The 57,671-nt window shown below is 66.9% G+C and carries 50 protein-coding genes and 1 pseudogene (1 of these 51 running past the window's edge); 27 read left to right on the top strand and 24 right to left on the bottom strand.

Annotated features, from left to right (window positions below):
- From gdhA to pgi, 10 genes are all read left to right on the top strand, one after another.
- Positions 1-834, top strand: partial view of an NADP-specific glutamate dehydrogenase gene (gene gdhA / locus J2X09_RS17240; RefSeq protein ID WP_204732118.1) — the 3' portion only. It extends 510 nt beyond the left edge of the window; only the last 834 of its 1,344 coding nucleotides appear in the window; the start codon falls outside the window, past its left edge; its stop codon occupies positions 832-834.
- A gap of 125 nt (positions 835-959) precedes the next feature.
- Complete coding sequence (locus J2X09_RS17235) at positions 960-1,838, top strand: alpha/beta hydrolase (RefSeq protein ID WP_204732119.1); 879 nt, start codon at positions 960-962, stop codon at positions 1,836-1,838.
- A gap of 43 nt (positions 1,839-1,881) precedes the next feature.
- Entirely contained in the window at positions 1,882-3,144 is a 1,263-nt protein-coding gene (locus tag J2X09_RS17230; protein WP_204732120.1) for a Bcr/CflA family efflux MFS transporter, read from the top strand.
- A 5-nt stretch (positions 3,145-3,149) separates the two neighbouring features.
- Complete coding sequence (gene miaA, locus J2X09_RS17225) at positions 3,150-4,118, top strand: tRNA (adenosine(37)-N6)-dimethylallyltransferase MiaA (protein ID WP_204732121.1); 969 nt, start codon at positions 3,150-3,152, stop codon at positions 4,116-4,118.
- Entirely contained in the window at positions 4,115-4,774 is a 660-nt protein-coding gene (locus tag J2X09_RS17220) for an ABC transporter ATP-binding protein (RefSeq protein ID WP_310308868.1), read from the top strand. The genes miaA and J2X09_RS17220 overlap by 4 nt, the downstream gene beginning before the upstream one ends.
- Positions 4,775-4,926: 152 nt before the next feature.
- Positions 4,927-6,402, top strand: a complete 1,476-nt coding sequence (zwf, locus tag J2X09_RS17215; RefSeq protein ID WP_204732123.1) for a glucose-6-phosphate dehydrogenase — start codon at positions 4,927-4,929, stop codon at positions 6,400-6,402.
- Positions 6,403-6,406: 4 nt separating this feature from the next.
- Positions 6,407-7,141, top strand: coding sequence for a 6-phosphogluconolactonase (gene pgl / locus J2X09_RS17210; protein ID WP_204732124.1), 735 nt, complete (start codon positions 6,407-6,409; stop codon positions 7,139-7,141).
- A gap of 16 nt (positions 7,142-7,157) precedes the next feature.
- Positions 7,158-9,038: a phosphogluconate dehydratase gene (gene edd, locus J2X09_RS17205; protein WP_204732125.1), complete on the top strand. Its 1,881-nt coding sequence runs from the start codon at positions 7,158-7,160 to the stop codon at positions 9,036-9,038.
- A 10-nt stretch (positions 9,039-9,048) separates the two neighbouring features.
- On the top strand, positions 9,049-9,687 hold the full coding sequence (gene eda, locus J2X09_RS17200; protein WP_204732126.1) for a bifunctional 4-hydroxy-2-oxoglutarate aldolase/2-dehydro-3-deoxy-phosphogluconate aldolase: 639 nt from the start codon (positions 9,049-9,051) through the stop codon (positions 9,685-9,687).
- A gap of 16 nt (positions 9,688-9,703) precedes the next feature.
- Positions 9,704-11,281 carry a glucose-6-phosphate isomerase gene (gene pgi, locus J2X09_RS17195; RefSeq protein ID WP_204732127.1) on the top strand — a complete coding sequence of 526 codons (1,578 nt, stop codon included), beginning with the start codon at positions 9,704-9,706 and terminating at the stop codon, positions 11,279-11,281.
- Positions 11,282-11,287: 6 nt separating this feature from the next.
- Here pgi and J2X09_RS17190 read toward each other — a convergent pair whose 3' ends face one another.
- Together J2X09_RS17190 and J2X09_RS17185 are read right to left on the bottom strand one after the other, a co-directional pair.
- A complete protein-coding gene (locus tag J2X09_RS17190) occupies positions 11,288-11,785 on the bottom strand; it encodes a hypothetical protein (protein WP_204732128.1) in 498 nt (165 codons plus the stop codon).
- A complete protein-coding gene (locus J2X09_RS17185) occupies positions 11,778-12,311 on the bottom strand; it encodes a hypothetical protein (RefSeq protein ID WP_204732129.1) in 534 nt (177 codons plus the stop codon). Before J2X09_RS17185 ends, J2X09_RS17190 begins: the two co-directional genes overlap by 8 nt.
- Before the next feature lie 322 nt (positions 12,312-12,633).
- On the opposite strand from J2X09_RS17185, the gene J2X09_RS17180 reads away from it, so the two are divergent.
- Positions 12,634-12,891 carry a hypothetical protein gene (locus tag J2X09_RS17180; protein ID WP_310308864.1) on the top strand — a complete coding sequence of 86 codons (258 nt, stop codon included), beginning with the start codon at positions 12,634-12,636 and terminating at the stop codon, positions 12,889-12,891.
- 12 nt (positions 12,892-12,903) lie between these two features.
- Here the strand turns inward: J2X09_RS17180 and J2X09_RS17175 are convergent, their stop codons facing one another.
- Positions 12,904-13,647 carry an SDR family oxidoreductase gene (locus J2X09_RS17175; protein ID WP_204732131.1) on the bottom strand — a complete coding sequence of 248 codons (744 nt, stop codon included), beginning with the start codon at positions 13,645-13,647 and terminating at the stop codon, positions 12,904-12,906.
- Between the two features lie 108 nt (positions 13,648-13,755).
- On the opposite strand from J2X09_RS17175, the gene J2X09_RS17170 reads away from it, so the two are divergent.
- Positions 13,756-14,646 (top strand): LysR family transcriptional regulator, encoded by an 891-nt coding sequence (locus J2X09_RS17170; RefSeq protein WP_204732132.1) that lies wholly within the window; start codon positions 13,756-13,758, stop codon positions 14,644-14,646.
- Between the two features lie 214 nt (positions 14,647-14,860).
- Here the strand turns inward: J2X09_RS17170 and J2X09_RS17165 are convergent, their stop codons facing one another.
- From J2X09_RS17165 to J2X09_RS17150, 4 genes are read right to left on the bottom strand one after another with little or no spacing between them, the layout of a single operon-like run.
- Positions 14,861-15,883: a TRAP transporter substrate-binding protein gene (locus J2X09_RS17165; protein WP_204732133.1), complete on the bottom strand. Its 1,023-nt coding sequence runs from the start codon at positions 15,881-15,883 to the stop codon at positions 14,861-14,863.
- A gap of 32 nt (positions 15,884-15,915) precedes the next feature.
- A complete protein-coding gene (locus J2X09_RS17160; protein WP_204732134.1) occupies positions 15,916-17,208 on the bottom strand; it encodes a TRAP transporter large permease in 1,293 nt (430 codons plus the stop codon).
- Positions 17,209-17,214: 6 nt separating this feature from the next.
- Positions 17,215-17,700 (bottom strand): TRAP transporter small permease subunit, encoded by a 486-nt coding sequence (locus tag J2X09_RS17155; protein WP_204732135.1) that lies wholly within the window; start codon positions 17,698-17,700, stop codon positions 17,215-17,217.
- Complete coding sequence (locus J2X09_RS17150; RefSeq protein WP_310308861.1) at positions 17,697-18,236, bottom strand: gluconokinase; 540 nt, start codon at positions 18,234-18,236, stop codon at positions 17,697-17,699. Before J2X09_RS17150 ends, J2X09_RS17155 begins: the two co-directional genes overlap by 4 nt.
- Positions 18,237-18,416: 180 nt before the next feature.
- On the opposite strand from J2X09_RS17150, the gene gntR reads away from it, so the two are divergent.
- Complete coding sequence (gene gntR / locus J2X09_RS17145; RefSeq protein ID WP_310308859.1) at positions 18,417-19,442, top strand: HTH-type transcriptional regulator GntR; 1,026 nt, start codon at positions 18,417-18,419, stop codon at positions 19,440-19,442.
- Between the two features lie 44 nt (positions 19,443-19,486).
- Positions 19,487-19,774: a DUF1330 domain-containing protein gene (locus J2X09_RS17140; RefSeq protein WP_204732137.1), complete on the top strand. Its 288-nt coding sequence runs from the start codon at positions 19,487-19,489 to the stop codon at positions 19,772-19,774.
- Positions 19,775-19,780: 6 nt separating this feature from the next.
- Here the strand turns inward: J2X09_RS17140 and creD are convergent, their stop codons facing one another.
- The 3 genes from creD to creB all read right to left on the bottom strand — a co-directional run bounded on the left by creD (position 19,781) and on the right by creB (position 23,407).
- Positions 19,781-21,130, bottom strand: a complete 1,350-nt coding sequence (creD, locus tag J2X09_RS17135; RefSeq protein WP_204732138.1) for a cell envelope integrity protein CreD — start codon at positions 21,128-21,130, stop codon at positions 19,781-19,783.
- 92 nt (positions 21,131-21,222) lie between these two features.
- On the bottom strand, positions 21,223-22,662 hold the full coding sequence (gene creC / locus J2X09_RS17130) for a two-component system sensor histidine kinase CreC (protein ID WP_204732139.1): 1,440 nt from the start codon (positions 22,660-22,662) through the stop codon (positions 21,223-21,225).
- Positions 22,663-22,669: 7 nt separating this feature from the next.
- A complete protein-coding gene (gene creB, locus J2X09_RS17125; RefSeq protein ID WP_310308857.1) occupies positions 22,670-23,407 on the bottom strand; it encodes a two-component system response regulator CreB in 738 nt (245 codons plus the stop codon).
- A 114-nt stretch (positions 23,408-23,521) separates the two neighbouring features.
- Between creB and J2X09_RS17120 the strand changes: the two genes are divergently transcribed.
- Positions 23,522-25,870, top strand: a complete 2,349-nt coding sequence (locus J2X09_RS17120) for a penicillin-binding protein 1A (RefSeq protein WP_204732140.1) — start codon at positions 23,522-23,524, stop codon at positions 25,868-25,870.
- A gap of 117 nt (positions 25,871-25,987) precedes the next feature.
- On the opposite strand, the gene J2X09_RS17115 is transcribed toward J2X09_RS17120, so the two are convergent.
- The 4 genes from J2X09_RS17115 to J2X09_RS17100 form a co-directional block, all read right to left on the bottom strand.
- Complete coding sequence (locus tag J2X09_RS17115) at positions 25,988-26,968, bottom strand: NAD(P)H-dependent flavin oxidoreductase (RefSeq protein ID WP_204732141.1); 981 nt, start codon at positions 26,966-26,968, stop codon at positions 25,988-25,990.
- A gap of 89 nt (positions 26,969-27,057) precedes the next feature.
- Entirely contained in the window at positions 27,058-28,848 is a 1,791-nt protein-coding gene (locus tag J2X09_RS17110) for an acyl-CoA dehydrogenase (RefSeq protein WP_204732142.1), read from the bottom strand.
- A gap of 76 nt (positions 28,849-28,924) precedes the next feature.
- Positions 28,925-29,857 carry an electron transfer flavoprotein subunit alpha/FixB family protein gene (locus tag J2X09_RS17105; protein ID WP_204732143.1) on the bottom strand — a complete coding sequence of 311 codons (933 nt, stop codon included), beginning with the start codon at positions 29,855-29,857 and terminating at the stop codon, positions 28,925-28,927.
- 11 nt (positions 29,858-29,868) lie between these two features.
- Positions 29,869-30,618 carry an electron transfer flavoprotein subunit beta/FixA family protein gene (locus J2X09_RS17100; RefSeq protein ID WP_204732144.1) on the bottom strand — a complete coding sequence of 250 codons (750 nt, stop codon included), beginning with the start codon at positions 30,616-30,618 and terminating at the stop codon, positions 29,869-29,871.
- A 331-nt stretch (positions 30,619-30,949) separates the two neighbouring features.
- Here J2X09_RS17100 and J2X09_RS17095 point away from each other — a divergent pair, with 331 nt between their 5' ends.
- From J2X09_RS17095 to J2X09_RS17065, 7 genes are all read left to right on the top strand, one after another.
- Positions 30,950-31,660 carry a response regulator transcription factor gene (locus J2X09_RS17095; protein WP_204732145.1) on the top strand — a complete coding sequence of 237 codons (711 nt, stop codon included), beginning with the start codon at positions 30,950-30,952 and terminating at the stop codon, positions 31,658-31,660.
- 2 nt (positions 31,661-31,662) lie between these two features.
- Positions 31,663-33,354, top strand: coding sequence for a FecR family protein (locus J2X09_RS17090; protein ID WP_204732146.1), 1,692 nt, complete (start codon positions 31,663-31,665; stop codon positions 33,352-33,354).
- Positions 33,355-33,361: 7 nt separating this feature from the next.
- Positions 33,362-35,746, top strand: a complete 2,385-nt coding sequence (locus J2X09_RS17085) for a CHASE2 domain-containing protein (RefSeq protein ID WP_204732147.1) — start codon at positions 33,362-33,364, stop codon at positions 35,744-35,746.
- Between the two features lie 274 nt (positions 35,747-36,020).
- Positions 36,021-36,608 carry a hypothetical protein gene (locus J2X09_RS17080; protein WP_204732148.1) on the top strand — a complete coding sequence of 196 codons (588 nt, stop codon included), beginning with the start codon at positions 36,021-36,023 and terminating at the stop codon, positions 36,606-36,608.
- A gap of 119 nt (positions 36,609-36,727) precedes the next feature.
- Positions 36,728-37,741, top strand: coding sequence for a TRAP transporter substrate-binding protein (locus J2X09_RS17075; RefSeq protein WP_204732149.1), 1,014 nt, complete (start codon positions 36,728-36,730; stop codon positions 37,739-37,741).
- A gap of 76 nt (positions 37,742-37,817) precedes the next feature.
- Positions 37,818-38,336 (top strand): TRAP transporter small permease, encoded by a 519-nt coding sequence (locus tag J2X09_RS17070; RefSeq protein WP_204732150.1) that lies wholly within the window; start codon positions 37,818-37,820, stop codon positions 38,334-38,336.
- Complete coding sequence (locus J2X09_RS17065; RefSeq protein ID WP_204732151.1) at positions 38,333-39,625, top strand: TRAP transporter large permease; 1,293 nt, start codon at positions 38,333-38,335, stop codon at positions 39,623-39,625. Before J2X09_RS17070 ends, J2X09_RS17065 begins: the two co-directional genes overlap by 4 nt.
- Positions 39,626-39,736: 111 nt before the next feature.
- Here J2X09_RS17065 and J2X09_RS17060 read toward each other — a convergent pair whose 3' ends face one another.
- The 3 genes from J2X09_RS17060 to J2X09_RS17050 are packed head-to-tail and all read right to left on the bottom strand — an operon-like array spanning position 39,737 to position 42,872.
- Positions 39,737-41,050, bottom strand: a complete 1,314-nt coding sequence (locus J2X09_RS17060) for a mechanosensitive ion channel family protein (protein ID WP_204732152.1) — start codon at positions 41,048-41,050, stop codon at positions 39,737-39,739.
- A 23-nt stretch (positions 41,051-41,073) separates the two neighbouring features.
- The gene (locus J2X09_RS17055) at positions 41,074-41,883 is read right to left on the bottom strand and encodes an enoyl-CoA hydratase (protein WP_204732153.1); all 810 of its coding nucleotides are present in this window, start codon (positions 41,881-41,883) and stop codon (positions 41,074-41,076) included.
- A 35-nt stretch (positions 41,884-41,918) separates the two neighbouring features.
- A complete protein-coding gene (locus J2X09_RS17050) occupies positions 41,919-42,872 on the bottom strand; it encodes a histone deacetylase family protein (RefSeq protein ID WP_204732154.1) in 954 nt (317 codons plus the stop codon).
- Positions 42,873-42,898: 26 nt separating this feature from the next.
- On the opposite strand from J2X09_RS17050, the gene J2X09_RS17045 reads away from it, so the two are divergent.
- Genes J2X09_RS17045 through mltB form a run of 4 tightly spaced genes read left to right on the top strand, consistent with a single transcriptional unit; the run spans position 42,899 to position 47,998 of the window.
- On the top strand, positions 42,899-43,819 hold the full coding sequence (locus J2X09_RS17045) for an AAA family ATPase (protein WP_204732155.1): 921 nt from the start codon (positions 42,899-42,901) through the stop codon (positions 43,817-43,819).
- Positions 43,816-44,793, top strand: a complete 978-nt coding sequence (locus J2X09_RS17040; RefSeq protein WP_204732156.1) for a DUF58 domain-containing protein — start codon at positions 43,816-43,818, stop codon at positions 44,791-44,793. Before J2X09_RS17045 ends, J2X09_RS17040 begins: the two co-directional genes overlap by 4 nt.
- A complete protein-coding gene (locus J2X09_RS17035; RefSeq protein WP_204732157.1) occupies positions 44,790-46,922 on the top strand; it encodes a transglutaminase TgpA family protein in 2,133 nt (710 codons plus the stop codon). Before J2X09_RS17040 ends, J2X09_RS17035 begins: the two co-directional genes overlap by 4 nt.
- Positions 46,898-47,998 (top strand): lytic murein transglycosylase B, encoded by a 1,101-nt coding sequence (gene mltB, locus J2X09_RS17030; protein WP_204732158.1) that lies wholly within the window; start codon positions 46,898-46,900, stop codon positions 47,996-47,998. The genes J2X09_RS17035 and mltB overlap by 25 nt, the downstream gene beginning before the upstream one ends.
- A gap of 246 nt (positions 47,999-48,244) precedes the next feature.
- Here mltB and J2X09_RS17025 read toward each other — a convergent pair whose 3' ends face one another.
- The 7 genes and pseudogenes from J2X09_RS17025 to J2X09_RS16995 all read right to left on the bottom strand — a co-directional run bounded on the left by J2X09_RS17025 (position 48,245) and on the right by J2X09_RS16995 (position 56,620).
- Positions 48,245-50,650 (bottom strand): catalase, encoded by a 2,406-nt coding sequence (locus tag J2X09_RS17025; RefSeq protein WP_204732159.1) that lies wholly within the window; start codon positions 50,648-50,650, stop codon positions 48,245-48,247.
- 32 nt (positions 50,651-50,682) lie between these two features.
- Positions 50,683-51,165, bottom strand: a complete 483-nt coding sequence (locus J2X09_RS17020; protein WP_204732160.1) for a hemerythrin domain-containing protein — start codon at positions 51,163-51,165, stop codon at positions 50,683-50,685.
- 97 nt (positions 51,166-51,262) lie between these two features.
- A complete protein-coding gene (locus tag J2X09_RS17015) occupies positions 51,263-51,625 on the bottom strand; it encodes a hypothetical protein (RefSeq protein WP_204732161.1) in 363 nt (120 codons plus the stop codon).
- Positions 51,626-52,039: 414 nt separating this feature from the next.
- Positions 52,040-52,453, bottom strand: a pseudogene (locus J2X09_RS27185) (DUF421 domain-containing protein); the annotation flags it as partial.
- 323 nt (positions 52,454-52,776) lie between these two features.
- Positions 52,777-54,492, bottom strand: a complete 1,716-nt coding sequence (locus J2X09_RS17005) for a phosphoethanolamine transferase (protein ID WP_204732162.1) — start codon at positions 54,490-54,492, stop codon at positions 52,777-52,779.
- 65 nt (positions 54,493-54,557) lie between these two features.
- Positions 54,558-55,898: an ATP-binding protein gene (locus J2X09_RS17000; RefSeq protein ID WP_204732163.1), complete on the bottom strand. Its 1,341-nt coding sequence runs from the start codon at positions 55,896-55,898 to the stop codon at positions 54,558-54,560.
- Positions 55,898-56,620, bottom strand: coding sequence for a response regulator (locus J2X09_RS16995; RefSeq protein WP_204732164.1), 723 nt, complete (start codon positions 56,618-56,620; stop codon positions 55,898-55,900). Before J2X09_RS16995 ends, J2X09_RS17000 begins: the two co-directional genes overlap by 1 nt.
- Before the next feature lie 107 nt (positions 56,621-56,727).
- On the opposite strand from J2X09_RS16995, the gene J2X09_RS16990 reads away from it, so the two are divergent.
- Complete coding sequence (locus J2X09_RS16990; RefSeq protein WP_310308845.1) at positions 56,728-57,600, top strand: phosphatase PAP2 family protein; 873 nt, start codon at positions 56,728-56,730, stop codon at positions 57,598-57,600.
- Positions 57,601-57,671: the final 71 nt, after the last annotated feature.

Genomic DNA, 57,671 nt, shown 5'->3' with positions numbered 1-57,671 from the left:
GGTGGCCGCGAGGTGGGCTTCATGGCCGGCATGATGAAGAAGCTCAGCAACCGCGCCGATTGCGTCTTCACCGGCAAGGGCCTGTCGTTCGGCGGATCGCTGATCCGCCCGGAAGCCACCGGTTACGGCACCGTCTACTTCGCCGAAGAAATGCTCAAGCGCCAGGGCAAGAGCTTCCAGGGCATGCGGGTGAGCGTCTCGGGCTCGGGCAACGTGGCGCAGTACGCGGTGGAAAAAGCCATGGCACTCGGCGCCAGGGTGATCACGGTGTCGGACTCCAGCGGCACAGTGATCGACGAAGACGGCTTCAGCCCCGCCAAACTGGCCGAGCTGATGGAGGTGAAGAACCACCTGTACGGCCGCGTGAGCGACTACGCCGAGCGCACCAAGACACGCTTCGAGCCCGGTGTGAAACCCTGGGGCGTGCCGGTGGACGTGGCACTGCCCTGCGCCACACAGAACGAGCTGGACGCCAACGACGCCGCCACGCTGATCAACAACGGCGTGATCTGCGTGGCCGAGGGCGCCAACATGCCCACCACCATGGAAGCCGTCCAGCGCTTCGAGAGCGCCGGCGTGCTGTACGCGCCGGGCAAGGCCAGCAATGCTGGCGGCGTGGCCACCTCCGGGCTGGAGATGAGCCAGAACGCGATGCGCCTGTCCTGGCCGCGCGACGAGGTGGATTCGCGCCTGCACGGCATCATGTGTGGCATCCACGAGGCATGCCTGCAGCATGGCCGCCGCGCCGACGGCACCGTGAGTTACGTGGACGGGGCCAATATCGCCGGTTTCGTGAAGGTGGCGGACGCGATGCTCGCGCAGGGCGTCATCTGAGCGTGATCTGGCGCACGCCTGCGAGGGTTTGACCCGACGCCCGCGGTGGCATGGAACCTGCACCATGAGGGAAAGCGCCTGTATCAGGCCTGAACTTTCCCTGATCCGGTGCATCCATTACCGCCATGAAGCGCCTCATCGCTGCCCTGCTCGCCGCCCTGGCCCTGTTGGCCGGGTGCGCCACGCTGGACGAGAAGCAGCGCGTCTGGATCTTTCAGCCCTCGGACCGCAGCTGGGCCGGTGGCGAGGCCGCGGCACAAGGCATGGAAGACGTGTGGATCGATTTCCACTCACCCCGGACCGGCAAGCCGGTGAAGCTGCACGGGTTGTGGGCGGCGCACGACGATTTCGCGCAACGCAAGGACGCCCCGATCCTGCTGTACCTGCATGGTGCGCGCTTCAATGTCATCGGCTCGGCCTTCCGCGCGCGGCGCATGGAAGACCTGGGCTTCTCGGTGCTCGCCATCGACTACCGGGGCTTCGGCAAGAGCACGAACGAACTGCCTTCCGAGACGACCGCCTACGAGGACGCCCGCGCGGCCTGGGACTGGCTGGGCAGGAAATACCCGGGGCGACCACGCTACATCTTCGGCCACTCGCTGGGCGGTGCCATCGCCATCGAGCTGGCGGCCCAGGTGGACGACGAGGCGGGTACGGTGGTGGAGGGGACCTTCACATCCATCCCGGACGTCGTCAGCACCTTCAAGTGGGGCTGGCTGCCGATCTCGCTGCTGATCACCCAGCGCTTCGAGGCGGTCAAGCGCGTACCCGACATCGGCTCGCCGCTGCTGGTGGTGCATGGTGGCGACGATCGGCTGATCCAGCCCGAGCTCGGACGCAAGCTGTACGAGGCGGCGAAGGGTCGCAAGGCTTTCGTGCTGGTCGAGGGGGGCTCGCACCACAACACCAACTCGGTGGGACAGGCGCAGTACCGCACGGCGCTGGCCAGCCTGTTTGGCATGTACGACGGGAACGAGAACGCGCTGAGGGTCGTCCAGCAATAGCCCGGGAATGCGACCCACGGGGGACTCTGCTACCCTCGACCGGATGCCCGCCCCGCTCCCTTCTCCCGCCATGTCGCCCGGCCTGATCGTGCTGGTGCTGTCGTTGCTGCTGGGCCTGCAACCGATCGCGACAGACCTCTACCTGCCTGCCCTGCCCGCGCTCACTGCGGGCTTCGGTGCGCCGATGCACCAGGCCCAGCTAACGCTCACCGCCCTGTTGCTGTGCTTCGGTGTGTCGCAACTGGTGTGGGGGCCCCTGTCAGACCGCTTCGGGCGCAGGCCGGTGCTGCTGGCGGGCATGGCAGCCTTCGTCGCGGCGTCGATCGCCAGCACGTTCGCCCCATCGATGGAACAGCTCATCGTCTGGCGCGCGATCCAGGGCACGGCGATGGGTGCGGGTGTGATGTGCGCGCGCGCCATCGTGCGCGACCTGTACGCGCCCAGCGAAGGTGCCCGCGTCATGTCCAAGGGGCTGACCGGGCTGGGCGTGATCGCCTGTGCCGCCGCACCCGTGGGCAGCCTCCTCTCGGACCTCTTCGGCTGGCGCGTCTCGCTGCTTTCGCTGGCGGTGTTCGGTGCCATCGCGCTGCTGGTCGTGGCCTGGCGCTTTGAAGAGACCCTGGTGCAGAAAAATCCGCACGCGCTGGCGCCGCGCACGCTGGTCGGCAACTGGGTGCTGATCGCGCGCCATCCCACTTTCTGGGCCTTCGCCCTGTTGTCAGCCACGTCCTATGGTGGCCTCTTCACCTTCCTCGCCGCGTCGTCGTTCGTCTTCATCCGCGTGCTGGGCCTGTCCACCACCGCGTACGGCGTGGTGATGTTCAGCATGTCGCTGGTCTACATCCTCGGCACCTTCCTGTGCCGCCATCTGCTGCCTCGACTGGGCCTGCGCCGCACGGTCGCGCTGGCCGGGGCGATGACACTCACCGCCGGCACGAGCATGGGCCTGCTGGCCTTGCTCGGGGTGCAGAACGCATGGGCCATCCTGGTCCCGTTCTGGCTTTTCATGCTGGCGCACGGCGTGCACCAGCCTTGTGGGCAGAGCGGCGCGGTCGGGCCGTTCCCGCAGGCGGCGGGCGCGGCCTCCGCCCTCAGTGGATTCCTGTCGATGCTCGCGGCATTCCTCATGGGCGGATGGCTAGGCCGCAGCCTGGCCGGCATTGCCGACGGCAGCGGCTCGGTGCTGCCGCTGACCAACGGTCTGTGGTTCTGGAGTGTGCTCATCGCCACCGTGGCCTGGACGCTGGTGCAGCGCCACGGCGAAATGCGCGCCGCGCCGCAGCGCATGCCCGTCTCCACACCGTGAACGGCATGGCCCAACCTCCCCGCTGCATCGCCCTGGCGGGCCCCACCGCCAGTGGCAAGAGCGCGGCCTCACTGGCCATCGCGCAGCGCTGGCCGGTAGAGATCATCAGCGTGGACTCTGCGCTGATCTACCGTGGCATGGACATCGGCAGCGCCAAACCCAGCGCCGAAGAGCGGGCGCAGGTGCCGCACCATCTGATCGACATCCTCGATCCGCTACAGAGCTACAGCGCCGCCGATTTCGTGCGCGACACACTGCGCCTGGTCGACAAGATCGCCGGCCGCGGCCGCACCGCGCTGCTGGTGGGCGGCACCATGCTGTACTTCAAGGCCTTGCTCGTGGGCCTGGACGACATGCCGCAGGCCGACACCAGCGTGCGCGAGCGCATCGAAGCCCGCGCGCGCGAACAGGGCTGGCCCGCGCTGCACGCCGAACTCGCGCGCGTGGACCCGGCCACGGCAGCACGGTTGCCGCCGAACGATTCGCAGCGCATCCAGCGTGCGCTGGAGGTGTACGAGGTCTCCGGCCGCCCGATCTCCAGCTTCCAGACCGGCCGCATCCGCAACCCGGACAGCCCGCTCGAGCCCGAGCACCTCATCTCACTCGAACCTCAAGACCGTGCCTGGCTGCATGCGCGCATCGCCCAGCGTTTCGATGCCATGCTCGCCCACGGTTTCCTCGATGAGGTGCGCGCCCTGCGCGCGCGCGGCGACCTGTCCACCGAGCTGCCCTCCATGCGCTGCGTGGGTTACCGCCAGGCCTGGGACATGCTGGACGCACACGGCGATGCGCTCACGCGCGAGCAGCTGGCCGAGCTGCGCGACCTGGGCATCTTTGCCACGCGCCAGCTGGGCAAACGCCAGATCACATGGTTGCGCTCCATGCCGCGGCGCCAGGTGATCGCGTGCGACGCGCCCGACGCGCTGGCGCAGGTGCTGCGCAAGGTCGACGATCTGCTGGAGCCGGCCTCGTGAACGGCACAGCGCTGGACGTGCAAGGGTTGGGCAAACGCTACGGCCACACGCCCGTGTTCAGCGGTGTCGATCTGACCGTGGCCTCGGGCGAGTTCGTGGCCATCGTCGGCGAATCGGGCGTGGGCAAGTCGAGCCTGCTCAATTGCCTCGCTGCGCTGGACGACTGGAGCGAGGGCCGCATCCTTCACCAGGGCGTCGACCTCGGCACGCTCGACGAGGCACAGCGCGCGCACTGGCGGCGCCAGCACCTGGGTTTTGTGTTCCAGGCCTTTCACGTACTGCCCCATCTCGACGTGGCACAGAACATCGGCTTGCCCTTGCTGCTGCTGGGCCAGCCGGACACGGCACGCGTGGAACAGATGCTGCAAGCCGTCGGGCTCGACGGGCTCGGGGCACGGCTACCGGCCGAGCTCTCGGGTGGGCAACTGCAGCGCGTGGCGATCGCGCGTGCACTGGTGCACCGCCCCGGCCTTCTGCTGGCCGACGAGCCCACGGGCAACCTGGACCCGGCGACCGCCAAGCAAGTGATGGACGTGCTGCAGCAGCAGGCGTCGGACAGCGGCGCGGCACTGGTGCTCGTCACGCACTCGAGGGCCGCCGCCGCTCGGGCACAGCGCGTGCTTCACCTCACCGCCACCGGCTTGCACTCGGCCTGATGCACCGCGGTCGAATCTGCGCGCCCTGACACGTTTTCCGCGTGCAAGGCGCGGTGCATCGCGGTAAGGTCGTGCCATGGCCGGGTAAAAAAGAATCGGGCATGTAACTTGATTACAATAAAATCCAAAATCACAAGTAACTAAATTAGACAATGGCTCAATCGACTCCCACGCCTGCGGCTACCGCTCCGCTCGATCTCGTGATCTTCGGCGGTGCGGGCGATCTCTCCGTTCGCAAGCTGCTGCCCGCGCTGTACATGGCGCACCTGCACAGCAACCTGCCGCCCGCCACGCGCATCCACGCCCTGGGACGCCAGCCCTGGGACCGCGAGACCTTCACCACCTTCGTGCACGACAAGGTGCGCGGCTTCATCGCACCGGAGTCGCTCGACGAAAAGGCATGGCAAGGCTTCGTGGCGCGCCTGGGCTATGTGTGCCTCGACGCAACGCAGGCCGACGACTTCAAGCACCTGGCCAGCGCCCTGCAGCCGGGCTCGGACCGCGTCTATTACCTCGCCACCGCACCCACGCTGTTCACCGGTATCTGCGCTCACCTGCACGGCGCGGGCCTGATCGACGAGCGTGCGCGCGTGGTGCTGGAAAAACCCCTGGGCCACGACCTCGCCTCCGCGCGAGCGATCAACGACGAGGTGGGCCGCTACTTCAGCGAGACGCAGACCTTCCGCATCGACCACTACCTGGGCAAGGAGACGGTGCAGAACCTGATGGTGCTGCGCTTTGGCAACATCATTTTCGAGCCGCTCTGGCGCAGTCCCTACATCAAGAGCGTGCAGATCACGGTGGCCGAATCGGTCGGTGTCGGCAGCCGCGCCGGTTTCTACGACGGCACCGGTGCGCTGCGCGACATGGTGCAGAACCACCTGCTGCAATTGCTGTGCATCGTGGCCATGGAGCCCCCCGTCTCGCTCGACCCCGATGCCGTTCGCGACGAGAAGCTCAAGGTGCTGCGATCGCTGCGCCCCATGACCGAAATCGACGTGGCGCGCGACACGGTGCGCGGGCAGTACACCGCCGGTGCCTCGAACGGCGACAGGGCCGTGGGCTATCTTCAGGAAGCCAATGTGCCGGCCGACAGCACCACCGAGACTTTCGTGGCGCTGCGCGCGCACATCAACAACTGGCGCTGGGCCAACATCCCCATCTTCCTGCGCACCGGCAAACGCATGGCCGAGCGCCGATCGGAAATCGTCATCGAGTTCGCCGACCTGCCCTACACCATCTTCCCGGACGCGCCGCGCCAGCCGGTCAACCGGCTGATGATCCGCCTGCAGCCCGAGGAACACGTGCAACTGCAGATGATGGCCAAGGAGCCTGGCAGCGGCATGCGCCTGCGCCCTGTGAGCCTGGACCTCGACCTCGAGTCCGCTTTCAGCGCACGCCGCGCCGAGGCCTACGAGCGCCTGCTGATGGACGTCATCAAGGGTCGCCTCACGCACTTCATGCGGCGCGACGAACTGGAAGCCGCCTGGACCTGGGTCGAACCCATCCTCGAGGGCTGGAGCAACCTCAGCGAGAAGCCCCGCCCGTACACCGCGGGCAGCTGGGGGCCCGCGGCCTCGTCCGCGCTGATGGCCCGCGAGGGTTCCGCCTGGGTGGAGGAGGCATGAGCGCATGGACAAGCAAGACGACCTGACACCGACGCTCAGCCTGCAGGTCCACCCTGCCGGCAACGCGCACGAGCTGGCGCAGCAGCTGGCGCGCCACGTCGCGCGGCGCCTGCGCGAGGCGATCACCGTGCGCGGCCACGGCGTGCTCGCGGTCTCGGGTGGCAAATCCCCCGTCGCGATGTTCGAGCAGTTGCAGCGGCAACCAGTGGAATGGGCGCGCGTGAGTGTGCTGCTGGTGGACGAGCGTTGCGTGCCGCACGACCACCCCGACAGCAACACGGCCCTGGTGCGCAAGCATCTGCTGCAGGGCCCCGTCGCCTCGGCGCGCTTCGTCCCCTTCTTCGACCACCTGCCTCCCACGCTCAGTGACAGCGCGCTGGATGCGCTGGCCGAGAGCGCGAACCACCGCCTGGCCGCACTCCCCTGGCCCATGGATCTCGCGGTGCTGGGCATGGGTGAAGACGGCCATACGGCATCGATATTTCCACGCACACCAGGTCTGGCGCGTGCGCTGCACGGTAGCGGTCCGGTGACCTGGCAGCGTCCACCCGCCACCGCGCACGCGCGCCTCACCCTCACTCTGCCCGCCCTGCTGGCCACGCGCGAACTGGCGCTGTCGATCACCGGTGCCAACAAGCTCGCCGTGTACCAGCAGGCCCGGCTCGGTGTCGATGAAAGCCTGCCGGTCTCACTGGTGCTGCACCAGCATCTGACGCCCTTGAGCGTCTGGCTGGCCTGAACACGAGATACCCACGATGACAAACCACGCCCCACTCCACCCCACGCTGGCCCTGGTCACGCAGCGCATCACCGAGCGCAGCGCAGCCACCCGTGCCACCTACCTCGCCTCCATGGCCGCGCAGCGCAAGAAGGGCACACAGCGCACCGGCATGGGCTGCGCCAACATGGCCCACACCACGGCCGCGCTGCCGAAGGCGGACAAGCTCAAGATCCACGCGGAGCGCTCGCCGCATCTCGGCATTGTCACGGCCTACAACGACATGCTCTCGGCACACCAGCCGTACGAGACCTATCCACAGAAGATCCGCGACCACGCGCACGCACTCGGCGCCACGGCACAGGTGGCGGGTGGCGTGCCAGCCATGTGCGACGGCGTCACGCAAGGCGCGGCGGGCATGGAGCTCTCGCTGTTCTCGCGCGACGTGATTGCGCTCTCCACCGCCGTGGCGCTGTCGCACAACGTGTTCGACGCCGCGCTCATGCTCGGCGTGTGCGACAAGATCGTGCCGGGCCTCTTCATGGGTGCGCTGCAGTTCGGCCACCTGAGCACCGTGTTCGTGCCCGCCGGTCCGATGACCTCGGGCCTGTCGAACGACGCCAAGGCCAAGGTGCGGCAGCAGTACGCGCAGGGCCTGGTGGGGCGCGACGCGCTGCTCGAATCGGAAGCCCAGGCGTACCACAGCCCCGGCACCTGCACCTTCTACGGCACGGCCAACAGCAACCAGATGCTGATGGAGATCATGGGCCTGCACCTGCCGGGCGCGTCTTTCGTCAATCCAGGGACGCCATTGCGCGATGCCCTCACCCTGGGAGCGGTCAAGCGCGCCGTGGCCAACACCGGGCGCACGGGCGAGCCCGCGCTCAGCCTGTCAGACATCGTGACCGAAAAAGCCCTGGTCAACGGCATCGTCGGCCTGCTGGCCACCGGCGGTTCCACCAACCACACGCTGCACCTGGTGGCCATGGCGCGTGCCGCCGGCGTGCTGATCGACTGGGACGATTTCGCCGAGCTCTCGCACGTCATCCCCCTGCTGGCCCGCGTGTACCCCAACGGCAGCGCCGACGTGAACCACTTCCATGCCGCCGGGGGCATGGGCTTTCTCATGCGCCAGTTGCTCGATGCAGGCCTGCTGCACGCCGATGTGCAGACCGTGATGGGCCCAGGCCTCGAGGCCTACACGCGCGAACCCTGGCTCGACAACGGCCAGTTGGCCTGGCGACCCGTGCCCGAGCGCAGCGGCGACCTTTCGGTGCTGCGGCCGGTGTCCGAACCCTTCAGCGCCGATGGCGGCCTGCGGTTGCTGCAAGGCAACCTCGGGCGCAGTGTGGTCAAGGTGTCGGCCGTGAAGCCCGAGCACCGTGTGGTGCGCGCGCAAGCCGTGGTCGTGAGCGATCAGCAGGACCTGCTCACCCTGTTCAACGAGGGCAAGCTGGAACGCGACCTGGTCGCCGTGGTGCGGTACCAGGGGCCGCGCGCCAACGGCATGCCCGAACTGCACAAGCTCACACCGCCGCTGGCCGTGCTGCAGGACAAGGGTTTCAAGGTGGCGCTCGTCACCGACGGCCGCATGTCCGGTGCCTCGGGCAAGGTGCCTGCGGCGATCCACCTCAGTCCCGAAGCGCTGGCGGATGGTCCGATCGCACGCGTGCGCGATGGCGACTGGATCACGCTGGACTGCGAGCGCGGCGTGCTTGAGCTCGAGGTGAACGAGCGCAGTCTGGCCCGGCGCAAGGTGCAACACCCGGACCTCAGCGCCAACGAACATGGCACGGGCCGCGAGCTGTTCGGCCTGTTCCGCCAGCATGCCGGCCCGGCAGAATGGGGGGCTTCGCCCTTGTTCGGCACCGTCCCGGCGGAACACCCCAACGCCACCGTTGAAAGCCCTTCAGCCTGACACCGCGACCATGACGACCACCTGCTTCACCCGCCCGACCTTCACCTCGCGTGTTGTTCCCGTCATCGTTCTCAGCGAGGAGGCTCAGGCCGTGCCGCTGGCGCATGCGCTGCTCGAAGGCGGCATCGACGTGATGGAGATCACCCTTCGCTCCGGGGTGGCGCTGCGCGCCATCGAAGCCGTGGCGCGTGCCGTGCCCAAGATGCACCTGGGCGCAGGCACCGTCACCCGCGCTGCCGAGGTGCCGCAGGTGATCAATGCAGGCGCGAAGTTCGCGCTCTCCCCTGGCTGCTCCGACGCGCTGGTGGAGGCGGTGGAAGCCTCCAAGCTGCCCTTCATCCCGGGCGTGATGACGCCCAGTGAGGTGATGCGCGCGCGCGACATCGGTTTCCGGCTGATGAAGCTGTTCCCGGCGGCGCAGGCCGGTGGCATCAACATGCTCAAGGCCCTGGGCGCTCCGCTGCCAGACGTGCGTTTCTGCCCCACCGGCGGGGTGAGTCCGGAGAACCTTCGCGATATCCTTTCGTTGCCCAACGTCGCCATGGCAGGTGGTTCCTGGCTCACGCCTTCCGACGCGCTGCGCCAGGGCGACTGGAAACGCATCGCCCGCCTTGCACGAGAAGCCACCACCCTGGCCACCGCTGTCTGACCCACACGCCCGATACATGACCCCGCCCACCACCCTGCCCGCCTGGGCACAGCTCCAATCCCTGGCCGGCGCAGCCCAGCCCCACCTGCGCGATGTGCTGCCGGCCGACCACGGCCGCGCCGAGCGCATGAGCCTCAAGGTCGCTGGCATCACGCTCGACGCGAGCCGCCAGCGCGTGTCGCCCGCCATCCAGCAGGCATTGGTGGCGCTGGCCGACCAGTCCGGCGTGGCGGCGCAGCGCGACGCCATGTTCCGCGGTGAACGCATCAATGCCACCGAGGACCGCCCCGTGCTGCACGTGGCGCTGCGCGGCGATCCGCTGCACACCGGGCCGTGGGGCGCGGAGGTGCAGAAGGACGTGCAACGCGAACTGGCCCGCATCTGCGACTTCGCGGAAGCCCTGCGTGCCGGCACCGTGCTCGGGCACGCCGGCGATGCCATCACCGACATCGTGAACATAGGCATCGGCGGCTCCGACCTCGGCCCGCGCATGGCGGCCGATGCGCTGGCCCACCTCGCCCATCCGGGCCTGCGCGTGCATTACGTATCCAACCCCGATGCCTGGGCCCTGTGGAGCGTGCTGCGCGGGCTCGATGCCCGGCGCACGCTGTTCATCGTGTCGAGCAAGACCTTCACCACACAGGAAACGCTGACCAACGCCGCGAGCGCCCAGCGCTGGCTGACCGACCACGGCGTGCCCGCGGACGCCGTGGCCCGCCACCTGGTGGCCATCACCGCCAGCCCGGCGCAAGCCGCAAAGCTCGGTTATGCCGCAGAGCGCACCTTCCTGTTCTGGGACTGGGTGGGCGGACGCTACTCGGTGTGGTCCGCGCTCGGCCTGCCGCTGGCCATTGCCATCGGCAGCGAGCATTTCCGGCTGTTCCTCGCCGGTGCGCGCGCGATGGACGAGCATTTCTGCTCCGCGCCACTGGCGCAGAACCTGCCGGTGCAGCTGGCCCTCAACGGCATCTGGAACCGCAACTTTCTCGGTCTGCCCACGCACCTCATCGTGCCCTACGCCTCGCGCCTGGTGCGCTTCACGCCCTTCGTGCAGCAGATGGACATGGAGTCCAACGGCAAGCGCACGCACACCGATGGCTCGGCGGCCTCCGTGGACACGGGCCCCATCGTCTGGGGCGGGCTGGGCATCGACGGGCAGCACGCCTACTTCCAGCTCATTCACCAGGGGCGGCACACCGTGCCGGTGGACTTCATCGGTGTGCAGAACGAAGACACCCCATTGCCACTGGCTGCGACACACCACGGTGTGGTCAACCTCAACCTGCGCGCCCAGGCCGAAGCCATGGCGCGCGGCCGCTCGCTGGCCGACACCCAGGCGCTGCTGCAGCAGGACGGCATGGGCGAGGCCGAGGCGAAGGCCATGGCCGGGCACCGCAGCTTCGAAGGCAACATCCCCAGCCACATCCTGTGGCTCGACCGGCTCGACCCCGCCAGGCTGGGCGCGTTGATCGCGCTTTACGAACACAAAGTGTTCACCCAGGCCGCCATCTGGCGCATCAACGCCTACGACCAATGGGGCGTGGAGCTGGGCAAGACCATGGCCAAGGCCATGGAGCGACAGGCGGCGGGCTGAGTCCCCTCACTTCTTGAACCACAGGGCCAGCAGAAAAGCCAGGATCGGCGACACCAGCTTGCACGTCATCGACACGGCGGCCATGGCGTCCAGCGTGCTGGTCTCGAAATGCATCCATGCCCAACCAGGCAACTTGCCCAGGGCGAGCGTGCCGTCGATCCATGCGGCCAGCAAGGCCACACACAGCACGGCCAACACCAGCGCTCCATTGGGAGTTGCCAGCTGCGTGCGCCGGTATGCCCAAACGGTGGCTGGCGACACCAGCACCTCGCTGCCCTCGTTGTGGCCCAGCCCGAGTTGACCCGCAAGCACATGAATCTCGTCGGTGGCCCCTTCCCTCACGGCACTGCTGACCACGAACACACCCTTCTGGCCCGGATCGTGACGCCGGTGGATGCGCAGATACTTGGTGCCGATGCACTCGGATCCACGGCCATGCTGAGGAAGGCTCACCTCGGCGGTCGAGGCGGCCGCACGCGCAATGATCGGCGTGGCGTCAGGCACGGTTCATCTCCAGCGCCACGCGCAATATCGGCAGCAGTTCGTCTTCAGGCAGCCTGAGCGCCACCGCCAGGGTGATGGCGGTCGCCAGCAGCCGCCGGGCCTCGCCGGCCTGGGGTTTCGCGAAGGCGCGCATGCCCTCAGGCACTCCGTTCGCATCGAAGGGCCGCGCCAGGTAATTCACGTCTTCGCGCATCCATGCCCAGCGCGTCGCCTCCGGATCACCCAGCACATCGGCCACCTCATTCAGGCCAACGGCCCAGGCACCATATCCCGATGCGCCATCCTGGGGGGCCGGCGTGTCACGCGGCGGGAGCGGCGCCGCGCCGCCGGCCTGCCGCAACGCCGCGCTTGCAAGCAGATTGGGCAGGCAGCAACCGCAGATGTAGGCAGGCTTGCTCGCATTGCGCACGCCATGCCCCCGACACGCCAACACGCCACAGAGCTTGCAGGCGCCTGCGGCATCACCCGCGGTCTGTCCGGGAATGACGCCATAGTTCAATTCGCACAGATAACAAACCGCCCCCATGACGCCCCTCCGTGGACATGCCGTGCCGGCCCCGGAATTCAACGCCGCGCGGCAACCTTCGTCAAGCCGCCTCGACACTTCGTGATCTCTTCGGAGGGAAAGCAGGCCCCAAACGACGCGTTGTCACGCAAAATCCGACGAAAATCGCGGTATCGGGTATAAACCCATCTGTCCCGGAAGGGTCAGCGCCCCTTTTCAGCAGATTCGGCCTCCACCGAAAGCTCCCACTCGCATGCTAAGAGTCAAGACTTTTCTCAGCACTCTGACGTCGATCCTGACGCCGAACGCGGACTCGGCGCCTCAGGCCCCCGACCCTCAGGCCATGGTGCTGATCCAGAAGTCGATGCTGCGGCTGCTGGGCGTGCGGGGTGCTGAAATCAACCCCCAGCTGGAACACCGCATCCGCTACGCATCGAGCATCGAAGCCCTGTGGTTCCTGCGTGCCGACCTCGCGCAGGCACTGTGCCTGCAGCGCGACGAATCCAGCGCGCTGGCCGCCGTATCGGACCTCACCCCGCTTTTCGAAGGCAACGTCTCCAAGGCGCAGCTGCAGTCCTTCCAGCGCGGTCAACGGCGCTGACGCGGTTTCCTCTCAGGCCAGCCCGCCATTGGCGCGCAGCACCTGGCCATTGACCCAGCCTCCCGCCGGGCTCACCAGAAAACCCACCACTGCCGCGATATCCGCCGGTTCGCCCAATCGCTGCAAGGGCGGCATGTTGGCGTACGTCCTGATCTGCTCTTCGGTCTTGCCGTCGAAGAAGAGTGACGTGGCCACCGGTCCGGGCGCCACCGCATTGACGGTGATGCGACGGCCACGCAGTTCCTTGGCGAACACCTGCGTGAGCGATTCGACCGCGGCCTTCGACGCGATGTACACGCTGTAACCCGGCAGATTCAGTGCCACCGTGGTGCTCGAGAAGTTGACGATGCGCCCACCATCCCTCAGGCGCGTGGCCGCCTCACGCATGGTGTTGAACGTGCCACGCACATTGATACCGAAAGTCTGCTCGAAGAGCGCGTCGCTGGTCTGCGCCAGCGGCACGGTCTTGAGCACGCCCGCGTTGTTCACCAGCACGTCCACAGGGCCGAGCTGCTGCTCCGTCGCGTCGAACAGGGCGCGCACCTGCTCGGCGCTCGACACGTCTGCCCGCACGGCCATGGCACGGCCGCCAAGGCCGTGCAATTCGGCCACCAAGGCCTCGGCCTCCGCCGCACTGGAGGCGTAGTTGACCGCAACGGCATAGCCCTCGGCAACAAGACGGCGCGCCAGCTCGGCACCAATGCCGCGGGAGGCACCCGTGACGATGGCCACGGGGGAAAGAAGGGGGGTATTCATGATGGGCTCCTGTGAATCAAAAGACAGCGCCATGATGATTGATCAATATAATCAGGTCATCTACGCCATATTGCAAACATAATTCGATTTTCAACAACAATCGTGGCCATGGACCGTTTCCAGGAAATGCAGGTATTCGTGCGCATCGCCGAGCGGGGCAGCTTCACGCAGGCGGCGGACGATCTGCAACTCCCCCGCGCCACGGTGAGCAACCTGATCCGGCGTCTGGAATCGCGGCTGGGCGTGCGCCTGCTGGAGCGCACGACGCGCACCGTTCGAACCACCCCCGATGGCGAGGCCTACCGCCAACGCTGCGAACGCCTGCTGGCCGATCTGGAAGAGGCCGATGGCCTGTTCCGGCATGCGGCCCCCAAGGGGCTCTTGCGGGTGAATCTGCAAGGTACGCTGGCCCGCCGGTTCGTGGTGCCCGCCCTGCCCGATTTCCTCGCGCGACACCCGCAGCTGGAGCTGCAGATCGGGGAGGACGACCGGCTGGTCGACCTGGTGCGTGAGGGGGTGGACTGCGTTCTGCGTGCAGGCCAGTTGCGCGACTCGACCCTGGTGGCACGCCGGGTGGCCCGATTGCAGCAGCTGACCTGCGCCAGCCCCGCGTACCTGGAGCGTTTCGGCGTCCCCGACAGCCTGCCCGCGCTGGCGGGCCACCGCGCGGTGAACTACGTGTCGAGCGCCACGGGCCAGCCATTGCCGCTGGAATTCATGGTCGGCGATGAACTGCGCACCGTTTCGCTGGCGGGCCCCGTGTCGGTGACAGGTGCAGATGTGTACGCCGGTGCCGCGCTCGCCGGCCTGGGTCTGGTGCAGGTACCGCGCTACCGGGTGGCCGAGGAACTGGCCTCAGGCCAGTTGCTCGAAGTACTGCCCGACCTGCCCGTTCCCGAGCTGCCGATCTCGGTGCTGTACCCGCAAAGCCGGCAGTTGTCGGTGCGCGTGCGCGTCTTCGTGCAATGGGTCGCCGAACTCTTCGAGTCGGTCCGTTGAGCCTGCGTTGGCCTCGACGCCCATGAACGCACAGTCGCAGTGCCGCCTCAGCCCCAAGGCACTTGACGGCCTCACGACGTCCGAAGCCTCGGCCCCATTGCGGCAGCGAAGAAAACTGAGCATGTCCTGACTCCAATACCTGGAGCAAGCTGCCTGCGCCACCGGGTCAAGCCACCCGGTGGCTGCCAGCGCGGCTGGAGGCAGCCGGCAGGCATCATTTCCCGGCGCGCGCCCTGACCACGGCCGCCTGAGTTTCTTTCCAGAGATCCTCACCCACATTGGTGGCGATGCCGGCGTTCACCGTGGCGAGCTTCTCGCGCATGCGGTTGGTCTCGGCTGGTGACAGCTGGTTGATCTGCATGCCCTTGGCCTTGAGGTCGGCCAGCGCCTTGTCGGCTTCCGCTCGCGTGTCCTGGCGTTCGAAGTCGCGGCTCTTCTTCGCGGCATCGAGCAGCACCTTCTGTTCGGCCTTGCTCAGGCCGTCCCAGTATTTCTTGCTCACCAGCACGATCCATGGGCTGTACACGTGGTTGGTCACGGTCAGGTACTTCTGCACCTCGTAGAACTTGCTGGAGAGGATGGTGTTGTACGGGTTCTCCTGGCCGTCCACGGTCTTGGTCTCGAGCGCGGTGAACAGCTCGGAGAACGGCAGCGGCACGGCGTTGGCGCCCAGGGTCTTGAAGCTGTCGATGAACACGTTGTTCTGCATGACGCGCAGCTTGATGCCGTCCATGTCTTCCAGCTTCGTCACGGCACGCTTGTTGTTGGTGAGGTTGCGGAATCCGTTCTCCCAGTACACCAGGCCCACGAGGCCCTTCTCCTGCAGCTTGTCCATTACCCTCTGGCCGACCGGGCCATCGAGCACGACGTCTGCCTCCTTCGCGTTGTCGAACAGGAAGGGGGTATCCCAGATCGCCATTTCCTTGGTGATGCCGACCAGCGTGGCGGTCGACCCCACCATCATTTCCTGCGCGCCGCCGATCAGCGCCTGCTGCATCTGCAGGTCAGAACCGAGCGCGGCTGCACCGATGGCGCGCACCTTCATCTTGCCGCCCGATGCCTTCTCCACTTCTTCGGCAAAGAGTTTGGTGGCACGGCCCTGGTTGGAAATCTCGTTGAGCCCGTAGCCGAAGCGGATGATGCGCGGCTTGATGTCCTGCGCCCAGCTGGCGGTGAACGGCGTGGCGAGCGCGGCCGCGGCGGTGGCGGCGATGAGGGTGCGGCGGAACAGGGTCATGTCAGTCTCCTTGGAGTGGGTGAGTGGAAACGTCAGCGCATCCAGGCCACGGGCGCGGTGACGATCTGCGGGAACACGATGAACAGGCCAAGAACGATCAGATAAGTGATCAGGAACGGGTTCACGCCTTTGATGACCTGGTGCATGGGGAGACGCCCCACACCGGCCACCACGTTGAGCACAGTGCCCACGGGCGGCGTGACCAGACCGATCGCGCCGTTGAGCACGAACATGAGACCGAAGTACACCGGGTCGATGCCGGCCTTGACGGCGATGGGCAGCATCACAGGCGCAAAGATGAGGATGGTGGGCGTGAGGTCGAGCGCGGTGCCGATCGCCACCAGCACCAGCATCATCACCACCATGAGCACACGCGGGTGGTCGACCAGCGGGCCAAGCCAGCCGGTGAGCGTGGACGGGAGGTCGGCCAGCGTGATCATGTAGCTGGCCACGGCCGCGCCGGCGCAGAGGAACATCACCACCGCCGTGGTGCTCGCGGCGCGCACCAGGGCGTCATACAGATCGGGCAGGCGCATCTCGCGGTGCACGAACAGCGCGATCACCAGCGCATAGAACGCGGCCACCACGGCCGCTTCGGTCGGCGTGAAGATGCCGCTCTTCATGCCACCGATGATGATCACCGGCATGATCAACGCCCACACGGCACGGCCGGTGAGGCGCAGGCGTTCGGCCATCGGCACCGGGGGGGCGCTGGTCAGTGTCATCCTGCGCAACACCACGCGCCAGGCCACCACGAGGGCCACGCCCATCACCAGGCCGGGCACGATGCCCGAGATGAACAGCGCCGAGATCGAGGTGTTGGTGGTCACGCCGTAGATCACGAACGCCATGGACGGCGGAATGATCGGACCGATGACACTGCCGGCCGCGATCAGCCCGGCCGACGAGGCCACCGGGTAACCGTGCTTGCGCATCATCGGCAGCAGGATGGCGGACATGGCCGCCGCATCCGCCAGTGCGGACCCCGACATGGCCGACAGCAGCACCGCGGCGCCGATGGCCACGTACCCCAGCCCGCCACGCACGTGACCGACCCAGGCCTGCGCCATGTCGATGATGCGTTTGCTGATGCCACCCGAATTCATCAGCTCACCCGCGAGGATGAAGAACGGCACGGCCAGCAGCGGGAAGCTGTCGACGCCGGCCACCATGTTCTGGGCCAGCAACTGGGTGTCCCAGAAATCCATGACCCAGGCCATGGCGGCACCGGTCAGCAGCAGCGCGAATGCCATGTTCATGCCGATGCCCATGAGCACCAGCATGCCTGCAATGAAGACCACGAAGGCCAGGGCTTCAGTCGTCATGGCGCGTCACTCCATGTCCACCGCATGGCCGAGGTCCAGCGGCGTGCGCTGCGCGATCTCGACCAGCGCCATGAGACCGATAGCCACCGAGCACAACAGGGCCGGCAGCGGCAGCAGCGCCACCGGATAGCCGAGCACCACCGAATGGCTGTCCAGACCCACCACCACCTGCTGCCAGGCGCCCCAGCCCAGCAGCACGCAGGCCATGAGCACCAGCAAACGGATCACGAGGGTGGCGGCAGCAAAGGCGCGCGGACGATCGCGCAGCGTGCCGACCAGGCTGGTGAACGCCATGTGCTGGCCCACCGGGTAGGCCGCCGTGGCACCCAGGAACACCATCCACACGAACAGCAGGCGCGAGAGCTCCTCGGTGGCATTGATGCCACTGTCGAACCCGTACCGCAGCACCACGTTGCCGAACACACACAGCACCATGGCCGCCAGGCACAGGGCCAGCAGGGCTTCGGCCCCGCGCGTCAGGAATGTCTTCATGGACGAACCTCCATGGCCGGTGAAGCGGCCGAACCTTGCACCCAGCGCACGACCGCTGCCCCCAGCTCCTCCAGCGGCCGGGTGGCGTCGAGCGAGAGCACACCGGCTTCGAGACGCGGGTCTTCCAGGGTGGCGAACTGGCTGGCCACCAGGCTCACCGGAAACAGGTGGGCCGGCCGTGCGGCCACGCGCTCGCGGGCCTCTTCCTGCGTGAGTTCAAGAAACACGAAGCGCAAACCAGGCGCGGCGGCGCGCAAGCGATCGCGGTAACGCAGCTTGAGCGCCGAGCAGGTCAGCACCACGCCATCCGGGTGCGCCTGCAGCTGCCGGGCGAGTGCGTCGAGCCACGCGGCGCGGTCATCGTCGCTGAGGGCGATGCCCGCGCGCATCTTGTCCACGTTGCTGGGGGAATGGAAGTCGTCGCCTTCCAGCAGCGGCACCGCCAGCGTGCGGGCGCACAGCTGGCCGAGGCTGGACTTGCCACAACCCGCCACGCCCATCACGACGACAGAGGTGTTTTTGAACCGGTCATTCATCTGGTAGCGCTATCCCGCGAGGGCAAAAAAAACGAGAGGCCACATGGCTGCGGGGTGCCCGCTTCCGGAGGTAGGACTTTCGGCCACATGTGGAGGGATTCAGGGTAAATTGGGATGCTCAAGAGATTGGACAGCGCTATCCTAACGCCACGATCATGGCATCTGACATCGGGAAAACCCTTGGAACCCACCGAACGCAAGCGCCGCCACAGCGGGCGCATCACCCTCAACGACGTGGCGCGCGCCGCCGAGGTCAGCCCCATCACCGCCTCTCGCGCGCTGCGTGGCGAACGCAGCGTGGCGGCCGAGCTGGTGGAGCGCGTCAAGACCGCGGCGGACCAGTTGGGCTACGTGCCCGACCCCGCTGCCCGCGCCCTCGCCTCGCAACGCAGCACGCAGGTGCCCGTGCTGGTGCCGTTGTTGTCCAACGCGCTGTTCGTTGACGTTCTCGAAGCCGTGCACCGCACGCTGCTGCCCCACGGCTACCAGACGCTGATCGGTGTGACGCACTACGAGCCCCGCGAGGAGGAGCAGCTCCTGCGCAGCTACCTGGCGCACCGCCCGGCGGGCCTGTTGCTCACCGGCTTCGACCGCACCGAGGCAGCGCGCCAGCTCCTCGCCGGCAGCGGCGTGCCTTGCGTGCATCTGATGGAGCTGACACAGGCCCCCGGTGTCTATTGCGTGGGCTTCTCGCAGATCGAAGCCGGCCACGCCATCACCGAACACCTCGTGCAGCGGGGCCGTCGCCGCATCGCCTTCGTGGCCGCACAACTCGACCCGCGCACCATGCAACGCGCTGAGGGGTACCGGCGCTGCCTGCGCCAGCACGGCCTGTACGACGCGAAGCTCGAGTTGCTGAGCCCGCAACCCTCGTCCATGCAACTGGGCGGCGAGTTGCTGGAAGACCTGCTGCGCACACGGCCCGAAGTCGATGCGGTCTTCTTCTGCAACGACGACCTGGCCCAGGGCGGGTTGCTGTGCGCGCTGCGGCTGAAGATCGATGTGCCCACCCGCATCGCCGTCGCCGGCTTCAACGACCTGTCCGGCAGCGACCAGATGGTGCCGACACTGACCACCGTGCGCACGCCGCGCCGCGCCATCGGCGAAGCCAGCGCGCAGATGCTGCTGACCCTGATGCGCGGCAGCGTGCCGCCACAGCACTCGATGGACCTGGGCTTCGAGCCCATGATCCGCGGCAGCAGCTGAACCCCTCGGCGGGCGGTAAGCTCCGGCCAACACCAGGAGACAACATGCCCGCCTACATCCACGGCAATATCCAGATCACCGACCCCGCCCTCTACGAAACCTACCGCCAGGAAGTGCCCGCGCTCATTGCAGCGCATGGGGGACGTTATCTGGTGCGCGGCGGTGCGGTGAGCGTTCTGGAAGGTCCCGGCCAAGCCCACCGCCAGGTCATCCTGGAGTTTCCCGACATGGCACGACTCAAAGCCTTCTACCACTCGCCCGAATACCAGCGTCTGGCGGCGATCCGCCAGCGCGCCTCCACGGGCACGCTCGTGGCGGTCGAAGGCGTTTGATCCGCGTCAGCCCTGCGCATCGGTGCGTCGGGCCGGTGATGCACCCATCACGCTGTACCAGTCGACCTTGCGGGTGGCGACCATGATGGCGGCGAGCACTCCGAAGAGCAGCAGCGAGCCCATCATCAGCGCGTTGTTCTCCGAGATCAGGATCCCGTACAGCACACCGTACAGCGCGACGAGCAAGGCGCTCATGAGGCCGCCCGGCTTCCAGCCACCGAGCACGTGCCGCAGGTAGTGCGCCAGCAGGCCGATGCAGGCCATGCTCGCCGCAAGGTACGCCCAGACAAAGTCCAGGTGCTCGGAGAGGGAGAGCAGCAGCAGGAAGAAGAGCACCAGCGCGGCACCGATCATCAGGTACTGCATGGGGTGGATGCGCCAGCGGCGAACCATCTCCAGCACGAAGAAAGCGGCGAAGGTGAGCACGATGAACATCATGGCGTACTTCGTGGCGCGCTCGGTCATGCGATAGACATCCACCGGGTTGCCCAGCGACACGGAAAAACTCTCCGGCGTTCGGCGCTGCTCACCGTTCTGCAAGAACTGCTGCTGCGCCTGGGTCGAGAGAGAAGGCACGCTCCAGGCGGCCTCGAAGCCGGCGGCGGTCACTGTGCGCGTTCGGGGCAGAAAGTCGCCGTCGAAACTGGGGTGTGGCCAATCGGACTGCAGTTGCACGCGGTTCTCGTCGGCCAACGGCACCCAGCCTATACGACCCGTACCGGCCAGGTCGAGCGCCAGCTCGAAGGACACCACCGCGCCCGGCCGCAATGCAACCGTGTCGAGCGAAGCGGCCAGGGGCAATGGCAGGCGCGGCGTGGCAGCGGCTGGCACCACCGGTGTTGCACGGCCGTCGACCTTGAGCCGAGGCGCATTGAGCAGGCCGCGCAGGTCACTCACCCCAACGATCAGGCGCGCCTGGCCCAGGCTGATCTGGCCGCCCTTCTCCTTCGGCTCCACATCGGTCCACACGAAGCGCCCGGTGCTTTCGTTCGTGCTCGTGAAGACCGTGATCGGAAAGACGCCGCGCCAGCGCGTCTCGGTCGACAGGCGGCTGCGTGTTTCCATCGATGCGGGGAAGCGGATCACCGCATGGGACTGGGTGACGCGCTCCTCGCGCGTGTGGCCCGCATCGCCCACGGCCACCGTCCGCGTGAAGGTTTCGGTGTAGGGCACGTACAGCACCGGGCCGCTGATGAGTTGTTCGCCGGCGTGGGCGCGCGCCACTTCGTGGGCCGCGACCTCGCGGTTCGAACTGCGCTCCTGGATCACGTCGCGCACCATCACCAGGGGAACCGAGAGCAGCAGCATCAGCAGACCGATCACCAGCACTTTGCTCAGCAGGGGGTATTTGTTCAAGGCAGGCTCCGTTGTGAGAACCCGGCCAGTCTGGCCACCTCCCGCGAAGCGGCCGTGCAACGCAGCGGCGTTTTGTGAAGCGGGCGTGAAATTCAGGCCGGCAGCCGCCAGCGCGCCAGGCAGCCGCCGGGCTCCGTCACGTTCTCCACCCGCACCGTTCCGCCATGCAGGTCGCTCACTTCGCGCACCAGGCACAGGCCGAGCCCGGAGCCCTTGTCCTGCCCGTCCGCGCGCGGCAGCGAATAAAAGCGCTCGAAGATGCGGTCGCGCGCGTAGTCGGGAATGCCAGGTCCCTGGTCGCGCACCGACCACTCCACGCCATCGCCGTCGCGTTGCAGGCGCAGCCACAGTTCACCGCCGTGGGGGGAGAAATCGATCGCGTTGTCCAGCAGGTTCTGCAAGGCCTGGCCGATCAGGAAGGGATCGCCCTGCACCGCCTGGCCCTGCCCCAGTTCGTCGCGCACGCGCAGCGCCTTGCGGCGCCAGCGCGGCTCGAGCCGCTGCAGCAGTTCGCGCGTCAGCATGCTCATGTCCACCGTTTCACGCGTACCCAGGCCCTGCATCTGCTCCACGTGTGCGAGCTGCAGCAGCTTGTCCACCAACAGATGAAGGCGTTCGGCCTGGCGCTGGATGTTGCCGGAGAAACGCTGGCGGTCCTGCGCGGGCACGTCCTCCTGCAGCAGCTCGGCCGCGCCACGGATCGCGGCCAGCGGGCTCTTGAGCTCGTGCGTGAGCGTGTGCACGTAGCTCTCCACATAGGCCTTGTCTTCCAGCTTGAGTCGCATGCGCTCCAGTGCGCCGGCCAGGTCGTTGAACTCGGTGTGGCCGCTCACGCGGCCGAGCACCGGCAGCGGCGCGCGTTCGCCACGCGACACCGCGTTCGCATAACCACGCAGGCGCGAGAGCGAGCTCGCGATCCACCAGCTGAACAGCAGGCCGATGAACAGCGACAGCCCCAGCAGCACCCACGACCAGCGCAGGATGCGGTGCTCACTGCGATCAATGTAGGGCTGCAGGCGCTGGTTGGGCCGCGAGACGGTGAGCACGCCAATGATGCGGTCCCCATCGCGGATGGGCGCAGCCACGTGCATGACGGTGTTGTCGGGGTCGTACGGGCTGGCCGGGCTGGAGCGCGCGCCGTACTCGCCGCGCAGGGTGCGAACCACATCGTTCCAGCGCGAATGGTTCTGCCCGATGGCCTCGGTCTTCGTGTCGAAGCGCACGATGCCCTGCACGTCGGTGATGGTGATGCGATAGTCGATGCTGTCCTTGCGGAAGCCGCCGATGTCGGCGCCCGGTCGCGCGTCCTGAAGACCCTGCAGGGATCGCGCAAAGAAACCATCGGCGATGGTGCCAGCCTTCATGTCGGGCGTGGCCAGCTGGGCCAGCGTGTAGGCCGCGTCGATCAGACTGTCCTCCATCGCCAGCCGCGTGCCGGGCTTGACTTCGTCCAGCAGCACGCGCAGCACGACGAACAGGGCCAGCCCCAGCACGAGGAAGAAACCGACGAGCAACCGCAGGCCGATGCGCATGCCGTCCTCAGCCCGGCAGCCGCAGCGAATAACCCATGTGGCGATGGGTCTGGATCACGTCGACCACCAGCCCGCGCTCGCGCAGCTTCGCGCGCAGCAGCTTGATGTGGGCATCGACCGTGCGGTCGGAGGTGTGCGGTGCGCCGCCCCACACCAGTTCCATGAGCTCGGTGCGCGAAAAGATGCGCTGCGGCCGCCGCAGCAAGGTGGCCAGCAACAGGAACTCGTAGCGCGTGAGCGCAAGGAACTCGCCCGCGAGCGCGATGCGCTGCGTCGCCTCGTCCAGCGTAAGCCCGCTGGCGGCCACCGGCTCTGGCGGACCGGACGGGGCCACAGCCACAGCACCTGCCGCACTGCGGCGCAGGATGGCACGCACCCGCGCGCACACCTCACGGGGCGAAAAGGGTTTGACGACGTAGTCATCGGCCCCCAGCTCCAGGCCCAGCACACGGTCGATCTCTTCATGCCGGGCGGTCAGGAACACGATGGGCAACTCGCTTGTCCGACGAATGGTGCGGCACACGTCGAAACCGTTGCCGTCCGGCACGCCCACATCCAGGATGGCCAGATCCGGCGGCGTCTGCTCGAAGGCAGCCAACGCCTCGCGGGCCAGGCGCACATGCAGCACCTCGAAGCCCTCGCTCTGCAGGGCGTACAGCAGGGTGTCGGCAATGGCCTGTTCGTCTTCCAGCAGCAGAATGCGCTTGCGCATGGTTCGGGCGAGGTCGAAATGGGAGCGGGCCATCTTAACCAAGGCATTTTCCGGGCACTTTCGGGCCCGGAATGCCGTCACAGCTGGTTACGAGCACGACCTTTGAGCACACGCCCGCTTCACACCGGCGCGGGATAATTCAGCCCCATGTTCCAGATCACCCTACGCCGGGCGGCTTTGGCCCTGGCGGTCACCGCCGCCCTGGCCGTGGCACTGCCGGTCCCGGCGTCGACCTTCGACCTGCCGTCGCTCGATCGCATCGTCCACTACCAGCCCAAGCTGCCTTTGCAGGTTCTCACCGCCGATGGCGAGGAAATCGCCCAGTTCGGCACCGAACGCCGCGACTACCTGCCTCTCTCGCGCATTCCCCTGCAATTGCAGCAGGCCGTTCTGGCCGTGGAGGACGCCCGCTTCCGCGAGCACTCGGGCGTGGACCCGAAGGGCATGGCCCGTGCGGTGTTCGCCGCCCTCACCGGCGGCCGCAAGCAAGGCGCATCCACCATCACGCAGCAGCTCGTGCGCACCATGCTGCTCACGCGCGAGTTCTCGGCAGAACGCAAGGCGAAGGAAATCTGGCTGGCGCTCAAGCTGGAGGACGAAATCTCCAAGGACCGCATCCTGGAGATCTACCTCAACGAGATCTTCCTGGGCCAGCGCGCCTACGGCTTCTCCGCCGCCTCGCAGATCTATTTCGGCAAGCCGCTGGACAAGCTTTCTCTGGCCGAGACCGCGATGCTCGCCGGCCTGCCGCAGAACCCCTATTACGCGAACCCGGTGGCGAATCTCGAGCGCGCCACGCAGCGCCAGCGCGTGGTGCTCGAACGCATGCGCGCCACGGACATGATCGACGACAAGCAGCTCGCCGCAGCGCGCGCCGAGAAAGTCGTCATCCGCACACCCGGCCTGCGCAACGTGCACGCTGCCCACGTCGCGGAAATGGCGCGGCGCGCGGTGGTGGAGCGCTTCGGCACCGAAGCTTATTCCAGCGGCCTGCGCGTGACGACTTCGCTGCGCGCGGCCGACCAGCGCGCGGCGCATGCCGCCGTGCAGAAAGGCGTGCTGGCCTTTGAACGGCGTGGCGCGTGGCGTGGACCGGAAGACATCGAGTCCCTGCCCGCAGGCAATGGCCCCGAGCTGGAACGCGCAGCCGCTGAAGCCTTGAAAGACCACCGCGACGACGAAACCCTGCGCGTGGGCATCGTGCTCGCGGCCAGCCCGAAGGCACTGGAGGTGCAACTGGCCACAGGCGAACGCATCACTGTTCAGGGCGAAGGACTGCGCTGGGCACAGCGGGCACTGGAGGAGAAAGCCAAGGCCCCGCTCAAGATCACGCGCGGCGCCGTGGTGCGGGTGATGGCTACCGGCACCACCAAGCCCAAGGTCAAGGGCAAACCGGGGGAAACCATCTGGGCGATCTCGCAATGGCCCGAGGTCGAGGCCGCGCTGGTGGCGCTCGACCCGCAGACCGGTCGCGTGCGCGCGCTGGTGGGCGGCTTCGATTTCACCAACCAGCCCTTCAACCACGTCACACAGGGCTGGCGACAGCCGGGTTCGGCCATGAAGCCGCTCCTGTACTCGGCCGCGCTCGAGGCACGCGTGATGCCCGCCACCCTGGTAGACGATCTGCCCTTCACCGCCGCCAACGGATGGAGTCCGAACAACGCCAACGGCGAGCACCTGGGTCCGATCTCGGTGCGCGAAGCCATCAAACGTTCGAGCAATCTGGCCAGCGTGCGCGTGCTGCAGCACACCGGCACGCAGGCCGCGCGCGACTGGACCGGGCGCTTTGGCCTCGACGTGGCACGACAGCCCAACGACCTCTCGCTGGCCTTGGGCACCGGCAGCGTGACGCCGTTGCAGATGGCGCAGGCCTACGCCACCGTGGCCAATGGTGGCTGGCATGTGGATCCGGTCGTGATCGAGAAGATCACCGATGCGCAGGGCAAGGTGCTGTTCGAAGCGCCGCCACCAGCGCCGCTCACCGAAGAAACGCGCGCCATTCCGGCACGCAATGCGTTCGTCGTGGGCAGCATGCTGAACGATGTCGCCCGATCAGGCACCGCTGCCCGCGCGCAGACGCTGCTTAAGCGACCCGACGTCTACGGCAAGACCGGCACCACCAATGACGCGGTGGACGCCTGGTTTGCCGGCTACCAGCCCTCGCTGGTGGCGGCGGTCTGGGTGGGCTATGACAAGCCCCGCGGCATGGGTGGCGGCGAATCCGGCGGGCGCATTGCGCTGCCGATCTGGATCGACTACATGGGCTCCGCGCTCAAAGGTGTGCCGGTTGCACAACCACCGTCACCACCCGACGGTCTGGTGCGAGACGGCGAGGACTGGCTGTACTCGGAATGGCGCGATGGTGGCTGGGTGTCGGCCATCTCGGACACCACCGGAGTGGAATACAAGACCAACCTCGGCGGCGAGATCGGCAAGGTGTTTGACAGCATTGGCGCCTGGCTGCGCAGTGGCATGCGCACCACCACGCCGCCCTGACAGCGCAACAGCGACTCGGCCAGCCAGCCGCCGAGCGTACACGGTCGCCAGCCAACGATCGGTCCGGGCAGGAAAAAGCCGGCGCGTGGCCGGCTTTGCTGCTCAGGTGGGCGGCATTCAGCCCGCACAGATGCGCGCTTTCGCCTCGGCATACTCGCGCTTGAAGCGCGCCACCAGGTCGGCCGCGGGCACCACTTCACGGATGGCGCCAATGCCCTGACCACAACCCCAGATATCGCGCCACGCCTTGGCGGCATTGGCGCCTTCACCCGTGCCGAAGTTCATCTTGCTCGGGTCGCTCTGCGGCAGGTTGTCCGGGTCCATGCCGGCGTTCTTGATGCTGCCCTTGAGGTAGTTGCCGTGGATGCCGGTGTAGAAGTTGCTGTAGACGATGTCGTCGGAATCCGAGGTGGTGATCATCTCCTTGTAGCCATCCACCGCGCGCGCTTCCTCCGTGGCGATGAAGGCCGAGCCGATGTACGCCAGGTCAGCACCCATGGCCTGCGCGGCCAGGATGGCCCCCCCCGAGGCGATCGAACCTGAAAGCGCCACAGGGCCGCCAAACCATTCACGAATTTCCTGAACCATAGCGAAGGGACTCTTCACACTGGCATGGCCGCCGGCACCCGCCGCGACCGGAATCAGGCCGTCTGCGCCCTTCTCGATCGCCTTGTGCGCGAATACGTTGTTGATCACGTCGTGCATCACGATGCCTCCCCAGCTGTGCACGCCCTGGTTCACGTCCTCACGCGCGCCCAGGCTGGTGATGACGATCGGCACCTTGTACTTGGCGCACAACTGCATGTCGTGCTCCAGGCGGTCGTTGCTTTTGTGCACGATCTGGTTGATCGCGAACGGCGCAGCCTTGTTGTCGGGATGGGCCTTGTCGTGCGCGGCGAGCGCTTCGGTGATCTCGGCCAGCCATTCGTCCAGTTGCGACGCCGGACGCGCGTTGAGCGCGGGCATCGAGCCCACCACACCCGCCTTGCATTGCGCGATCACGAGCTTGGGGTTGCTGATGATGAACAGCGGCGAGCCGATCACCGGGAACTTGAGGTTCTTGAGAACGGGGGGCAGGCTGCGTGGGGGTGCGGTCATGGTGTCTCCGTGAAAGGTTCGTCGGGATTCTGGACCCGGCTCGGCGCAAGGCCCTGTCGATGCGGCGACAGGGCCGGCGTTCGTCGCCTTCAGAAAGCGTCGATGGCCAGCGCGGTTGCCGCCTCGGCACCATCCACGATGCTGTCGCGAACGCCAGGGGCGCGGCTCAGGATGTGGTCGGCGTAGAAACGCGCGGTGGTGATCTTGGCCTGCATGAAGGCCGTGTCCACGCCCTGGGCGAGCTGGTCTTCGGCCACCAGCAGCGCGCGCGCCATCTGCCAGCCGGCCACCAGGTTGCCCGCGAGCATGAGGTAGGGCACGCTGCCCGCGAAAGCGGCATTGGGATTGGTTTTTGTGTTGGCGGCGATGAACTCGACCACATCGACGAAAGCCTCGCGCGCGGCCTTCAGCCGTTGATGCACTGCCGCGGCATTCGCACCGCCACGCTTCGCCAGCTCGGCCTCGGTCTTCTCGATCTGCGCGGCGATGGCCTTGGCACCGGTGCCGCCATCACGCGCGGTCTTGCGGCCCACGAGATCGTTCGCCTGGATCGCGGTCGTACCCTCGTAGATGGTGAGAATCTTGGCATCGCGGTAGTGCTGTGCCGCGCCGGTCTCCTCGATGAAGCCCATGCCTCCATGCACCTGCACACCCAGGCTGGTCACTTCCAGGCTCATCTCGGTGCTGTAGCCCTTGACCAGCGGCACCAGGAACTCATAGAAGGCCGCATTCTGCTTGCGCACCTCGGCGTCTGCGTGGTGGTGCGACGCATCGTAGGCCGCGGCCGCCACACTGGCCATGGCGCGGCACCCTTCGGTGAAGGCACGCATGGTCATGAGCATGCGCTTGACGTCGGGGTGGTGGATGATCGGCGCAGCCGTGTTCATCGAACCGTCGACCGGGCGACTCTGCACGCGGTCCTTCGCATACCCCACGGCCTTCTGGTAGGCACGTTCGGCGATGGCGATGCCCTGCACACCCACGGCGTAGCGGGCAGCGTTCATCATGATGAACATGTACTCGAGGCCCCGGTTTTCCTGGCCCACCAGGTAGCCCACGGCACCACCATGGTCGCCATACTGCAGCACCGCCGTCGGGCTGGCCTTGATGCCCATCTTGTGTTCGATGCTCACGCAATGCACGTCGTTGCGCGCACCCAGCGAGCCGTCCTGGTTCACCATGAACTTCGGCACCACGAACAGGCTGATGCCCTTCACCCCCTCGGGCGCGCCAGACACGCGGGCCAGCACGAGGTGCACGATGTTCTCGGCCATGTCGTGCTCACCGTAGGTGATGAAGATCTTGGTGCCGAACACCTTGTAGCTGCCATCGGGCTGCGGTTCGGCCCGGCTGCGCACCGCAGCGAGGTCAGAACCCGCCTGTGGTTCGGTGAGGTTCATGGTGCCGGTCCATTGGCCGCTCACCAGCTTCTCGAGGTAGGTAGCCTTGAGCTCGTCGCTCCCGGCCGTCAACAAGGCCTCGATGGCACCGTCGGTCAGCAGCGGGCAGAGCGCGAAGCTCATGTTGGCGCTGTTGAGCATTTCCCCGCAGGCCGCACCGATGGTCTTGGGCAGGCCCTGGCCACCAAAGTCCACCGGGTGCTGCAACCCCTGCCAGCCGCCCTCGGCATACTGTTTGAACGCGTCCTTGAAGCCAGGTGTGGTGGTGACCACGCCATCCTTGAAGGAAGAAGGGTTCTTGTCCCCCTCGAAGTTCAGCGGCGCGATGACGCCCTCGTTGAGCTTGGCGCACTCCTCCAGCACGGCCTGCGCGGTTTCCAGCCCGGCGTCCTCGAAGCCGGGCATCTGCGCCACCTGATCGATGCGCGCCAGATGCTCGATATCGAACAGCATGTCCTTGAGGGGGGCGGTATAGCTCATGGTCTTGTCTCCACGGATTCAGGATGCAGATGCGACAAGGGCATCGCGAACGATGCCCTTGTGTGGTTCAGAGGGCTCAGAGCGCCTTGACGAGTTCGGGCACGGCCTCGAAGAGGTCGGCCTCCAGGCCGTAGTCGGCCACGGAGAAGATCGGGGCTTCGGGGTCCTTGTTGATCGCCACGATCACCTTGGAGTCCTTCATGCCAGCCAGATGCTGGATGGCACCGGAGATGCCCGCTGCGATGTACAGCTGCGGCGCGACGATCTTGCCCGTCTGTCCCACCTGCAGGTCGTTCGGGGCGTAGCCCGCGTCCACCGCTGCGCGGCTGGCACCGATGGCCGCACCGAGCTTGTCCGCCAGCGGCGTCATCACCTCGTTGAACTTCTCGCTGCTGCCCAGCGCACGGCCACCGGAGACGATGATCTTGGCCGCCGTCAGCTCGGGCCGGTCGCTCTTGGCGATCTCGCTGCCCAAGAAGGAGCTCTTGCCATCACCCAGCGCCGCCGTGGCGGTTTCCACCGCCGCGCTGCCGCCCGTGGCTGCCGCCGCGTCAAAACCGGTCGTGCGCACGGTGATCACCTTCTTCTCGTCGGTCGCCTGCACCGTGGCAATGGCGTTGCCTGCGTAGATCGGGCGCTCGAAGGTGTCGGCGCTCACCACCTTGGTGATGTCGGAGAGCTGGCCCACGTCCAGCGTGGCGGCCACGCGCGGCGCCACGTTCTTGCCCGAGGCCGTGGCCGGGAACAGGATGTGGCTGTAGGCGGGGGCGAGCGCGAGCACCTGGGCGGCCACGTTCTCGGCCAGGCCGTGTTCGAAGCCGGCGGCGTCCGCATGGATCACCTTGGCCACGCCTGCGATGGCGGCCGCGGCCTTGGCGGCTTCACCGGCGTTGTGCCCGGCCACGAGCACGTGCACGTCACCGCCACATTCAGCGGCTGCCGTCACGGTGTTGAGGGTCGCGCCCTTGATGGAGGCGTTGTCGTGTTCTGCAATAACGAGTGCGGTCATTTGTTCTGTCCTCAGATCACTTTGGCTTCGGTCTTGAGCTTGCTCACCAGGGTGGCGACGTCCGGCACCTTCACGCCGGCACCACGCTTCGGGGGCTCGCTGACCTTCAGGGTCTTGATGCGCGGGGCCACGTCCACACCGAGGTCTTCGGGCTTGAGCGTCTCCAGCGGCTTCTTCTTGGCCTTCATGATGTTGGGCAGCGTCACGTAGCGCGGCTCATTGAGGCGCAGGTCGGTCGTGATCACCGCCGGCAGCGCGATCGACAGGGTCTCCAGACCACCGTCCACTTCACGCGTCACGCTGGCCTTCCCATCGGCCACTTCGACCTTGCTGGCGAAGGTGGCTTGCGGCAGGCCGGCCAGTGCGGCCAGCATCTGACCCGTCTGGTTGCAGTCGTCGTCGATCGCCTGCTTGCCCAGGATCACCAGTTGCGGCTGTTCCTTGTCCACCAGCGCCTTGAGCAGCTTGGCCACGGCCAGCGGCTGCAGTTCGGTGGCGGTCTCCACCAGGATGGCGCGGTCTGCGCCGATGGCCATGGCCGTGCGCAGCGTCTCCTGGCATTGCGCCACGCCACAAGAGACGGCGATCACTTCCGTGACCACCCCCTTCTCCTTGAGACGCACCGCCTCTTCCACCGCGATCTCGTCGAACGGGTTCATGCTCATCTTGACGTTGGCGATGTCCACCCCGCTTCCGTCGCTCTTCACGCGTACCTTGACGTTGTAATCCACCACGCGCTTGACGGGGACGATGACCTTCATGATTGGCTTGCTCCTGATGATGCGAAAAATGTCGTCACGAATTGACGTGTACGTCAACCTTGGGATTGTATGCCGGTGGTCTGCCGTGTCGCGGATGCGGCCCTAGCGGGCGCCTCGACCAAATAAAAGAACGATCGTGCTTTTTTACCATTGTAGGCGCAAATGGAACGAGATGAAAGTCACAGGCGCGAAATGCATGCGTGCCATCGGCCCCGGACGCGCCACCTGGATTTCTTAATAGATTGTCAAAACAGCTGCGCCACCACTGTTCCATCGATATATTCGCGCAAACCAACCTCCGCCCACCCCTTGCCTTTTCTGCTCAAGCCACATGCGCATTGCCGCCGTTGATGACGATCCTGCGCAACTGGATCTGGTCAAGGTGGTTGTCGCGTCCATGGGCCATGACTGCCACCTGTTCGAGAATGCCAACGCGTTGATGCGCGTGCTGCCCAGGGAAACCTTCGATCTCTTCATTGTCGACTGGGAGCTGCCCGACATCCCAGGCCTGGAGGTGATCCGCGCCATCCGTGACACCGCCATGGCGCCGGTGCCCATCCTCATGATGACCAACCGCAGCGACGAGCGCGACATCATCGAGGGCCTGAACCGCGGTGCCGATGACTACATGGTGAAATCCGCCCGCGTGGGCGAATTGCGCGCGCGCCTGATGGCGCTGTTGCGCCGGGGCGGGCATGCGCCGGCGCCAAAGGAGCAGGTCTGGGGCCGCTACCGCTTCATGGTGCAGGAGCGTGTGGTCCGCGTCGATGGCGCCGACGCCGGCGCGCTGACCAGCAAGGAGTTCGATCTGGCCTTTCTCCTGTTCCGCAACATGGGCCGCCTGCTCTCGCGGGCTCACTTGATCGAAGCGGTCTGGGGCATCGGCGCCGACATCTCATCGCGTTCGCTGGACGTCTATGTGTCGCACGTGCGGAGCAAGCTGCAGTTGCGTGCCGAATCGGGCTACAAGCTGGTGTCCGTCTACAACCATGGCTACCGTCTCGAGGACCTCGGACAGACACAGGCCATGATGGCGCCCTGAACATGCGGCCCGCCTCCATTCCATCTCCGCATCGCCTGCTGTTGACGGCACTTGCCCTGCTCTTCGCCGTTCAGCCCGCACGAGCGCAGCAGGACCAGGTGCATGTTGTGCAACCCGGCGACAACCTGTATGACCTCGCGCAGCGCTATCTCGATGACCCGAGGCAGTGGCCCGCGCTGCAGCGCCACAACCAGGTGGCAGACCCGCGCCGGTTGATGCCAGGCAGCCGGCTGGTGGTACCCGCCGCACTCGCACGGCCCGAGCCCGCCACGGCAGAGGTGCTGCATGTCGCCGGCCCCGCCACCGTGACACACCCCAGCCAGACGGACCCGGCCCCCCTCGCCGCAGGCGAACGCGTGAGCGAGGGCGCACGGCTCGAGGTCGGCGACAACGGTTTCGTGACGCTGCGGTTGGCCGATGGCTCGGTGGTGCGGGTGGCCGCTGGCACGCAACTGCGTCTGCGCGAACTGCGGCACGCGCCCGCATCGGGACAGGTGCAGTCGGGCCTGCAACTCGAGCGGGGCCGCGTGGACGCCAACGTCAAGCCTTTGCCCTCCAGCCGCAGCCGCTTCGAGGTGCGCACCCCACGGGCGGTGGGCGGTGTGCGCGGCACGACGTTCGGTGTGGCTGTGGCTGCAGACGGGGACTTCATCGGCGACGTTCGCGAAGGCTCTGTCCAGGTGAATGCACTGGCAGCGCCACCGGGTTCGGCCGGCGCCCTGTTGCAGGCGGGACAGGGCGCGCGTGTCGGCACGGCGATCGAGGTGGCTCCATTGCTCGCGCCGCCCGATCTCTCTGGCGTGCCGGAAGTGGTGGAAGACGCCTCGCTGATCGATCTGCCGCTGTCCCGCGATGCGGGTGCCTTCGCCTGGCAGGTGCGCATTGCCAGCGATGACACGGCCGAGCGCGTGGTCCGAAATGCCACGTTCGCGCAGCCGGTGGCCCGCTTTCCGGCGCTCGACGACGGCGAATACGTGCTTGCGGTGCGTGCCCTCGATGGGCAAGGTATCCCCGGCGCGGAAGCCGTGCGCCGCCTGGTGATCAACGCGCATCCGATGGCGCCGCTGTTGCGCGAACCACGCCCGGGCAGCCGCGTGATCGCACCCGATGTCGATCTGCTCTGCACTGAAAGTTCTGGCGTCGTCGGCTATCGGTTCCAGGTCGCGCGCGATGCCCGCTTCACCGATCTGATCGCGCAGACGCCCGATCTCGCCCGGTGTGAGCACACCGTGCGCAACCTGCTCCCCGGCGCCTATGTCTGGCGGGTTGCGGCCGTCGCACATGACGCGCAGGGCCGGCGCGACCAGGGTCCGTACAGCCGGCCAGTGGCTTTCGACGTGGTCGCCCTGCCCCCTGCACCGCCCTCCCCCTCCCTTCAGGGCGAGGGCTCCGGCACGCTGAGCGTGAACTGGAGCGCGAGCCCGGGCGGCCCATGGCGCCACCACATCCAGCTCGCGCACGACGACACCTTTACCCGGCTGCTGGACGAACAACTGCTCAGCGAACCCTCGTACACGCGCCCCATGCCCCCGACGGGCACCTACCACATCCGCGTGCGGCAAATCGACACCGAGGGACTGGCCGGAACATGGAGCGAACCGCAGCGGCTGGAGGTGCATGGCCGTGTCACCACGCTGGATGCCCAGCCGCTGATCAGTTCCGAAGGCAGGCCGGTGCGACCCGGCACCCGCTGAGACCTCCGTGGACGCGCGCCCGCTCGACCCCACCACCTCGCAACTGCAGGAACCCGCGGCGCACGCCAGGCGGCCGCGCACGCGATGGCTGGAATGGGGCTTGCTCTCCGCGGCGCTGCTGGCGTGCGTCGTCGCCCTGGGCTGCACACGCTCGCTTGAACACATTGACCTGGCGCTGGGCGACCAACTGGCGCGGCTGAGCCAGCACACGGTCTCGCCCGACATCGTCATCGTGGCGATCGACGACAAGAGCCTGGCCGAGATCGGCCGCTGGCCCTGGCGCCGTGCCTTCCACGCGGCGGTGCTCGATCACATCACGGCCGCCGGGCCGCGCGCCGTGGGCCTGGACCTGCTCATGGTCGAACCTGGTCATGAACCCGTGGTGGACGATGCGTTGCTGGGCGCGGCGATGGAGCGCAGCGGCAAGGTGGTGTTGCCGCTGATGCTGCTGGACCGGCATGGCACCGGCCAGTTGACGCGCACCGAACCGGCACCCGAGCTGGCCTCGGCGGCCGCCGCCATCGGACACGTGCACCTGGAAATCGACAACGACGGCATCGTGCGCAGCACCTTCCTGCGGGAGGGTGACGGTGACCAATGGTGGGACCAGTTCGCGGTGTCGCTGCTGCGCGTGGGTGGCTTCGAGCTGCCCTCGGAACTTCCTGGCGCACGTGCGCCGGCGCAGGGCGCACGCAATGTCTGGCAGCGCGATCACTGGATGCAGATTCCGTTCGCCGGCCCGCCCGGAAGCTTTGCGCGCGTGTCCTATGTGGACGTGCTCAAGGGCAAGGTGCCACCCGGACACCTCGCCGGCAAGTATGTGCTGGTGGGCGCCACCGCTGCGGGCATGGGCGATGCGTACGCCACGCCGCGTTCCGGCCAGTCCGAGCTGATGCCGGGCGTGGAGATCGCCGCCAACGTGATGAACGCGCTGCTGATGGACCGCCGGCTGGAGCGGGCCACCCCCTGGCAGAACGCGCTGTTCAGCGTGGTGCCCGTTGCGCTGGCCCTGCTGGCCGTGCTGTTGCTGGCGCCCACGGCCTCGCTGCTGGCCAGCGGGGCGTTGCTGGCCGCCATCCTGGCCGTGGCGGCCCTGGCACCTTCGCTGTTCGGCCTGCAATTCGCCCCCACGGCCGCGCTGCTGGGCGTGCTGCTGGCGTACCCGTTGTGGGTGTGGCGCCGGCTGCGCGCGGCCATGGGCTATCTGCTGGAGGAGTTCCAGCGCATGGAGACCCGCCGCGATCTGCCCACCATGTTGCCCGCCATGCGCTCGGGCGATCTGCTGGACCGCCACATCGATGCCCTGCAGGACGCGTCCCAGCAGTTGCGCAACCTGCACCGCTTCGTGAGCGAGACGCTCAACAGCCTGCCGGATGCCACGCTGATCGCGGACGCTTCCGGCCAGGTGCTGATGGCCAACCAGGCCGCCTACCAGTACTTCATCAGACACAAGGTGGCGCGCCTGCGCGGCTACCCGCTGGGTGAGTTGCTGCAGGGTGTGCACCGCGCGGGCACGCAGCAGCCGGTGTTCGACGCGCGGCGGTTGAGCGAGGCGCCGCAGCCCTGGGGCGCGGAGGCGCGCGACGCCGCTGGCCGCGACTTGCTGGTGCGCTTCGTGCCCGGCTTCAACACCGATGGCCAGGCCACCAGCTGGATCGCCAGCCTGGTCGACATCACCCCCATCCGCGAAGCCGAACGCCAGCGCGACGTGGCGCTGCGCTTCATCTCGCACGACATGCGCTCACCCCAGACCTCCATCCTCGCGTTGCTCGAGGTGCAGCGCCTGAGCCCCGAGCAACCCATGCACCCCGACACGCTGAGCCGCATCGAAAGGCATGCACGCCGCACGCTGGAACTCGCCGAAGAGTTCGTGCAGCTCGCGCGTGCCGAATCGAGCGCCTACCGCATGGAAACCTTGAACCTGGTGGACGTGCTGGACGAGGCCGTGGACGAGGTGTGGCCGCAGGCGCAGGCGCGGCACATGGCCATTCAGGTGCAGCGCCCCGACGTCGCGCCCTTGTGCGAAGCGGACCGGGGCCTGCTCACACGCGCCGTGGCCAACCTGCTGGGCAACGCGGTGAAGTACGGTGGCCGCGATGGCTCCGAGATCCGCGCCTCGGTGCAGCGCGCGGGCCAGGGCTGGCGCGTGTCCATCACCGACCAGGGACCCGGCATGACACCCGAACAGCAGCAGCAGCTGTTCCAGCAGTTCGCACGGCTCGACCCCGAACACGGCACCACGAGCGGCGTGGGCCTGGGCCTGGTGTTCGTGCGCACCGTGCTCGAACGCCACGGCGGCGGCATCGAGGTCAGCAGCGCGCCAGGGCGCGGCACGACCTTCCACTTCACCCTGGCCGCCAGCAGCCCACCGTTGCCCGCCACGGGCCGCTGATCCGTCCGGCCACGGACGCATTCCACGCTTTGCACGGTCGCTCTGTTAAGCGACTGTTAAACCATTTGTTTGCGAAAGTGCCCGTCGCTACGCTCGTGGTCCGTTCCCGATATTGCCTTTCAACGACGACATGAGCACCCCAACGACAAGCCGAGAAGACCGCCCTGCTTCCCCCGAAGCCGGCGCCGCCACGGTTGGAGACCGCGGTGCCAGAGACACCGTGTGTGCCACCGAGCCTGCGCTGCGCGTTCTGACCCGAGACGAGTACTGCAGCATGACCACTCCCCTCCACGCCGATCCCCTCATCACCACGATGCAACTGGTGGGCCGCACGGTGCGCATGGTGTTCAGCCGGCGCGAACCCGAGCGAACACGGGCGCTGGCGATCGAGCTGGCACGCTCCACATCGCCCTGCCAGGGTCTGGACGACCCTGTTCGCAACTGGGAGCCCGGATTGCAGATCGACCGTGGACTGGGCCGCGCCCGCCGCCTGCAGCGCCTGGTCAACAGCCCCGTGTGGCAAAGCGACCACGGCAGCGCGACGCCGCAGGACGGCAAGACCCCTGCCGACAACGCCACCGATTTCCTGTTCGCGGCCGTCATGAACCTGATGCACCAGATGCCGCTGTCGGACGAGGCCCATCTGTTCCGGCTCTGGTATCTCGCCACCCGGGCCGTGACTCCACCGGAGAATGCCACACGGCTGTTTGGCGAACTGCGCCACCTGCCGCCCCATCAGCAGCTCGCCGCAGGCGCGCGTCTGCTGGAGACCCTGGGCACCGAAGGCCCTCGCCCCACATCGCCCCGGTCACGGCCGCAACCGCCTCACCCGGTCGCTCTGCCCAGGCACGAAACGCCTTGACGCCTTGGGCGAAAGACCATCCGGGTAAGTCTGGAGGGGTGCGCTCCGGGGCATGGCCTATAGTGATTTTCGGCCTCTGCGAAGAGGCTGCACCATCACAAATGCGCCCAGGAGACCCCATGAAACTTCGCCGCATCGCCACCGCCGTGTTGTCCACCACCGTGCTCGCCAGCGGCATGGTGTCGGCACAGACGGTCTTCACGGTTTCGAGCTGGGTGCCGCCAGCACACACACTGAGCATGGCGCAGAAGAGCTGGTGCGATCTGCTCGAGAAGGAGAGCGCGGGCCGCATGAAGTGCAACATCCTGCCCAAGGGCGTGGCGGCGGCGCCTGGTACCTTCGATGCCGTGCGCGATGGCCTGGCCGACATCTCCTACACCGTAGACGGCTACACGCCGGGGCGCTTCATCAACACGCAACTGGCCGAGTTCCCCTTCCTGGGCGACAGCGCCACGGCCACGTCGGTGGCCTACCAGCGCATCTACAGCAAGTACTTCGCCCCCCTGGGCGAACACCGCGGCGTGAAGACGCTGGCCGTCTTCACACACGGTCCTGGCATCATCTTCACGACCAAACAGGCTGTGACCAGTGCAGCGGATGTCGCGAAACTCAAATTCCGTATCGGCGGCGGCAACATCAACGAGCTCTCCAGGGCAATGGGCTGGAACACCACGCTCAAGCCCGCGCCCGAGTCGTTCGAGATGCTGTCCACCGGGGTGATGGACGGCACCTTTTTCCCCGACGAATCGGTCGCCTCCTTCAAGCTGAGCATGGTCAGGCATGCCACCACATTCCCTGGTGGCCTGTACAACACCAGCTTCGTCTTCATGATGAACGAGGACAAGTACAAGGCCCTGTCCGCGCAGGACAAGGCGGTGGTCGACAAGATTTCCGGCGAGACGGCCGCGCGCATCTTCGGTGAAGGCTGGGACCGTGTGGACGCGTCCAGCCGCGAGCTGCAGAAAACCCAGGGGGTGGCCCGCATCGCGGCCGACCAGGCCTTCGTGCAGGCCGTGAAGGACAAGCAGGCTGCGCTCGAGAACAAGTGGTCCGACGCGGCGCAGGCCAAGGGGCTGAAAGACCCCAAGGCGGTGCTCGCCGAGTTCCGTGCTGAAATCGCGAAAGTGAAGTAACCGCGCGACCTTCCGTTCCCAGGCCGGCCGGGCATCGCACATTGCCCTGCCGGCTTTTTCACATCAAGACCTCCTCATGCTCAAGACGCTGGAACGCATCCTGCGCTGGTCCACCGGCCTGATGGCCGCGATGGCGCTGTTCACCATCATGTGGCTCACGCTGGTGGACGTCACCGGCCGCCGTTTCTTCAGCCATTCGGTACCCGGTGGGCTCGAACTCACCGAAATGCTGATGGTGGTCGTGATCTTTGGCGCCATGCCGCTGGTGTCCTGGCGCAACGAACACGTGGTGTTTGACTCCCTCGACAGCTACCTGCCAGAGTGGGTGCGTGACATCCAGGCCCGCGTGGTGCACCTTGTGTGCGCGGCCACCTTCGGCTTTCTGGGCTACCTCATGACCACGCGCGCGGGCCGCCTGGCCGAGTACGGCGACACCACCGTGCATCTGCAACTCTCCATCGCGCCGGTGGCCTGGATGATGGCGGTCATGCTCGCCCTGACCGGCCTGGTGCACCTGTTGTTCGTGTTCGTGTCGGTGACCGTGTCCGCGCCTCACAACCCAACCCCGTCCGCCTTCGACGAGGCCACGCCATGACCGAGGCCGCCCTGGGCTTTCTCGCCGTCTTCTCTCTCGCCTTCCTGCGCGTTCCGATCGCGCTGGCCATGGCCATCGTCGGCATGGCCGGGCTGGGTCTCATGCGCGGCTGGCAGCCCGCTTTCGCCAGCACCAGCCAGGTGATCTTCGAAACCGGCTTCGCCTACGTGCTCTCGGTCATCCCACTGTTCATCCTGATGGGAAACCTGGTGGCCCGCGCGGGCATGGCGCGCGAGCTCTACACCGCCGCCAACGCCTTCGTCGGCCACCGCAAGGGCGGTCTGGCCACCGCCAGCGTGCTGGCCTCGGGTGGCTTCAGCTGTATCTGCGGCTCGTCCATCGCCACCGCGGCCACGATGACGCGCGTGGCCTACCCCGAGATGAAGCGCCACGGCTACAAGGACACCCTGGCCACCGGCTCCATCGCGGCGGGCGGCACGCTGGGCATCCTGATCCCGCCATCGACCATCATGGTCATCTACGGGATCATCACCGAGACCGACATCGGCAAGCTGTTCATCGCCGGCGTGCTGCCGGGCCTGCTGGCCATCGGCTGTCTCTGCATGGCAGTGGTCTACATCACCTGGCGCGACCCGGCCGCAGGCCCACCCGCCGAGCGCAGCAGCTGGGCACAACGCCTCCAGGCCCTGCGGGGCATCTGGGCGGTAGCGCTGTTGTTCGTCCTGGTGATCGGTGGCATCTATGGTGGCGTGTTCACCGCCACCGAAGGCGCGGGCGTCGGTGCCTCGGGCGCTTTCTTCTTTGCCCTGCTGCGCGGCTCGCTGACTCCGCGGGCGCTCATGGACATCCTGGTCGACAGCGCGCGCACGACGGCCATGCTGTTCACCATCCTTATCGGGGCCATGATTTTCACCAGCTTCGTCAACTTCACCAGCATGCCGGGGGAGTTGCGCGACTTTCTGCTGCAGTTCAGCCCGCACCCGATCATGGTCGTCGTCGTGATGATGGTGATCTACGTGGCGCTCGGCCTGATCATGGAAGAACTGTCCATGGTGCTGCTGACGATCCCGGTGTTCTTCCCGGTCATCACCGGCCTGGGCTTCGACCCGGTCTGGTTCGGCGTCCTGATCGTCACCATCGTGGAGATCGGCATGATCTCACCACCTGTGGGCATGAACCTGTTCGTCATGAACTCGCTGCTGCCCGAGGTGAAGCTCAAGACCATCTTCAAGGGCGTGTGGCCCTTCGTGATGGCCGACATCGTGCGTCTGGGCATCCTGATCGCGTTCCCTGCCATCGCGCTGTGGTTGCCGGGTCTGATGAAGTAGCACGCCCCGCAACGCATGACGCAACGCCGGCCACAGAGGGCGGCACGCCGAAGGCCTGTCATGGAAGGAAAAACCCGTCAACGAGGCAGATGCCCCCTTGTAGGCCGGGATTCAGTCGACCGCAGGTGGCTCGGTCGCGTTCGAGTGGATCGTGTGCACCACGCGTTGCGGGTAGGGGATCTCGATCCCGTTCTCGCGCAGGGCCTGCAGGATGCCCCGGTTGATCGCCGAGCGCAGGCGGAGTTGCTCGGCACCATCGCCCGAGTTGATCCAGTAACCCACCGTGAACTCCAGGCCATCGGCACCGAAGGCCGACAGCGAGGCCTGTGGTGCGGGGGTTTTGAGTGCATCGGGCTGATCGTCCACCGCTTTCAGCAGGAGCTGGCTGACCTGCTCGACGTCGCTGTCATAAGCCACCGACACCACCGAGGTCTGCCACACGCGGGTGAGCGCCCCCGAGAAGTTCTCCACCCGGTTGATGACCATCAGTTCGTTGGGCACGATGGACTCGCGCCCTGCCGGTGAGCGGATCACGCTGTAGCGGGTGTTGATGTCCAGAATGCGGCCCTCGAAACTGTCGACCTTCACGTTGTCGCCAATGCGCAGGCGCCGCTCGGCCAGGATCACGAAGCCGCTCACGTAGTTGGACGCCAGCTTCTGCAGGCCGAAGCCCACGCCCACACCGATCGCACCGCTGAAGACCGACAGCGCAGTGAGGTCGATGCCCACGGAAGACAGCGCAATGATCAGTCCGACGAACAGCAGCAGCGCACGCGTGGCATTGCTCACCGCCTTGCGCATGGAGAGATCGCCACCGGTGGCCTTGCGCAGCAGGCGCGTCTCGATCGCAGCCGACACCCACAGCGAGAGAATCAACACCGCACCAGCGGTGATGAACCCTTCCAGCAAGGTGCGCAGGCTCAGCGTCGACGACCCGATCTTCCAGGTGATGTCGTCCAGCTCGGCCAGCACCACAGGCAGCAGGCCGCTGACCCAGAGCACCATGGCCAGCCACGCCACCCAGGAGATGGTGCGCTCCAGCGCCCTCACCCAGGGAGCGGTGGTGAAGGCCACCTGCAGCACCTTCACACCGACGCGGATCACGACCAGTGCCACCAGCACCGGGATGGCAATCTTGAACGCCGCCAGCGGCATGAACTTGGTGATGACGGCGCGCGCCACATAGGCGAGCAGCAACAGCAACAGCGGGAACATCACGCCATCGATCAGCTTGCGGCCGAACAGGACGGAGGTCTTTTCCTCCTGCATGCGCAGGGCCTTGCGGAATGCGCCGCTGATGACCCATGCCAGCCCGACGCACACCACCAGCGCGGCCAGTTCGACCAGCACCGTGGGTTGCGTGAAGCCGGCCAGCCACAGGCCGAGATCGTCGATGGGTTTGGGGTTGGAGAAGGTGGGATTCATGTCGAAAGAAACGGTTCTGAGGTTCAGGTGCGCCAGGAAGGTGATCGCTTCTCGATGAAGGCCTGCACGCCTTCCTGCGCCACGTCATGGGTCATGTTGCAGGCCATGCCCTGGCCGGCGAGCTGGTAGGCCGACTCCATGCCGGTCTCCAGTTGCCGGTAGAACAGCGCCTTGCCCATGGCCAACGCCTCGCGTGGCTTGGCAAGGATGCGGTCCACCAGGCCTTGCAGCTCCGCGTCGAGTGCGTCCGCCGGGACCACGCGGTTAACCAGGCCACGCGAGCGCGCTTCCTCCGCTGAGATGAAATCGCCGGTCAGCAGCATTTCCATTGCCTGCTTGGGCAGGATGTTGCGCGAGAGCGCCACGCCCGGTGTCGCGCAGAAGAGCCCCACGTCGATGCCGTTGACGCCGAAGGAGGCCTGATCGCTCGCCACGGCCAGATCGCACTGGGCCACCAGCTGGCAACCGGCTGCGGTGGCCAGACCCTGCACGCGCGCGATCACCGGCACCTCGAGTTTTCGAAGGGCCAGCATCAACCGCGAACATTGCGCGAACAGCCTCTGGTAGTACCCGAGCTCGGGCGTGGCGCGCATCTGCTTCAGGTCATGCCCGGCACAGAACGCCTTGCCGTTCGCGGCGATCACCACCAGACGCGCGCCGGGATCGGCCGCGACCGCGTCCACCGCCGTCTGCAGGGCCGCCAGCATGGCCTCGGACAACACATTGAAGCTGCGCGGTGTGTTCAGCGTGAGCGTGTGCACGCCGCGGGCATCACGCGATGACAGGAGCGCGGCTTCGGTGGCCGGCGTGGAGGATGAATTTGTCTCGGTCATCGGAACATTATGGGACGCCCTGGCGCCCGGGAAGTTCAGACGCCCGCCAACACCCTCAGGTGCGCTTCCACACTGCGCCCGAGCGCGCTCAGGGCATAGCCACCCTCGAGGCAGCTCACGATGCGTCCCTTCGCATGCCGCTGAGCGACTTCCTTGATGCGCTCGGTCATCCAGGCGTAGTCCTGTTCGACCAGGCCCATCTGCGCCATGTCGTCCTCGCGGTGGGCATCGAAACCTGCGCTCACGAAGATCATCTGCGGCTTGTGCGCTTCCAGCCGGGGCAGCCACATCATGTCCACCAGCTCTCGGATGTCCATGCCTTTGGTGTACGCCGGCACCGGCAGGTTCACGAGATTGCTCGCGGTGGAGTGCTCGCAATGCGGGTAGAAAGGGTGCTGGTAGAAGCTGCACATGAGGACGCGCTCGTCACCCGCCACGATGTCCTCGGTGCCGTTGCCGTGGTGCACGTCGAAATCGACGATGGCCACGCGCTGCAGGCCATGGCGCTCCAGCGCGTACTTCGCCGCCACGGCCACGTTGTTCACAAAGCAGAAGCCCATGGCCTGGTTGCGCGTGGCATGGTGACCGGGCGGCCGCACCGCGCAGAAGGCGTTGGCGAGTTCACCGGCCATCACCGCGTCGGTGGCATCGATGGCAGCACCCGCAGCCATCAGGATCGCGTCCCAGCTGTGCGTGTTCATGGCCGTGTCGGGATCCACCTGCGCGTAGCTGGGTCCGCCAGCGGCGATGTCGTCGCGCAGCTGGTCGCTCAGGCCCCGCAGTGCTGCGAGGTGCATGCGCCCGTGGGCCAGTTCCAGGTCCGCGATGGAGGCCTGCGTGGCTTCGCGGCGCTCAAGGGCCACATCCAGGCCACTGATGAGCAACCGGTCCTCGATCGCGTCGAGCCGCTCGGGACATTCCGGGTGGCCGGCGCCCATCTCGTGTCTCCAACAATCCTTGTGGGTGAAATACCCAGTGGCGTGGCTCATGGGGGTTTTACGGTATGGTTCGCGGCATGCAAGCCGACACAAGAATCCAACTGCTGCTGAGCCAGCTTAACACGGTGATCGTGGGCAAATCGCAGCAGGTTTCCGACTGTGTCGCGTGCCTGCTGGCGGGCGGGCATCTGTTGATCGAGGACGTGCCCGGCGTCGGCAAGACCACGCTCGCCCACGCACTGGCGCGCTCATTCGGCCTGCAGTTCTCGCGGGTGCAGTTCACCGCCGACCTGATGCCCAGCGATATGGTCGGCGTCTCGATCTACGAGCGCGGCCGTGAGGACTTCGTCTTCCACCCTGGCCCGGTCTTCGCCCAGGTGCTTCTGGCCGACGAGATCAACCGGGCCAGCCCCAAGACACAGAGTGCCCTGCTCGAGGCGATGGAAGAGAAGCAGGTCACGGTGGAAGGCGAGACGCGCGCCCTGCCCGAGCCCTTCTTCGTCATTGCCACGCAGAACCCGCACGACCAGCTCGGCACCTACGCCTTGCCCGAGTCGCAACTGGACCGCTTCCACATGCGTCTGTCCATCGGCTACCCCGATCGCGCAGCCGAGCGCGAGTTGCTGCGCGGCCAGGACCGCCGCGACATGCTCGACCACCTGAAACCGGCCCTCACACCGGCAGACCTGTCGTCCCTTCAGCACACGGTGAGCCAGGTGCACACCGCCGACCCGGTGCTCGAGTACCTGCAGGACATCGTCTCGGCCACCCGCAGCGGACGCTGGTTCGCGCAGGGACTGTCTCCGCGCGCGGCGCTCGCCGTCGTGCGCTCGGCCAAGGCACAGGCCTATCTGAGCGGACGCGACTATGTGGCGCCAGACGACATCGCCGCCATCCTCCCGCAGACGGTGGCACACCGCCTCACCCCGGTGCGCGACGCGGGCCGGGGGCCGGTCGAGCAGGTCCGCGCGATGCTGGAAGCCATCCCGTTGCCGTGAAGACGCCCCGTGTTCGCCAACGGCTGCAATCCTGGTGGCACAGCCGCCTGCCGCGCCGCGACACCCTCACGCTGACCCAGCGCAACGTCTACATCCTGCCCACCCGCCCGGGCTGGATGCTCGCACTCACGCTGATCCTGCTTCTGGTGGCCAGCATCAACTACCAGCTCAACCTGGGCTACCTGCTCACCTTCCTGCTCGCGGGCAGCGCGGTGGTGGGCATGCACGTGTGCCACGGCAACCTGCGTGGCACCACGCTGCACCTGAATCCGCCGGATCCGGTACACGCCGGCCAGGCGGTCTTGCTGGAAGTCCGCCTCAGCAGCGAGCGGACCCGCGCCCGTTATGGCATCGGCATGGGTGTGATCGGCGCCGATCCCGCCCACACACCACTGGCCTGGACTGACGTGCCCGCCCAGGGCAACACCACCGTGCAGGTGAGCTGGTCCGTGCCCGGGCGTGGTCTGCATGCGTTGCCGCCGCTCAACGCCCTCACGCTGTTTCCCCTGGGCACCTTCCGCGTGTGGACCGTGTGGCGCCCCGCATCCAGTGTGCTCGTCTACCCGGAACCGGAGAGCCACCCGCCGCCCCTGCCGCCCGGCGAGCCCCAGGCGGGCAGCTCGGGCAGTGCCCGGGTGCAAAGCACGGGCGAATTCGACGGCGTGCGTGCCTACCGCCGGGGCGACCCCATCAAGGCCGTGGTGTGGAAGAAGGCTGCCCAGGCCTTCGCCAGCGGACGCGACGAACTCGTGAGCCGTGATGCGCTGTCCACCCAGCGTCAGCAGCTGTGGCTCGATCACGCGCAATGCGGCCAAAGCGGCCTGGAAGCCCGCCTCTCCCGCCTCACGGCCTGGGTGCTGATGGCCGATCGCCTGGGGCTGGACTACGGCGTTCGCCTGCCGGGCCGCGAGATCGCGCCCGACCAGGGCCCGCTGCACCGCGCGCGCTGCCTGGAAGCGATGGCACTGGCATGAACACCCCCCACCGCGCTCCGCGCGTCCCCACCAAAGGGGAGCGCACCCTGCGGCCCGGCAAAGCCGGTTCCGTGGGTGCGCTGGATGCTGGCCCATCGCGCCGGGCAGGTGGTCTGCGGACATGGCTGGAAGCCCTGCCCCGCGAAACACGCGACACGCTGTTCCTGCTCGCGGTGGTCGGCTGGGTGGCACTCATGCAGGTGGCGCACTTGCCGTGGTGGTGCAGTGCGCTCACGGGTGGCGTGCTGCTGTGGCGCGCCTCGCTCGCCCTGCGTGGCAGCCCCCTGCCCCGCTGGCCCTGGCGACTCGGCCTGCTGCTCTTCGCCTCGGCCGCCACCTGGGCCACGCACGGCACCTTGCTGGGCCAGGATGCGGGTGTGACGCTCGTCGTGGTGCTGCTCGCTCTGAAGACGCTGGAGATGCGCGCGCGGCGCGACGCCTTCGTTGTGTTCTTCCTCGGGTTCTTCACGCTGCTCACACACTTCTTCCACTCGCAATCGCTGCTCACCGCGGCCGGCATCCTGATCGCCTTGCTGGGCCTGCTGACCGCACTGGTGAACGCCCACATGCCCGTGGGTCGCCCGCCGCTGGCCCAGGCCGCGCGGATCGCCATCGGCATGGCCGCGATGGGTGCGCCCATCATGCTGGTGCTGTTCCTGCTGTTTCCACGCATTTCGCCGCTGTGGGGCGCGCCCGGCGAGGACCGTGGGCGCAGCGGCCTGTCGGGCACCATGCGCGTGGGGCAGATCGCCGAGCTGGTGCTCGACGAGAGCATCGCCCTTCGCCTGCGCTTCGAGGGCTCGCCGCCGCCCCAGAGCGAGCTGTACTTCCGCGGACCCGTACTCAGCGCATTCGACGGCGTGGAATGGCGCCCCGCGCGCTCCGGGTTCCCCGCCTCCATGGCCCTGCCAGGCGAACTTGCTGTGTCCGGCGCGCCCGTGCGCTACGAGGTCACCATGGAGCCCAACCGGCGACCCTGGCTGTTCCTGCTGGAAGCCGCCGCGGAGGCACCCGATGTGCCCGGCATGCCCGTGCGCATGACGAACGAGCTCCAGTGGCTCACCGACCGGCCCATCGGCAGTCTGGTGCGCTACAGCGCCGTCAGCCACACCAGCTTCCGGCACGGGCCGACGGCCCACACACTCGCTCTCCAGGACCATGTGGCCCTGCCACCGGGCTACAACCCGCGCACGCTCGCGTACGCCCAGGAACTCCAGCGCACGCACGGCAGTGGCCCGGAGGCCACGCCGCGCCTGGTCAACGCAGTGATGGAACGCCTGCGCACCGGCGGCTACGTCTACACCCTGGAGCCCGGCGTGTATGGCCAGCACACGGCCGACGAGTTCTGGTTCGACCGCCGCATGGGCTTCTGCGAGCACATCGCCAGCAGCTTCGTGATCCTCATGCGCGCACTCGACATCCCCGCCCGCATCGTCACCGGTTACCAGGGCGGCGAGCTCAACGGCGTCGACGGCTACTGGACGGTGCGCCAGCGCGACGCCCACGCGTGGGCCGAAGTGTGGCAGGCCGGCCAGGGCTGGGTGCGGGTGGATCCGACGTCCGCCGTGGCGCCCGACCGCACCGGTTCACTGCAGCGCCTGCGCGCGCCCGATGGTGCCTTTGTGGGTGCCCTGCGCAACATCAACCCGGGCATCGCGACACAGCTTCGCGCCGCATGGGAGGCCTTGAACAACACCTGGAACCAATGGGTGCTGAACTACACGCAAGGCAGCCAGCTCGATCTGCTCAGGAACCTCGGTTTCCGGTCGCCCAGCTGGAACGACCTGGCCTATGTGCTCATCGGGGTGGTGGTGGCGGTGAGCCTGATCGGTGCCGCCTGGACACTGTGGGAACGCCAGCAGCACGATCCATGGCTGCGCCTGTTGCAACGCGCCCGCGCGCGGTTGTCCGCGATGGGGGTGGACAGCGCCGACCATACACCGCCCCGCGAACTGGCCCGTCGCGTTCAGCAACGCTGGGGGCAGGCCGAGGCTGCGCAGGGCGTTGCACAATGGCTCCTGCGGCTTGAGGCGCATCGCTACGCGCGCCCGGGCGACCACCTTCCCAACCTGGCCATGCTGCAGCGGGAGTTCCGGCAATTGGCATGGCCCCGAAAAGATCCAGTTTGAACGTCTTCGCCCTGCTCACCTCGTCCGTCCTGGCCCTGTGCCTGAGCGCCAGCGCCCTGGCACAGTCGCCCGCCAGATCGCGCCCAGCCACCCCCGCCAAGGCACCGGCATTCAACTACGCGCAGAGCCCGGCCGCGATGGCGTTCGCCACCGACCTCGCCGAGCGCCGCAACCTGGACCCGACCTGGGTGCGAGCGCAGATCGGCTCGGCGCAACGCATTCACACCGTCATCCGCCTCATGCAGCCTGCGCCCAGCGGTGTGCCCAAGAACTGGGCGGCCTACCGTGCGCGCTTCATCGAACCCGTGCGACTGCGCGCAGGCCAGCGGTTCTGGGAAGCCAACCGGGAAACCCTTGCCCGGGCCGAGGCCGAATACGGCGTGCCGGCCAGCCTCATCGTCGGCGTGATCGGCGTGGAGACGCTGTACGGCCAGCACACGGGCAATTTCCGCGTCATCGACACGCTGGCCACGCTGGCCTTTGACTTTCCTGCCAGCCACCCCCGCGCCGCCACACGCACCGAGTTCTTCCGCAGCGAACTGGAGCAGTTTCTCAGTCTCACCGAACGCACCGGCACCGACCCCGCCACCTACCTGGGCAGCTACGCTGGCGCCATGGGCTGGCCGCAGTTCATGCCCAGCAGCTGGGTGAAGTACGCCATCGACTTCGATGCCGACGGCAGGGTCGATCTCTTCAACAGCCAGGCCGACGTGATTGGCTCGGTGGCCAACTACTTCAAGGCTTTCGGCTGGACGCCCGGCATGCCCACGCACCATCCCGTGCGCTTCGCCCCGAACCAGAGCCGGGAAGACCTGGACACCCTGCTCGCGCCCGACATCCTGCCCAGCTTCGGGGTAGAGAGCTTCACCGCAAAGGGCGCGGTGCTTGAAGGCGCAGCGCTGCAGCACACCGGCAAGTTCGCGCTGGTGGAGTTGGAGAACGCCGGTGCTGCGTCCACCTACATTGCCGGCACCGAGAACTTCTACGTGGTGACGCGCTACAACTGGAGCAGCTACTACGCCCTCGCGGTGATCGAACTCGGCGAGGCCATCAAGGCGCTGGTCGGAGAGCGCTGAGCGGCCCTAGCGCCGCTCGATGCCCTGCGCTCCGTGGCGGATGGTGCTGCAGGCGGTCTATGCGACGGTCGGCGCGATCCAGAACAAGGTAACCCTGGCGCTGTCGGTGAGTGGTGGACAGCCCGGCAGCGCGCCAGTGGCGGGCGGTTCGCAGACGGGTGGCCTTCGGTATGCGACACAGCTTCTCAGTTCACGCCCGGGTGCCATGGCCACGCCTGGTCTTCGTCTACAGGAATGTCGGCACCGTCATGGCAGCGGGGGATCCGTCTCGCGCTCGTGGTGACGGTGCCGCGCCATGGCCACGACGAAGGCCTTCAGATCATGCCCCTGCACGATGCCAGGGTCGACCTCACCCGATGGCAAAGTGAGCGGAACATGCGCGGCCTCCATCAATGCCTGCGAGGCCGGCATCACCAGGATCGGCTTGCAATGGCGGTGCTGATCGCGGATGAACTCCATCGTGTGGCCATCGCGCGAAAGCGCTTGCACGCCGGCATCGCCGTCGGGCAGCACCAGCGCATCGAACAGAAAACCCGGCTCGTTCTCCAGCGAGGCATCCGCGTCGATCGCCACGCCATCCGACGTCTTCACCGAACCGATATGCGGCCCGACGAAGCGCGGTACCGCGCCCTGGCTGAACAGCGCCGCGTGGACGTCCTTCGCGGCCTGCCCCACGATACCGTCGGCAACCAGAATGGCGACTTTCCTGGCCTTGATGGAACGGTCGCCTGGACGCGCTCTCAGGGAGAGCGCCACTGAATGCGTCACTTCCGGCGGGGCCGGGTTGTCGAGCGCACGCGGCATGGGTGGCGGCAACTCTTGCATGCCCAACCCCGCCGCCACCTGCGCCGCCAGCGCCTCGGACGCATTGCGCAGGGAAGACACCATGCGCTCGCGGATGGCGGGCACCGTGACCTTGGACAACTCGAAGCGGAAGGCCGCTGCGATGTGTGCCTGTTCGACCGGGGTCTGGCTTTCGTAAAAGAGAGTGGCCTGGGCGTAATGGTCGGCAAATTTTTCAGGTTTGGCCCGCACCTTGCCCTGTTCTTCCTTCGCCTGGATGCGCGCGGGCACCGACATGAAGCCGTGCATCGCGCCGGCCTGGAACGGGCAGCCCCCGCCGAGCGAATTGGGCTCGTAGCTCACCCGACCCCGATGGATCGCCTGCCGGTGCATGCCGTCGCGCTGGTTGTTGTGCACCGGCGCGACGGGCGAATTGATCGGGATCTCATGGAAGTTGGGACCGCCCAGGCGGCTGATCTGCGTGTCCACATACGAATGGATGCGGCCGGCGAGCAGCGGGTCGTTGGAGAAGTCCAGGCCGGGCACGATGTGCGCGGCGCAGAAAGCGACCTGTTCGGTCTCGGCAAAGAAGTTGTCAGGGTTGCGGCTGAGCACCAGCCGACCCACGGTGCGCAACGGCACCAATTCTTCCGGCACGATCTTCGTGGGATCCAGGACATCGAAACTGAAGGCCTCCGCCTGTTCTTCGGTGAACACCTGGATGCCCAACTCCCACTCCGGAAATGCTCCGGACTCGATGCGCTCCCACAGGTCACGGCGGTGGTAGTCCGGGTCGGCACCGGAGATCTTCACCGCCTCGTCCCACACCAGCGAATGCGTGCCATACACCGGGTTCCAGTGGAACTTGACGAAGACGGCATCGCCCTCGACGTTGACCATGCGGAAGGTGTGAACGCCGAACCCCTGCATGGTGGCGTAGCTGCGCGGAATGCCGCGGTCCGACATGGCCCACATCAGCATGTGCGTGGACTCGGGCATCAGCGAGACAAAGTCCCAGAACGTGTCGTGCGCGCTGGCGGCCTGCGGCATGCCGTGGTGGGGCTCAGGCTTGACCGCGTGCACCAGGTCCGGGAATTTCATGGCGTCCTGGATGAAGAAGACCGGCATGTTGTTGCCCACCAGATCCCAGTTGCCCTCGTCGGTGTAGAACTTCACCGCGAACCCCCGGACATCGCGCGCCGTATCTTTCGAGCCGCGTTCACCCTGCACGGTGGAGAAGCGCACGAACACCGGCGTGACCTTGCCGACTTTCTGGAACGGCGCGGCGCGGGTGATATCGGTGAGTGCCTCGGTGCATTCGAAGTAGCCGTGCGCCCCGGACCCTCGCGCGTGAACGATGCGCTCAGGGATGCGTTCATGGTCGAAATGCGTGATCTTCTCGCGCAGGATGAAGTCTTCCAGCAGCGCCGGCCCTCGCAGGCCGTACTTCAGCGAGTTCTGGTTTTCTGCGATGGGCACACCCTGGTTGGTGGTGAGCACCTGGCCAGCGGAGTCGACGCGAACACGGTCCAGCGACTCGATGGTCCAGTTCACGCCGTCGGCGGCCACGCCGCCGGTCTTCTCGGTCTGGTTCTCTTCCGACAGGGTGCTGGCCGTGGGCAGACGGGATTGCGGCTCGACAGTGGCACCGGGCTGCGGCTGCACGCCGTTGTCGAAACCGTGCTCTCCCCGCTTGTTGGGGTTGAAAGGCATGCCCTCGGCCAGGTGGTCTGTCTGCAAAGCCATTTTTGCTGCAGGATCGTCGGCAGGCAAGGTGGTGGGGGGTCCACTGTCCGTACTGCGCGAGGCCGCCTTGGGAGCTGTGTTCGGGCCCGGCTGGCCGGGGGCGGTTTGGGGGGATCGCTTCATGGTGGACTCTCCAGATGGCCTGTCTCTCGCCATCAGGCCGCTTCCATGCCCATGAGGGCTTCCTTGCGGGTCTGCAGTTCTTCGCGCATCGCGACAAGGTCCAGCCCACGGGCGGCCCGGGCTTTCGGGAAAATCTGGTTGCGCTCTTCCTTCACGTGGTGGTCGATGTACTCGCCCAGCACCTTCACCTTGGCGTCGAACATCTCGTCGGCTTCTTCCATCGCCTCGATCTGCGCGATGAGGTCCTTGGCCCCTGCGTGCTCGACCTCGGCCTCGGCGAGTGCGTCCGTTTCCTTCAGTGCCGCACGCAGGGCCGGATAGAAGATTTCTTCCTCGATCGTGGCGTGCACGGTCAGTTCCTGGCAGATCTCGCGTGCGAGTTCCAGTTTTTTCTGTTCGACGCCGCGTGCCTTGGACTGCGCGAGTTCGTCATACGCCTTGAACATCTTCTTGACGGCTTTGTGGTCGGTATCCAGAAGCGTGCAGGCATCGGCTTCGTTGCGGGGGGTGGCCATGGGAATCTCCTGAGTCGTGGGGTTTTTGCGGTGAATTCGAAAGGCGAAAAACGCCGCCCCGTCGTTGAACGGACGGGGCGGAGAAGTCGCTGTTTGCTCAAGTCGCGTTGCTGTCGCCAGGTCGGCGGGTGTCGTCGCTGCGCCCCTGCGAGCCGGAGCGCGAGCCGTCCTGCTGCTGGGAAGGATTGATGTCCTTGCGGCCTTGCTGATCGGATCCACCCGCGTTGCTCTGCTCGCTCTGCCGCCCGAACTGGTTGCTCGTATCGCCTTGCTGGCCTCCCGGTTGCCCCTGGCGCTGGCCCTGGTTCTGACCTTGCTGGTTCTGGCCCTGCTGACCCTGCTCCTGCTGGCGTTGCGGGTTCTGCTGCTGGCCTTGCTGGTTCTGGCCTGGCTGGCCCTGTTCCTGCTGGCTGCGGTTCTGCTGATCGCGGCCTTGTTGGCCCTGGTTGTTCGATGCCATGTCATTGCTCCTGCATGTGTTGAAGGGATTGCGACGATCTTGGGGAATCGGCCGCAAGCTCCATGGGCAAGACATGTGCCCGCGTCACCGGTTGTCGTGCCAGCGCAGTGATCCCCATGGCCGGATGTCGCACTTCATCAACTGGCGCCCGGCTCGCGGCCCAGTCGTCTGACCATCGCTGGAACATCCGAACGCCAACGCCCGAAGTTGTCGTTCGCTGCGATCACCGGAATACCTCTCTCGCGCGCGGCGAGGGCCAGACGGCTCACCTCCAGGGCAGAAGGCGCAAGCGCATCCGCCTGCGGAAAATCCAGGGGGTTGATGAAGTCGATCAGCAGCAGCACCTTTCGGCTTCTCGGAAGTGCAACCTCGTCCACTGGTGCGCTCCTCTTGCCGCACCTTCCCCGAGGAGTCCTTCAGCACGCTGATGCCACCGTCCGCCTCCAGAAAGGCGAACTTCATGTCGGCGAGATCGCAATCCGCCTCACGCAAAGCTCGTTCGACGTCGGGAAGTGGCACATGGTTGCGTCTCAAGGCGGTGGCAAAAAGCCGGCCATCGCGCCCGATCAGCACCGGATCGCCTTCACCCAGTGCCTGCAGGCGCGCGCTGCGGGCGGTCACCGCCGCCACCAGCACGTTCAACGCAATCAGGGTGGCTGCCGCCAGCAAGCCGCCCGTCACCGAATCCTCGGTACCGTTCAGTCCGGAGGACACCGACTCGCTGAGCAGCATCACCACCAGGATATCGAAGGGCGTGAACTGCCCCACCGTGCGCTTGCCCGACAGGCGCATCAAAAGCAGCAGCACACCATAGACAACCGCAGCCATGGCGGGCAGTTCCCATCAGGGGGTGGACAGGTCGAACACGAGCACCTCCAGATCCGGGGGCTGTGCACAGCAAACCGCGCTCCTGCCCGCGCGGGCGCATGATCGCAGCGACGTCCTGGACCTTGCTGCAATTTCTTCCGGTCAACCACCTTCTTTCCGAATACCGGTCATCCCGCCTGTTCAAGCCACTCGCCCGGAACGCCAAAGCTGCCAGCAGGACAGCCTCGGGGCATCGACTGCCGTGAGACAGCGGTCCTGCGGGGTGGGATGTCAGGGCCTTCTCATGGTCGTGCGTTCAGGACGCCAACACCTGTTCGCACGCCTCAGACAGGCGCTGCGCAGGGGATCACCACGTCCAGCGCCGGCTGGTGGATGCGGGTGTGCACATCCATCAGACCCAGCACGGAATGGAAGATGTGATCGTGCGAGATGGGTTGGTCTCCAAGCCCGCGCAGGCAGTCCATCGACAGACCTGCGCGCTTCTGCAGACCCTTCGAGAACCAGCCCACCATGGGCACGTGGGTCTGCTGCGAGGGTGCAATCGCGTAAGGAACGCCATGCAGATAGAGGCCGTTCTCACCGAGCGATTCGCCGTGGTCGGACACGTAGATCATGCCGGTGTCCTCACTGCCGCGATCGGCTCGCGCCTTGAGCCAGTGGAGCGTCTGGTCAAGGAAATGGTCGGTGTAGACGATCGAGTTGTCGTAGGCATTGACCAGTTCTTCATGCGCACAGTCGGACAACCTGACGCTCCTGCATTCCGGCAGAAATGGCTTGCTGGTTTCCGGTGCGCGATGTGCGTAGGCCGGCCCGTGACTGCCCATCTGGTGCAGCACCAGCACCACACCGCGCGCGCGACGCTGCGGATCGAGCGCTTCGATGCGCTGGTCCAACCCGTCGAGCATGGCCGCATCGAAGCATTCGCCCCCATTGCACAGGTCCGGCACCGCGTGGTCGTTCGCGCTTGCATGGGGTACCCGCTCGCACACGCCCTTGCAGCCAGACTGGTTGTCAACCCACAGCACGGCCAGCCCGGCGCGCTGCAGAACGTCGAGCAGGTTTTCGTGCTCGGGCACTTTGTCACCCCCCCCGGTGCGCGTGAGCGGCGAAAAGATGCAGGGCAGCGACACCTGCGTGTTGGTACCGCAGGAAGTCACCTGGCTGAAGTTCACCAGGTCACCCTGTGCCTGCCAGCGCGCCAGACCTGGCGTGGTGTTGCGTGCGTAGCCATCAAGGCCGAAGTTCTGCGCACGCGCGGTCTCGCCGATCACCAGCACCAGCAAGGGCGGTCTCTGCTGGTGAGCATAGCTTGCGCCCAGCTTCGCATCTTCCCCGACGGGCTGCAACGGGTGTACCTGGCGGGGCAACTGGTCCACGGCCAGCCGCGCACCCGCGTACACGGTGTTGAGCGGATTGGCCATGTAGCGCAGGTCCTTGTGATTGCGCATCAGCGAGGCCAGCCCCTGGTAGCTCAGCAAGGCCGCCACCACGAGCACGACCAAGGCCGACAAGGCGCCGAGCAGATTCCAGCCAGCCTGCGGCCACACGCGGCGCAACGCCAGTCGCCTGCGCCACAAGGCCCACAGAGGAAGGCCCGCCACCAGCAGCACCGTTCCCGGCATGGACCATGAGAGCAGATCGCGCACCTCGTGTGCATCGGTGTGCAGCACGTTCGACAGCATGGTGGGATCGATGACCACACTGTACTGCCACATGAAGTGCGTGTTGAACGCCGCCACCAGCAGCAGCGCGGTGGCCACAGGCCGGAACACATGCGTCCACATCGTCAACCACAGCAGCGCCACCAGCGCCGCCACGATGATCGCGCCCAGACCAGCGATCAGAACCAGTTTTTGCGAAGGCGCGCCGCCCAGCGCATCGATTCGCTGCCACAGCGGCAGGTTGCCCACACTGGCCAGCCACAGCGCCAGGCCCCACACCGCCGCCGCAGGACGTGAGAAGGCGTCCGGGGGCCGGTCTGAGGCCGATTGGGGGGGCAGCGAGAGCCGGGGAAACGCGATGGGCAACGAGAACTGCATGGCTGGCATCCGGATGCCAGCACATGCCGGCCCCGGCACTGTGCCCAGCCGACGTTAAATGAACCTTATGCAGCCGTCCAGCGCAGCGAGAAGCGGGTCGTCATGGGTGGGTCGCCCGCATCGCGTTCGAGGCGCGCCCCCATTTGCTCGGCAATGCGCTCGACCAGCCGCAGCCCCAACCCCAGGCCACCGTGTTCGGCCGCCATCGTGGCCGCATCGGGGCGCTGGCCATCGTCGCTGACGGAAACACCCACCTCGTTTCCCCGGCGCCACACGACCACGGCCACCTGCGTGCCCGCCGGTGTGTGGCGCAAAGCGTTCTCGATCAGGTTGCGCAGCGCCAGTTCGAGCAGCATGGGCTGCGCGGGCACCGACACCGGTTCCGCAGGCTGCACCAGCGAGAACTCGTGCCCACTCTCATGCGCGGCCTGCGCGTGGGCGGAGATCAGGCGCGCGGCCAGCTCGCCGAGAGGCACACGGCTCGCCGCTTGCGGGCCAGTGCCTGAAATGGCGTCGCGCTGGGCCCGAGCCAGATCAAGCAGCTGGAGCAGGATGCGGCCGGCCCGAAGGGCCTCCTGCTCCAGTTGCGCCAGGCGTTCGGACGATGGGTCGTGCTGCGCCGCCCTGGCCTGCAAGGCCAGGGCGGCCAGCGGCGTTCGCAGTTCGTGGGCCACGTCCGACGCGAACTCACGTTCACGCTGGGCACGGGTCTGCAGGGTGTCCACCAGCGTATTGATCGCGGTGACGGTGCTGACGAACTCGCGGTGGCGCTGCCGTGCGTCCAGCCGTTCGCCGGCGAATCCGTCGAGCGTGGTCACTTCGCGGGAGAGGCGATCGAGCGGCCGCAGCCCACGGCGGATCGCCCACCACAACAGAAGGCTCGCCAAAGGCAACACGAGCAGGGCGGGCAGTGCCACATGCTCGGCGATGTCCTTGCCCAGTTCGTAGCGCTGCTTCAGGTCCATGAAGATCACGACGCGCTGCACCCGCCCATCCTGCTCGGTCTGAGCGGAATAGACCCGCCACTCGGGAACCAGACCCGCCACGTTCACCCTCACCGTGGCAAAGCCCTGCACCGGCAGCGAGGCAAGCGCCAGCCCGCCCGCCATGCCGTGGGTATCGGTAACCAGTCGACCGTCGTCCCAGGCCACCACCGCCACGTCCTGCAGGTATTCGTGTTGAAGATCCGGCGCAGCGGTCGACAGGCCGGCATCGTGCTGTCGCAAAGTGGCTCCCGACAGCCACAGCTTGGCGACCGCCGTCATCTGCCCGTCCGAGAACAGGCGCGCCTCCCGGAACGCGGTGGACCAGGCAAAGGAGATCAGCAGCAGCCAGATCACCACCAGCACGCCGAGCGCCCAGGCCAGCAGGTAGCGCCGCAGGCTGCCGCCCGTTGCCGACCCCATTACCGGGTCGCCTTCGCCACCGGAGTGGCCACGTCCTGTGGAACGAAGTAGCCCACGCCGCGCACGGTCTTGATCACAGACTCCCCGAGCTTGCGGCGCAGGTGGTGGATGTGCACTTCGATGGCGTTGCTCTCCAGCCCCTCGCCAAAGCTGTACAGCGCCGACTCCAGGCGCGACTTGGACAACACCTGCGGCCGTGCCTGCATCAGCGCGAGCATCAGCGCGAACTCCTTGCCGCCCAATGTCACGGGCGCGCCCGCGCGCAGCACCGTGTGGGCGGCCGGGTCGATCACCAGATCGCCGTGCTCGATGACCGGGTTGCGCCGTCCGCCCGCGCGCCGCAACATCGCGCGCAAGCGCGCGAGCAGTTCGTTGGCGTCGAAGGGTTTGACGATGTAGTCGTCCGCGCCACCGTCCAGCCCGCTGATGCGATCGTTCACGCCGTCGCGTGCGGTCATGATCAGCACCGGCATGTCCGGGCGCGGCAGGGTATCCCGACCTGCCGCGGGCGGTGGCAGGCGGCGCAGGCGGGCCAGCAGGTCCAGCCCCTCACCGTCGGGCAGCCCGAGGTCGAGCAGCATCAGGTCGAAGGGCTCCACCGCCAGGGAAAGCCAGGCGGCATTCAATGAGGCGCAGATGTCGACCGCATAGCCGGCCTGACGGAGCGAGGCGCTCAGGCCGCTTGCGATGCCAGGATCGTCTTCCACCACAAGAACGCGCATGTTGAAGGGACGCAGCAGGTCCGTTGGTCTGAACCCACCCATTATGGATTCGCACCTTAGTTCCGCCTTAAGGCGCATTTAACCTGCGCCGCGCACAGTGCCGCGCCATGCATGCACTGACCCGCCCTCTTTCGTGGCCATACGGTCCCGCCCGCACCTCACCCACCATCTGGGTGCTGGCGCTGCTCCCCCTCACCCTGCTCTGGGACGCCACCGGCCTGGACATGGCGATCATGCAGGCCATTGGCACCCCGCAGGGTTTTCCGCTGCAGGACACCTGGCTGCTCTCGCAGGTGCTGCACAACGGGCTCCGCCACGCGATGACGGGTGTCTGGCTGGCGTTGCTGGCCTGGGTGCTGTGGCCTGGCCTGCAGATCCCCAGGCGGGAGCGGCTGACCGTGGTGGTGCTCTGCACGTTGTCGTTGCTGGCGGTCAATCTCGTCAAGAACGCCAGCCTCACCAGTTGTCCATGGGATCTGCGCGCCTTCGGGGGCAGTGCGACGTGGGTATCGCACTGGGCCTGGGGCGTGGCCGATGGTGGCCCGGGCCGCTGCTTCCCGGGAGGCCATGCGTCCAGCGGCTTTGCCTTTGTGGCCGTGTGTCTGCCATGGCTGGACGCTCCTGTCGGTGCCACGCGCCGCCGGGCCACCGGCCAGCGCTGGCTCGCGCTCGCCATGGGTGTCGGGTTGATCGCTGGCGTGGTCCAGACGCTGCGCGGCGCCCACTTTCCCAGCCACACGCTATGGACACTGCTGATCTGTGCGTCCGTGTCCCTGGGCGGATGGCGGATGGTTCGGCCCTGGCTGGAAACGCGCAACACGCCAAAGCCGACACCCACGCCCCCTGCCACCGCCCCTCAACCCCTGCCCGACGCATCCGAAGGTGTATGGACCGCGCTGCGCCCGCTGCTCGTACCGATGGTCGCGATGCTCGCTGTGCTGTGGCTGTCCCGACTGGGTGGGTATTTCGGACCAACGTGACCGCTGGTTTCGGTATCGTGACCGAGGATTTCGGCCCATCGTGACCGACTCCGTTGTCGGTTCATCGTGAC

Source organism: Hydrogenophaga laconesensis (assembly GCF_031457235.1).
In the GTDB taxonomy this organism is placed as follows: domain Bacteria; phylum Pseudomonadota; class Gammaproteobacteria; order Burkholderiales; family Burkholderiaceae_C; genus Hydrogenophaga; species Hydrogenophaga laconesensis.
The sequence above is the reverse complement of the archived record's forward strand: the minus strand, read 5'-3'. Positions and strand labels throughout refer to the sequence as shown.

Coding starts and splice junctions, on each gene's coding strand:
- J2X09_RS17235 (WP_204732119.1), top strand. CDS start 960: ATGAAGCGCCTCATCGCTGCCCTGCTCGCCGCCCTGGCCCTGTTGGCC.
- J2X09_RS17230 (WP_204732120.1), top strand. CDS start 1,882: ATGCCCGCCCCGCTCCCTTCTCCCGCCATGTCGCCCGGCCTGATCGTG.
- miaA (WP_204732121.1), top strand. CDS start 3,150: ATGGCCCAACCTCCCCGCTGCATCGCCCTGGCGGGCCCCACCGCCAGT.
- zwf (WP_204732123.1), top strand. CDS start 4,927: ATGGCTCAATCGACTCCCACGCCTGCGGCTACCGCTCCGCTCGATCTC.
- pgl (WP_204732124.1), top strand. CDS start 6,407: ATGGACAAGCAAGACGACCTGACACCGACGCTCAGCCTGCAGGTCCAC.
- edd (WP_204732125.1), top strand. CDS start 7,158: ATGACAAACCACGCCCCACTCCACCCCACGCTGGCCCTGGTCACGCAG.
- eda (WP_204732126.1), top strand. CDS start 9,049: ATGACGACCACCTGCTTCACCCGCCCGACCTTCACCTCGCGTGTTGTT.
- pgi (WP_204732127.1), top strand. CDS start 9,704: ATGACCCCGCCCACCACCCTGCCCGCCTGGGCACAGCTCCAATCCCTG.
- J2X09_RS17185 (WP_204732129.1), bottom strand. CDS start 12,311: ATGGGGGCGGTTTGTTATCTGTGCGAATTGAACTATGGCGTCATTCCC.
- J2X09_RS17180 (WP_310308864.1), top strand. CDS start 12,634: ATGGTGCTGATCCAGAAGTCGATGCTGCGGCTGCTGGGCGTGCGGGGT.
- J2X09_RS17175 (WP_204732131.1), bottom strand. CDS start 13,647: ATGAATACCCCCCTTCTTTCCCCCGTGGCCATCGTCACGGGTGCCTCC.
- J2X09_RS17170 (WP_204732132.1), top strand. CDS start 13,756: ATGGACCGTTTCCAGGAAATGCAGGTATTCGTGCGCATCGCCGAGCGG.
- J2X09_RS17165 (WP_204732133.1), bottom strand. CDS start 15,883: ATGACCCTGTTCCGCCGCACCCTCATCGCCGCCACCGCCGCGGCCGCG.
- J2X09_RS17160 (WP_204732134.1), bottom strand. CDS start 17,208: ATGACGACTGAAGCCCTGGCCTTCGTGGTCTTCATTGCAGGCATGCTG.
- J2X09_RS17155 (WP_204732135.1), bottom strand. CDS start 17,700: ATGAAGACATTCCTGACGCGCGGGGCCGAAGCCCTGCTGGCCCTGTGC.
- J2X09_RS17150 (WP_310308861.1), bottom strand. CDS start 18,236: ATGAATGACCGGTTCAAAAACACCTCTGTCGTCGTGATGGGCGTGGCG.
- J2X09_RS17140 (WP_204732137.1), top strand. CDS start 19,487: ATGCCCGCCTACATCCACGGCAATATCCAGATCACCGACCCCGCCCTC.
- creC (WP_204732139.1), bottom strand. CDS start 22,662: ATGCGCATCGGCCTGCGGTTGCTCGTCGGTTTCTTCCTCGTGCTGGGG.
- creB (WP_310308857.1), bottom strand. CDS start 23,407: ATGGCCCGCTCCCATTTCGACCTCGCCCGAACCATGCGCAAGCGCATT.
- J2X09_RS17120 (WP_204732140.1), top strand. CDS start 23,522: ATGTTCCAGATCACCCTACGCCGGGCGGCTTTGGCCCTGGCGGTCACC.
- J2X09_RS17115 (WP_204732141.1), bottom strand. CDS start 26,968: ATGACCGCACCCCCACGCAGCCTGCCCCCCGTTCTCAAGAACCTCAAG.
- J2X09_RS17110 (WP_204732142.1), bottom strand. CDS start 28,848: ATGAGCTATACCGCCCCCCTCAAGGACATGCTGTTCGATATCGAGCAT.
- J2X09_RS17105 (WP_204732143.1), bottom strand. CDS start 29,857: ATGACCGCACTCGTTATTGCAGAACACGACAACGCCTCCATCAAGGGC.
- J2X09_RS17100 (WP_204732144.1), bottom strand. CDS start 30,618: ATGAAGGTCATCGTCCCCGTCAAGCGCGTGGTGGATTACAACGTCAAG.
- J2X09_RS17095 (WP_204732145.1), top strand. CDS start 30,950: ATGCGCATTGCCGCCGTTGATGACGATCCTGCGCAACTGGATCTGGTC.
- J2X09_RS17090 (WP_204732146.1), top strand. CDS start 31,663: ATGCGGCCCGCCTCCATTCCATCTCCGCATCGCCTGCTGTTGACGGCA.
- J2X09_RS17080 (WP_204732148.1), top strand. CDS start 36,021: ATGACCACTCCCCTCCACGCCGATCCCCTCATCACCACGATGCAACTG.
- J2X09_RS17075 (WP_204732149.1), top strand. CDS start 36,728: ATGAAACTTCGCCGCATCGCCACCGCCGTGTTGTCCACCACCGTGCTC.
- J2X09_RS17070 (WP_204732150.1), top strand. CDS start 37,818: ATGCTCAAGACGCTGGAACGCATCCTGCGCTGGTCCACCGGCCTGATG.
- J2X09_RS17065 (WP_204732151.1), top strand. CDS start 38,333: ATGACCGAGGCCGCCCTGGGCTTTCTCGCCGTCTTCTCTCTCGCCTTC.
- J2X09_RS17060 (WP_204732152.1), bottom strand. CDS start 41,050: ATGAATCCCACCTTCTCCAACCCCAAACCCATCGACGATCTCGGCCTG.
- J2X09_RS17055 (WP_204732153.1), bottom strand. CDS start 41,883: ATGACCGAGACAAATTCATCCTCCACGCCGGCCACCGAAGCCGCGCTC.
- J2X09_RS17050 (WP_204732154.1), bottom strand. CDS start 42,872: ATGAGCCACGCCACTGGGTATTTCACCCACAAGGATTGTTGGAGACAC.
- J2X09_RS17045 (WP_204732155.1), top strand. CDS start 42,899: ATGCAAGCCGACACAAGAATCCAACTGCTGCTGAGCCAGCTTAACACG.
- J2X09_RS17035 (WP_204732157.1), top strand. CDS start 44,790: ATGAACACCCCCCACCGCGCTCCGCGCGTCCCCACCAAAGGGGAGCGC.
- mltB (WP_204732158.1), top strand. CDS start 46,898: ATGGCCCCGAAAAGATCCAGTTTGAACGTCTTCGCCCTGCTCACCTCG.
- J2X09_RS17025 (WP_204732159.1), bottom strand. CDS start 50,650: ATGAAGCGATCCCCCCAAACCGCCCCCGGCCAGCCGGGCCCGAACACA.
- J2X09_RS17020 (WP_204732160.1), bottom strand. CDS start 51,165: ATGGCCACCCCCCGCAACGAAGCCGATGCCTGCACGCTTCTGGATACC.
- J2X09_RS17015 (WP_204732161.1), bottom strand. CDS start 51,625: ATGGCATCGAACAACCAGGGCCAACAAGGCCGCGATCAGCAGAACCGC.
- J2X09_RS17005 (WP_204732162.1), bottom strand. CDS start 54,492: ATGCAGTTCTCGTTGCCCATCGCGTTTCCCCGGCTCTCGCTGCCCCCC.
- J2X09_RS17000 (WP_204732163.1), bottom strand. CDS start 55,898: ATGGGGTCGGCAACGGGCGGCAGCCTGCGGCGCTACCTGCTGGCCTGG.
- J2X09_RS16995 (WP_204732164.1), bottom strand. CDS start 56,620: ATGCGCGTTCTTGTGGTGGAAGACGATCCTGGCATCGCAAGCGGCCTG.
- J2X09_RS16990 (WP_310308845.1), top strand. CDS start 56,728: ATGCATGCACTGACCCGCCCTCTTTCGTGGCCATACGGTCCCGCCCGC.